At 64.6% G+C, this 57,671-nt stretch carries 49 protein-coding genes and 1 tRNA gene (1 of these 50 cut by a window edge); 32 read left to right on the plus strand and 18 right to left on the minus strand.

Translation table 11 applies throughout. The annotated features are described in order from the left end of the window. From G578_RS29265 to G578_RS29270, 5 genes are all read left to right on the plus strand, one after another. A protein-coding gene (locus tag G578_RS29265; RefSeq protein ID WP_084619100.1) for a class I SAM-dependent DNA methyltransferase crosses the window boundary here: on the plus strand, window positions 1-271 show its 3' portion. The gene continues 2,507 nt to the left of window position 1, outside the view; the window shows 271 of its 2,778 coding nt (coding positions 2,508-2,778); the start codon falls outside the window, past its left edge; it ends in the stop codon at window positions 269-271. A gap of 178 nt (window positions 272-449) precedes the next feature. Further along, window positions 450-2,327, plus strand: a complete 1,878-nt coding sequence (locus tag G578_RS0121330; RefSeq protein WP_425425917.1) for a pseudomurein-binding repeat-containing protein — start codon at window positions 450-452, stop codon at window positions 2,325-2,327. Further along, window positions 2,320-3,510: a GIY-YIG nuclease family protein gene (locus G578_RS0121335; RefSeq protein WP_028795958.1), complete on the plus strand. Its 1,191-nt coding sequence runs from the start codon at window positions 2,320-2,322 to the stop codon at window positions 3,508-3,510. Before G578_RS0121330 ends, G578_RS0121335 begins: the two co-directional genes overlap by 8 nt. Before the next feature lie 130 nt (window positions 3,511-3,640). Further along, the gene (locus tag G578_RS29755; protein ID WP_156907424.1) at window positions 3,641-4,417 is read left to right on the plus strand and encodes a hypothetical protein; all 777 of its coding nucleotides are present in this window, start codon (window positions 3,641-3,643) and stop codon (window positions 4,415-4,417) included. A gap of 895 nt (window positions 4,418-5,312) precedes the next feature. Next, entirely contained in the window at window positions 5,313-8,279 is a 2,967-nt protein-coding gene (locus tag G578_RS29270) for an NACHT domain-containing protein (RefSeq protein ID WP_084619167.1), read from the plus strand. A gap of 130 nt (window positions 8,280-8,409) precedes the next feature. On the opposite strand, the gene G578_RS0121350 is transcribed toward G578_RS29270, so the two are convergent. After that, window positions 8,410-9,576 carry a Fic family protein gene (locus tag G578_RS0121350; protein ID WP_028795959.1) on the minus strand — a complete coding sequence of 389 codons (1,167 nt, stop codon included), beginning with the start codon at window positions 9,574-9,576 and terminating at the stop codon, window positions 8,410-8,412. 243 nt (window positions 9,577-9,819) lie between these two features. On the opposite strand from G578_RS0121350, the gene G578_RS29275 reads away from it, so the two are divergent. Further along, window positions 9,820-10,389 carry a recombinase family protein gene (locus G578_RS29275; RefSeq protein ID WP_084619101.1) on the plus strand — a complete coding sequence of 190 codons (570 nt, stop codon included), beginning with the start codon at window positions 9,820-9,822 and terminating at the stop codon, window positions 10,387-10,389. Between the two features lie 62 nt (window positions 10,390-10,451). Here G578_RS29275 and G578_RS29760 read toward each other — a convergent pair whose 3' ends face one another. Then, window positions 10,452-11,336, minus strand: a complete 885-nt coding sequence (locus G578_RS29760; RefSeq protein ID WP_156907425.1) for a hypothetical protein — start codon at window positions 11,334-11,336, stop codon at window positions 10,452-10,454. Between the two features lie 365 nt (window positions 11,337-11,701). On the opposite strand from G578_RS29760, the gene G578_RS0121355 reads away from it, so the two are divergent. Continuing rightward, window positions 11,702-11,887, plus strand: a complete 186-nt coding sequence (locus G578_RS0121355) for a hypothetical protein (RefSeq protein WP_156907426.1) — start codon at window positions 11,702-11,704, stop codon at window positions 11,885-11,887. Window positions 11,888-12,423: 536 nt separating this feature from the next. Beyond that, window positions 12,424-12,594 carry a hypothetical protein gene (locus tag G578_RS29765; RefSeq protein ID WP_156907427.1) on the plus strand — a complete coding sequence of 57 codons (171 nt, stop codon included), beginning with the start codon at window positions 12,424-12,426 and terminating at the stop codon, window positions 12,592-12,594. Here the strand turns inward: G578_RS29765 and G578_RS0121365 are convergent. The 3 genes from G578_RS0121365 to G578_RS0121375 all read right to left on the minus strand — a co-directional run bounded on the left by G578_RS0121365 (window position 12,591) and on the right by G578_RS0121375 (window position 14,735). Continuing rightward, entirely contained in the window at window positions 12,591-13,223 is a 633-nt protein-coding gene (locus G578_RS0121365; protein ID WP_156907428.1) for a hypothetical protein, read from the minus strand. The genes G578_RS29765 and G578_RS0121365 overlap by 4 nt on opposite strands. Before the next feature lie 27 nt (window positions 13,224-13,250). Beyond that, window positions 13,251-14,339 (minus strand): dienelactone hydrolase family protein, encoded by a 1,089-nt coding sequence (locus G578_RS0121370; RefSeq protein ID WP_028795962.1) that lies wholly within the window; start codon window positions 14,337-14,339, stop codon window positions 13,251-13,253. Between the two features lie 123 nt (window positions 14,340-14,462). Further along, window positions 14,463-14,735: a helix-turn-helix domain-containing protein gene (locus tag G578_RS0121375; protein ID WP_084619102.1), complete on the minus strand. Its 273-nt coding sequence runs from the start codon at window positions 14,733-14,735 to the stop codon at window positions 14,463-14,465. A gap of 93 nt (window positions 14,736-14,828) precedes the next feature. Between G578_RS0121375 and G578_RS28770 the strand changes: the two genes are divergently transcribed. The 3 genes from G578_RS28770 (at window position 14,829) to G578_RS0121390 (ending at window position 17,298) form a co-directional block, all read left to right on the plus strand. Further along, window positions 14,829-15,482, plus strand: coding sequence for a helix-turn-helix domain-containing protein (locus G578_RS28770; RefSeq protein WP_169400898.1), 654 nt, complete (start codon window positions 14,829-14,831; stop codon window positions 15,480-15,482). 329 nt (window positions 15,483-15,811) lie between these two features. Beyond that, window positions 15,812-16,186: a helix-turn-helix domain-containing protein gene (locus G578_RS30420; RefSeq protein ID WP_156907430.1), complete on the plus strand. Its 375-nt coding sequence runs from the start codon at window positions 15,812-15,814 to the stop codon at window positions 16,184-16,186. After that, on the plus strand, window positions 16,180-17,298 hold the full coding sequence (locus tag G578_RS0121390; protein WP_028795964.1) for a tyrosine-type recombinase/integrase: 1,119 nt from the start codon (window positions 16,180-16,182) through the stop codon (window positions 17,296-17,298). The genes G578_RS30420 and G578_RS0121390 overlap by 7 nt, the downstream gene beginning before the upstream one ends. Window positions 17,299-17,695: 397 nt before the next feature. On the opposite strand, the gene G578_RS0121395 is transcribed toward G578_RS0121390, so the two are convergent. After that, window positions 17,696-17,772, minus strand: a tRNA-Arg gene (locus G578_RS0121395). Window positions 17,773-17,933: 161 nt separating this feature from the next. On the opposite strand from G578_RS0121395, the gene G578_RS27585 reads away from it, so the two are divergent. Further along, window positions 17,934-19,712, plus strand: a complete 1,779-nt coding sequence (locus tag G578_RS27585; protein ID WP_084619103.1) for an FAD-dependent oxidoreductase — start codon at window positions 17,934-17,936, stop codon at window positions 19,710-19,712. Window positions 19,713-19,779: 67 nt separating this feature from the next. Here the strand turns inward: G578_RS27585 and G578_RS0121405 are convergent, their stop codons facing one another. After that, window positions 19,780-20,967 carry a hypothetical protein gene (locus G578_RS0121405; RefSeq protein ID WP_156907431.1) on the minus strand — a complete coding sequence of 396 codons (1,188 nt, stop codon included), beginning with the start codon at window positions 20,965-20,967 and terminating at the stop codon, window positions 19,780-19,782. Window positions 20,968-21,196: 229 nt separating this feature from the next. On the opposite strand from G578_RS0121405, the gene G578_RS0121410 reads away from it, so the two are divergent. The 3 genes from G578_RS0121410 to G578_RS27595 all read left to right on the plus strand — a co-directional run bounded on the left by G578_RS0121410 (window position 21,197) and on the right by G578_RS27595 (window position 25,757). Beyond that, window positions 21,197-22,027 carry a substrate-binding periplasmic protein gene (locus G578_RS0121410; RefSeq protein WP_028795966.1) on the plus strand — a complete coding sequence of 277 codons (831 nt, stop codon included), beginning with the start codon at window positions 21,197-21,199 and terminating at the stop codon, window positions 22,025-22,027. After that, window positions 22,024-23,670 carry a sensor histidine kinase gene (locus tag G578_RS28775; protein WP_051245138.1) on the plus strand — a complete coding sequence of 549 codons (1,647 nt, stop codon included), beginning with the start codon at window positions 22,024-22,026 and terminating at the stop codon, window positions 23,668-23,670. The genes G578_RS0121410 and G578_RS28775 overlap by 4 nt, the downstream gene beginning before the upstream one ends. A gap of 68 nt (window positions 23,671-23,738) precedes the next feature. Continuing rightward, entirely contained in the window at window positions 23,739-25,757 is a 2,019-nt protein-coding gene (locus G578_RS27595; protein ID WP_211228988.1) for a transglycosylase domain-containing protein, read from the plus strand. A gap of 8 nt (window positions 25,758-25,765) precedes the next feature. On the opposite strand, the gene G578_RS0121425 is transcribed toward G578_RS27595, so the two are convergent. Together G578_RS0121425 and G578_RS0121430 are read right to left on the minus strand one after the other, a co-directional pair. Continuing rightward, entirely contained in the window at window positions 25,766-26,008 is a 243-nt protein-coding gene (locus tag G578_RS0121425; protein ID WP_028795967.1) for a (2Fe-2S)-binding protein, read from the minus strand. A gap of 83 nt (window positions 26,009-26,091) precedes the next feature. Then, complete coding sequence (locus G578_RS0121430) at window positions 26,092-26,766, minus strand: DUF1028 domain-containing protein (protein ID WP_028795968.1); 675 nt, start codon at window positions 26,764-26,766, stop codon at window positions 26,092-26,094. Window positions 26,767-26,850: 84 nt separating this feature from the next. Between G578_RS0121430 and G578_RS0121435 the strand changes: the two genes are divergently transcribed. Further along, complete coding sequence (locus G578_RS0121435; RefSeq protein WP_028795969.1) at window positions 26,851-27,822, plus strand: ketopantoate reductase family protein; 972 nt, start codon at window positions 26,851-26,853, stop codon at window positions 27,820-27,822. A gap of 105 nt (window positions 27,823-27,927) precedes the next feature. On the opposite strand, the gene G578_RS27600 is transcribed toward G578_RS0121435, so the two are convergent. The 4 genes from G578_RS27600 to G578_RS0121455 form a co-directional block, all read right to left on the minus strand. Continuing rightward, a complete protein-coding gene (locus tag G578_RS27600) occupies window positions 27,928-28,107 on the minus strand; it encodes a hypothetical protein (protein ID WP_038015639.1) in 180 nt (59 codons plus the stop codon). Window positions 28,108-28,156: 49 nt separating this feature from the next. Continuing rightward, window positions 28,157-29,395: a pyridoxal-phosphate-dependent aminotransferase family protein gene (locus tag G578_RS0121445; RefSeq protein ID WP_028795970.1), complete on the minus strand. Its 1,239-nt coding sequence runs from the start codon at window positions 29,393-29,395 to the stop codon at window positions 28,157-28,159. Window positions 29,396-29,491: 96 nt separating this feature from the next. Next, complete coding sequence (aguA, locus tag G578_RS0121450) at window positions 29,492-30,616, minus strand: agmatine deiminase (RefSeq protein ID WP_028795971.1); 1,125 nt, start codon at window positions 30,614-30,616, stop codon at window positions 29,492-29,494. After that, window positions 30,604-31,092: a response regulator transcription factor gene (locus tag G578_RS0121455; protein ID WP_084619104.1), complete on the minus strand. Its 489-nt coding sequence runs from the start codon at window positions 31,090-31,092 to the stop codon at window positions 30,604-30,606. The genes aguA and G578_RS0121455 overlap by 13 nt, the downstream gene beginning before the upstream one ends. A gap of 107 nt (window positions 31,093-31,199) precedes the next feature. Between G578_RS0121455 and G578_RS0121460 the strand changes: the two genes are divergently transcribed. Then, entirely contained in the window at window positions 31,200-31,850 is a 651-nt protein-coding gene (locus G578_RS0121460; protein ID WP_028795973.1) for a pyridoxamine 5'-phosphate oxidase family protein, read from the plus strand. Between the two features lie 164 nt (window positions 31,851-32,014). Here the strand turns inward: G578_RS0121460 and G578_RS0121465 are convergent, their stop codons facing one another. Further along, window positions 32,015-32,230, minus strand: a complete 216-nt coding sequence (locus G578_RS0121465) for an HNH endonuclease (RefSeq protein ID WP_245565669.1) — start codon at window positions 32,228-32,230, stop codon at window positions 32,015-32,017. Window positions 32,231-32,319: 89 nt separating this feature from the next. After that, a complete protein-coding gene (locus G578_RS0121470; protein ID WP_028795975.1) occupies window positions 32,320-33,087 on the minus strand; it encodes a DUF3426 domain-containing protein in 768 nt (255 codons plus the stop codon). A gap of 175 nt (window positions 33,088-33,262) precedes the next feature. Here G578_RS0121470 and G578_RS0121475 point away from each other — a divergent pair, with 175 nt between their 5' ends. The 3 genes from G578_RS0121475 (at window position 33,263) to G578_RS27605 (ending at window position 37,825) form a co-directional block, all read left to right on the plus strand. Beyond that, window positions 33,263-34,018 (plus strand): SDR family oxidoreductase, encoded by a 756-nt coding sequence (locus G578_RS0121475; protein WP_028795976.1) that lies wholly within the window; start codon window positions 33,263-33,265, stop codon window positions 34,016-34,018. Between the two features lie 203 nt (window positions 34,019-34,221). Next, complete coding sequence (gene recQ, locus G578_RS0121480) at window positions 34,222-36,099, plus strand: DNA helicase RecQ (protein WP_245565670.1); 1,878 nt, start codon at window positions 34,222-34,224, stop codon at window positions 36,097-36,099. A gap of 10 nt (window positions 36,100-36,109) precedes the next feature. Further along, window positions 36,110-37,825 (plus strand): feruloyl-CoA synthase, encoded by a 1,716-nt coding sequence (locus G578_RS27605; RefSeq protein WP_051245140.1) that lies wholly within the window; start codon window positions 36,110-36,112, stop codon window positions 37,823-37,825. An 80-nt stretch (window positions 37,826-37,905) separates the two neighbouring features. Here the strand turns inward: G578_RS27605 and G578_RS0121490 are convergent, their stop codons facing one another. Then, window positions 37,906-38,892, minus strand: a complete 987-nt coding sequence (locus G578_RS0121490) for an alpha/beta hydrolase (protein WP_028795978.1) — start codon at window positions 38,890-38,892, stop codon at window positions 37,906-37,908. A 98-nt stretch (window positions 38,893-38,990) separates the two neighbouring features. On the opposite strand from G578_RS0121490, the gene G578_RS0121495 reads away from it, so the two are divergent. Beyond that, entirely contained in the window at window positions 38,991-39,188 is a 198-nt protein-coding gene (locus G578_RS0121495; protein ID WP_028795979.1) for a zinc-finger domain-containing protein, read from the plus strand. A 13-nt stretch (window positions 39,189-39,201) separates the two neighbouring features. Here G578_RS0121495 and G578_RS0121500 read toward each other — a convergent pair whose 3' ends face one another. Beyond that, window positions 39,202-39,684 (minus strand): YHS domain-containing (seleno)protein, encoded by a 483-nt coding sequence (locus G578_RS0121500; protein ID WP_038015646.1) that lies wholly within the window; start codon window positions 39,682-39,684, stop codon window positions 39,202-39,204. Between the two features lie 255 nt (window positions 39,685-39,939). On the opposite strand from G578_RS0121500, the gene polA reads away from it, so the two are divergent. The 4 genes from polA to G578_RS0121520 all read left to right on the plus strand — a co-directional run bounded on the left by polA (window position 39,940) and on the right by G578_RS0121520 (window position 45,961). After that, entirely contained in the window at window positions 39,940-42,771 is a 2,832-nt protein-coding gene (gene polA, locus G578_RS0121505; RefSeq protein ID WP_051245141.1) for a DNA polymerase I, read from the plus strand. Window positions 42,772-42,783: 12 nt separating this feature from the next. Next, entirely contained in the window at window positions 42,784-43,710 is a 927-nt protein-coding gene (locus tag G578_RS0121510; RefSeq protein WP_028795982.1) for an arginase family protein, read from the plus strand. Between the two features lie 75 nt (window positions 43,711-43,785). Further along, complete coding sequence (locus G578_RS0121515) at window positions 43,786-44,553, plus strand: Hpt domain-containing protein (RefSeq protein ID WP_028795983.1); 768 nt, start codon at window positions 43,786-43,788, stop codon at window positions 44,551-44,553. 46 nt (window positions 44,554-44,599) lie between these two features. Next, entirely contained in the window at window positions 44,600-45,961 is a 1,362-nt protein-coding gene (locus G578_RS0121520) for an RsmB/NOP family class I SAM-dependent RNA methyltransferase (protein WP_245565671.1), read from the plus strand. 16 nt (window positions 45,962-45,977) lie between these two features. Here the strand turns inward: G578_RS0121520 and G578_RS0121525 are convergent, their stop codons facing one another. Next, complete coding sequence (locus G578_RS0121525) at window positions 45,978-46,571, minus strand: TetR/AcrR family transcriptional regulator (protein WP_038015649.1); 594 nt, start codon at window positions 46,569-46,571, stop codon at window positions 45,978-45,980. Window positions 46,572-46,785: 214 nt separating this feature from the next. Between G578_RS0121525 and G578_RS27610 the strand changes: the two genes are divergently transcribed. From G578_RS27610 to G578_RS27625, 7 genes are all read left to right on the plus strand, one after another. Next, window positions 46,786-47,934 (plus strand): efflux RND transporter periplasmic adaptor subunit, encoded by a 1,149-nt coding sequence (locus tag G578_RS27610; protein WP_245565673.1) that lies wholly within the window; start codon window positions 46,786-46,788, stop codon window positions 47,932-47,934. A gap of 58 nt (window positions 47,935-47,992) precedes the next feature. Further along, complete coding sequence (locus G578_RS27615) at window positions 47,993-51,190, plus strand: efflux RND transporter permease subunit (protein ID WP_051245143.1); 3,198 nt, start codon at window positions 47,993-47,995, stop codon at window positions 51,188-51,190. A 143-nt stretch (window positions 51,191-51,333) separates the two neighbouring features. Further along, entirely contained in the window at window positions 51,334-51,999 is a 666-nt protein-coding gene (rpe, locus tag G578_RS0121540) for a ribulose-phosphate 3-epimerase (RefSeq protein ID WP_028795986.1), read from the plus strand. Window positions 52,000-52,012: 13 nt separating this feature from the next. After that, window positions 52,013-53,662 carry a heparinase II/III family protein gene (locus tag G578_RS0121545; RefSeq protein WP_051245144.1) on the plus strand — a complete coding sequence of 550 codons (1,650 nt, stop codon included), beginning with the start codon at window positions 52,013-52,015 and terminating at the stop codon, window positions 53,660-53,662. An 83-nt stretch (window positions 53,663-53,745) separates the two neighbouring features. Beyond that, window positions 53,746-54,759, plus strand: coding sequence for an MraY family glycosyltransferase (locus G578_RS27620; protein ID WP_084619106.1), 1,014 nt, complete (start codon window positions 53,746-53,748; stop codon window positions 54,757-54,759). Continuing rightward, window positions 54,756-55,697, plus strand: a complete 942-nt coding sequence (locus G578_RS0121555; RefSeq protein WP_028795989.1) for an NAD-dependent epimerase/dehydratase family protein — start codon at window positions 54,756-54,758, stop codon at window positions 55,695-55,697. Before G578_RS27620 ends, G578_RS0121555 begins: the two co-directional genes overlap by 4 nt. 40 nt (window positions 55,698-55,737) lie before the next feature. After that, the gene (locus tag G578_RS27625; protein WP_051245146.1) at window positions 55,738-57,642 is read left to right on the plus strand and encodes a polysaccharide biosynthesis protein; all 1,905 of its coding nucleotides are present in this window, start codon (window positions 55,738-55,740) and stop codon (window positions 57,640-57,642) included. Window positions 57,643-57,671 lie beyond the last annotated feature (29 nt).

The raw sequence follows: 57,671 nt of genomic DNA on the forward strand, positions 1-57,671 counted from the left end.
AAATCGGGCCGATTTGACACGATGTGCCGAAGATATCCTACTGACGCGTGAGAACCACTTCCCCGCGACTATCGCGAACCTCTACGATCCACAGAAGATGCCTGACGATCTTCGGGCAGCACATGACCGCAATGACGAGGTCCTAGAACGAATATACATCGGTCGTCGATTCCGGAACGATACCGAGCGTCTCGAAAAGCTCTTTGAGCTCTACACAAGAATGACTGCAGCTAAGACCTTGACAGGAAGCAAATTCAGGATCGGAGCATAACGCAATGAACCGCGAGAAATCCGTCCCATCCGTCTCTGTTTCTTATGCTCAAAACGGTAGCTCCACCAAATCCAATGAGCTTGGGATGCGTCCCATGCAAGAACGTGCCTTCGAGAGACGAGGTGAGCAGTATCTCCTGATAAAGTCGCCACCGGCTTCCGGGAAGAGCCGAGCCCTCATGTTCATCGCTCTCGACAAATTGCGGAATCAGGGGCTCCGTAAGGCCATCATCACCGTACCGGAGAAATCCATCGGATCGAGCTTCGCGGACGAGCCGCTGAGTAAGGACGGCTTCTGGGCCGACTGGCATGTCGAGCCGAAATGGAACCTGTGCAACGCCCCCGGCTCGGAAGGGGGCAAGGCGGACTCCCTCGGGGCCTTCCTGAAGGGGGAGGACGAGGTTCTGGTCTGCCCGCACGCGACCTTCCGAAATGCGGTCGAGAAGTTCGGCGTCGAAGCCTTCGACGATTGTCTGATCGCGGTGGATGAGTTTCACCACGTCTCAGCAAATCCGGACAACAAACTCGGAGCTCAGCTCGCCGACCTGATCGCCAGGAACAAGGTGCATGTCGTCGCCATGACGGGCTCGTACTTCCGAGGCGACGCCGAACCCGTCCTCATGCCGCACGACGAGGCACGGTTCGATACGGTGACCTACACATATTATGAGCAGCTCAATGGGTATAAATACCTGAAGACGCTCGATATCGGCTACTATTTCTACACAGGCTCATACTCTGACGACATCCTCAAGGTGCTCGATCCGGACGAGAAGACCATCGTCCACATCCCGTCGGTCAATTCGCGTGAAAGCACGAAGGACAAGATCAGGGAGGTGGAGCACATCATCGAGGAACTCGGCGATTGGCTGGGGACCGACCCCGCCACCGGGTTCCAGCTCGTCAAGACGTCCGACGGTCGCGTGCTGCGAATCGCCGACCTGGTCGACGACGACCCATCCAAGCGGGACAAGGTCTCGGCAGCACTGAAGGACCCGACTCAGAAGGGCAACCGCGACCACGTCGACATCATCATTGCCCTCGGCATGGCCAAGGAGGGCTTCGATTGGATTTGGTGCCAGCACGCGTTGACGGTCGGCTACCGGTCGAGCTTGACCGAAATCGTTCAGATCATCGGCCGTGCGACCCGTGACGCGGAGGGCAAGACACGAGCCCGCTTCACCAACCTGATCGCCGAGCCAGATGCCGCCGAGGATGCCGTCACCGAGGCCGTGAACGACACCCTGAAGGCCATAGCCGCGAGCCTGCTGATGGAACAGGTCCTTGCTCCCCGCTTCAACTTCACCCCCAAGAACAAGGACAGCGGCCCGCAGGATGGCTTCGACTACGGCGAAGGCGGTTACGACCCGGACAAATGCAATGTCGGCTTCAACGAAGCGAGCGGTCGGTTCCAGATCGAGATTAAGGGGCTCGCGGAACCGAAAAGCAAAGAGGCCGAACGAATTTGTCAGGAGGACCTGAATGAGGTGATCGCGGCCTTCGTCCAGGACAAGACCACGGTCGAGCGAGGCCTCTTCGACGAGGAGCTTGTTCCCGAGGAGCTGACCCAGGTTCGGATGGGGAAGATCATCAAAGACCGGTACCCCGAACTCGACGACGAGGATCAGGAAGCCGTACGGCAGCATGCCATCGCCGCGTTGAACCTCACCCAAAAGGCCAAGGAGGCGGCCCTCGAAGAGGGCTCTTCCGAAGGCACCGGGAACAACGCCCTGATCCAGGGCGTTCGGAAGTTCGCACTCAGCGTCACGGAACTCGATATCGATCTGATCGACCGGATCAACCCGTTCAGCGAAGCCTATGCGATCCTGGCCAAGACCATGAGCGAGGAGAGCCTGAAGCAGGTTGCAGCCATCATCTCGGCGAAGAAGGTTCAACTCACGCCGGAAGAAGCTCGCGATCTGGCCAAGAGGGCTCTGAAATTCAAGCAGGAACGCGGACGGCTCCCGTCCATCACGTCTCCGGATGCTTGGGAAAAGCGGATGGCCGAGGGTGTAGCGTTCCTCGCTCGCATGAAGCAGGAAGCCGCCAATGGCTAAGGGATTCACGGACGAAGACGATGCCCTCCTGGCCGAACTGGGCGTCGAAGTCGAAGCGGAGCAGACCGCTACCCACACGCCTCGCGAAGAACGCATCATTGCCGGTTTCGAGGAGATACAGCGGTTCTTCGAGGAGCATGGGTATGCACCCCAGCACGGAGAGGGACGGGACATCTTCGAGCGTCTCTACGCCGTCCGCCTCGACCGCATCCGCGACCAGTCAGACTGCCGTGCCTTGGTCGAACCGCTAGACCATCAGGGTCTTCTCGGCGACGTGGCGGCGGCCCCTCAAGCCGCAGCCGATGAACTCGATGATGACGCCCTTCTGGCGGAGCTGGGGATCGATGCAGACGGTTCCGACCTGACGGAGCTGAAGCACGTCCGATCTGTCGCGGACAAGCGGGCCGCCGAGGAAATCGCCAATCGGGAACGATGTGAGGATTTCGAGACGTTCAAGCCGCTGTTCGAACAGGTCCAAAAAGAACTCGACACCGGCTTGAGGGAGACACGCCCGTTCGAACGCAAGGCCGAGATCGAGGAAGGTCGCTTCTTCATCCTGGGCGGACAGAAGGCGTACATCGCCGAAATCGGCGAGACCTTCACCCAGGAGTACGGAGACCGGGACGCCCGGATGCGTGTGATCTTCGACAACGGCACCGAGAGCAACATGCTGATGCGTTCGCTTCAGCGTGCCCTGCATAAGGACGATGCCGGTAGGCGGATCACCGAGCCGACAGCCGGTCCACTCTTCGCAAACAAGACCGCAGATGGGGACGAGGCCAGCGGAACGATCTACGTTCTGCGGAGTAAGTCCTCCCTCCCCCTGGTCGCCGAGAACCGCGACGTGCTGCACAAGATCGGCGTGACAAGCGGGAAGGTCGAGCGACGCATCGCGAACGCCAAGCTCGATCCGACATTTCTGATGGCCGAGGTCGAGGTCGTTGCGACCTACGAACTCTACAACATCAATCGGAGCAAGCTGGAGAACCTGATCCACCGCATCTTCGAACCGGCCCGGCTGGATATCGAGGTCATTGACCGCTTCGGACACCCGATCATCCCACGCGAGTGGTTCCTGGTCCCGCTGTACGCGATTGACGAAGCGGTGGACCGGATCAGGGATGGCTCAATCGCGAGCTACCGGTACAATCCGGAGCAGGCGGCTTTGGTGCCGTATCGGTAGTGTCGCAGAACAAAACTCCGGAAGCCCCTCTCTGGGTACATGACATCCAATCCCAGTGCCAGATCGCATTGAGCACAAGGGAACGCAGTTGATTAAGCTCTGGAATCCCAACACGTACCCTGAACCAATAATGGACCTTCTTAACGAGAAGGAAGGCTATTTTCGTCGATATTGGGAGTATGAGCGTTACCTAGAAAGTTTAGATGTCGATAGCGATATAGAAAAGCTTATCATTAAACAGAATGGCAACAAGTATTTTAACGATATCGAAGAAATAGCACTGGTCCTATCGGATATCCTCGATGGGTATAATATTAATTGTTATCATTATACGCGATTAATAGATGAAGAAATTGAGAGGATTAAATCGGAAGGATTCACTCTATCCACTCCTCATTTCTTATCCGAACGAACGCAGATTCTCGTTGATCTTGGGTATCTGAGTTCTGAGGAGCGGGTTCAAATCTTGCAAGATACGCCATTAGGCAGCCAGAATTATGGGCATCGTGACAACCAGGTATGGTTCACCACCGACCCATTTGAGACCAATTCAAATAGCGTTAATCTGTTAGTTGGAAGCTGGGGCGGCGAGTCAACATACTGGTGTCTGCGAGGCGAACTTTCTGAAAAGATTAAGTCGATTGGGACCCCTCGCATTGTTGAAGTCCTTCTGACATGTGGAGAGGAAATTGAAAACACAAAGATACGTAGTATTTCAGGAAAAATGATAAATCGGTTTTGTGCCGACAAGGGTTTAATTGACTACTATCAAGGTTCAGACATTTGCGTTCGGATGAACGTATCTCCTGAGAAGATCGTTCAGGTGATCAGCAGCGGTGATCATCGGTTCACTGAATTTGGAAAGACGTACCCAGATGACGTTTCTGCTTACTCTCGATTTAAGTGACACCCTGTCATCAGCCAGTGAGCGACCGATGCCATCTTTCCAACTTAGGCGGCGGCAGAGCTGCGTCGAAAACGACCTATATCGAGAACGCATGGGTCAGGGTCGAAGGACAATGTCGCCGGACTATCCACGTGCAAAGATCAGCAGGATCGCCCAACTAAATTGGTTGGCAGCCGCTAGATTGATTCCCGCCAGTACCGTACTAGCTCCGGGGTGAGCACAACCTTGCCAAGGTTGGGGTCGTGAGTTCGAATCTCATCGCCCGCTCCAATTTTCCTGCACATCGACGGTGTATCAGTCCCCCACCGGGGGACCCGCGGCTACCACGGGGCTACCAGTGGAAAGCGGGATTGTGACAATTCCGTCGAGAGCTTCCAATCGAATTCGATCGGTCGTCGAAGCATGCACCGGGTTGCTTACGACAGGCTTAACGTCAGCTGGGGGCGTCTGCTCGCCCGAAAGGTGCCGCGAGTAGTTTGAGTGATCTGCATACCGGCTGCTTAAATTGGATCGGGACAACACGACGGTGTAGCCAACACTGCTACAAACCCGAGCCATGGAGCGAGGGTTGGGTTGCCGCATCTATTCTCAAAGTAAAGCCCCGCAGAACACCTGAACACCTTCTTCTAGGCGAACGATCTAGCTTCGTGGACGATAAGGATGCCTAACGAATGTTAGGGCGATCCAGCTCAGATTTCATGCAACTACACGTCCGTACAGCGTCCTTCTGGTTGCATTGCCAATCAGAATAGTCTCTCATTCACCGTAGTGGGGCAATGACGCGGAAAATCCTCAAAAGATACCTTTGTGAGGCAGCTGTCTAGCTATAGCGGTTCTGATGTTCCAAGTGAAAGATGCGTAAAGAAAATTAATAAATCGGTAGGGACTGACAAATATGTCTGTGGTAGCGGGTATTGGTGGCGGTGTAGTCGCGAACTTTTTGTTTGGGGTGGCGAAAGATCGTGCACCAGATCGGCTCAAAAGGCTTGTGCCGGCTCTATTTTTTGGCGGGCCGTTGTCAGCAGCAGAAATTGATCATGTATTTTCAGGAGTAGTAGAGCAAATACTAGATAAATATTCTTCAGAGAGAAGTGTTCATCTATTTCTGAGCCCCGAGAAAACGTTCTCGGGAGGAGTTTTGAATCCACTGTTTCGGAATATTTTTTTGGAGGAGCGACTAGATAATAAGGCGTTAGAGAATAACTTCAGGGCTTGCATTCACATATCCGAATGGCGGTCTAATCCTAAAAAATATCAGCAAATATTAGACGATATCGTAAGATTAATTCGTAGAAGTCTTCTTGCAAATCAAGCAACTGCAACGTTCGCACTTAATACTAGCATGTCAGAGGTAAAGGATAAGTTAGACAAAATAGAATCTATTTGCGAAAAATGGAATCAATTCCTTCCCGAATATGGTAGTGCGGTCACAAGCAGCCCTGTTGACGAGTTTTCGAAAGAATATTTCTATGAGTTGAGGGAGAGAACAAAAGATACCTATATTAATGGATTGGAGATGATAACAAAAAAACCAGAATTTCATCAAAAAATAATGGACTCTTATATTAGCTTATACCTGAAGGGAATAGATGTAGAGTTCGGAAAAAGTTCAGGACAATCAGAAGAGTCTTTTGGTGCTTCCGAAATTATAAGAGATTGTAGAAGAATTATAGTACGCGGTCCTGCTGGTTGTGGTAAAACGACATTGCTTCAATGGATAATTTGGAATTGTGATCCGTTCAACGATTTTCAAGATAACCCATCTAAGCTCAAATTTTTTCCGATTTACATTCCTCTTCGTCGACTTGAACAACTTGGTACGCAATCATACACCATAAGAGATGTAATATTTAATACGCTTCCCAGCGATTCACTTCGTCCAGCGATGCCTGTCTCTTGGATTAGATCGGTAATGACCAAGGGCGTAGAAGTCATTCTATTGATTGATGGATTAGACGAAGTTCCTGAGAACCGGAGAAGAGACGTCTGGACGCTGGTGAAGTCAATTGCTACGGAATATCCAAGCGTTCGTATGCTGCTTACGTCTAGGCACGTAAGTGCGGTTCATGTTTCCGATGGTTCATACCGATCAGATATATTGCAGACACGGGAACTTTACGAACAGGCACGGCAGTTGTGGAACAAGCCCGATGACTTTTTCGAGTTTGTGGTTTCTCCCCTCAATGATGGGGAAATATTTGACCTTATTGATAAATGGTATGCTGGCGTTGATCCAGATTTTCTACGAGTTGAAGATCAAGAAAGAGTGGGAATATATCCAGAGTATTTAAAAGACGAACTATTCAAAGATCAGAATAAGCCAATTAAAGAACTGGCGAGAACCCCCCTTTTGGGCTCTCTGATTTGCATGTCTTTCTTATATAGTCGAGGTCACCTTCCCACCAGCAAAAGGGAAATCTATGATTATTCAGTAAGCTTGATGATATCCATCCGGGATGAGGCTAGAAGAATCGGCGTTCCACAGAAATTCTTTAACTTTACCGTAGAACTGAGAACAAAGCTTTTAAAAGATATAGCACTCATTATGCAGGAAGGTGTCCACCAAGGAGAAAGAGATCAAACGGTAGAAGTAGATAAATCAAAGGTCTTAGAATGGATCAGTGGATGGTTGATGGAGCACAAGCAATTATCCGGAACAGCAGACGATTATTTAGGGTTTTTGATTGATCGATGCTCAATTATCCGCGAACCAAGCTATAATCGAATTGATTTTATACACAGAAGTTTTATGGAATTCTTAGCAGCTGAACAAATTTCTCAAACTCGACGGCCCGAGCAGATTCGAGACAGAATCCTGAGAGATGAGTGGACGAATACGCTTCACTTCTGCATGTCGACTAAGGCAGGCGGATCGTATTTCGGATCGCTTCTTATACGAGAAATGTTTGATTATGTAAAAAATGGAACTCAGAAGAAAACCACTCGGCCAACATATCTAAAAATAATATCAATGTTGAATAGCTTCACTGAGGATCAATTAAATGTTAACGAAACCGTCAGGGAAATTTTTGGAGTAGTAGCTCCACTGCAGGATTCCGGAGAAGTCGACGAATGCCTGTCCGTTCCTGCATCTGTTTTAGCAAATTTTCTCGATTTTGGAGTTGTGACCTCTCGATACGATCAGAATGAGCTCCGCGAAGCGGTAAGTCTCCTTGCTAGACACAAAGATTTTGCAACAAAGGACATATTGTTGACCGGATATGAGAAGCTTCCGGACAAAGATATAATTCGTATTATAAATTATTCCGGTAAGCTGACTGTCTCTGAGCATACTGCTCTCAATGCAAGAATAAGGAACCGGTCTTATACGGAGCCTGTGTTCCTGACAGCAAATGAGTTACGTGATATCGAGCTTCGTTCTGCATTAATCAATTCCGCTTGGATTAGATTCCCTATCGAAGGAGATTCATTCGTTGGTTGGGATTATTTATATAGAACTAAGGAGGTTAAGTTTTCTGGAATCACTATTAGTGACTTTAAAATCATGTCTAAAAGTATAAATGTTAGAAGGTTTGACTCATGCGAAGTACTAATAGTTCAGTATGGGTCTGGATTTTCATTGGGGGATGTGTATGATCTTCTTCCGAATGTAAAAACAATCTCAATTCAGAACTGTAATGGTGTGTCATTGGCTGGTATGGAGAAATTCAGCCAACTTTCAGACATATGGATTGAGAACTGTTCTCAAAAAATTCAAGTTAGCTCATCTAATGTTCCAGAAAGCCTAGATTCGATCATATTTTTTAGAAGCGAATCACCGGACTTTCTTGACGAAACAGTTCGGCCAAAGGTCCTGATAGAGACAAGTGAAAATACGATAAGCCGATCTAGAGCTTCTTGATAACCAACGTTTCTGAGACGTCTCACGACGCACCCGGTCGCGGGCGCCAATCAACCGGTTTTCAGCTCTCATAACTGTGTCTCGAAACTCAATCTCTCATTCCCTGCGCTCGGGACGTTTTCGAGACGCCCTATGGCCCCTCGTGAAGGAGCGCCAAGTATCGACGGTAGGCGTATACCCGACCTCGGCGCTTGCCGGTGACCTCCTCCACGATGCCCATTGCTACCAAGTCGGACAACGCGGCATTCACTGTTGGTGTTGTCAGTCCGGTCGCCGCCCTCGCAGCAGGTCCGGAAATGAATGGTCGGGTCTGCATTGCCTCATGCACCCGCAGGACCGACCCGGCCCGAATGCTCTCCGACGAGATACGATCTCGATCCGTCCGGAATAGCTCGTCGATGCCGGTCGCAGTCTCGAAAGCCTGATTAGCGATCTCGGTCACACCGTCCAGGAAAAACTCGATCCACGCCTCCCATGATCCTCGTTCCCGCACCTCCTGAAGGAGGCGGTAGTAGTCGGCGCGGTGGGTCTTCAGATAGAGGCTTAGATAGAGCAACGGCTGACGGATGACGCCTGTCACGATGAGGAAGAGGGTGACGAGCAGACGACCGATCCGACCGTTGCCGTCGAGGAAGGGGTGGATGCTCTCGAACTGAACATGCAGGAGCCCGGCTTTGATCAACGCTGGAAGATTCGGCGTCTCGTCGTGCATGAACCGTTCGAACTGATCGAGACACTGGTTCATCTCGACCGCTGGAGGCGGGACATAGATGGCATTGCCAGGGCGCGTGCCTCCGATCCAATTCTGAGTGGTTCGGAATTCTCCTGGCATCTTCGAGCCGCCACGCCCCTGACGCAGCAGCCGCTCGTGCATCTCCCGAATCAGCCGGAGTGACAGCGGAAGTGATGACAGGCGGTCGAGCCCATACATCATCGCATCCACGTAATTCGACACTTCCCGGATATCGTCGACAGGCTGTCCCGCCTCAGCATTCATCTCGAATAGAAGAAGATCGTCGAGGGTCGACTGAGTGCCTTCGATCTGTGACGAAAGAACCGCTTCCTTGCGGACATACATGTACAGGAACAGCGGTTGATCCGGCAGTCTGGCCGCAACACCGTCCAGGCGCCCAAGTGCTCTCTCCGCCGCAGCAAGCCGGGTCACAATGGCTGGCGTGAGTGTGAGTGGCGGTTCCGGAGGAAGAGGCGGGGGAACGAAGGACCGGACGATCTCACCCCCAACCGGAGTTTCCACAAAGCTTCCCTGGCGTGAGCCCATTTGATCGGCGCTTGTCATGTGAGTGAGTTTACCAATTACACACCCTTAGTAAAGCGAGCTGATTTTGGATTTATTAATGATGTGCAATTGGTAAACGCACGTCATGCACCAATCCTCCGACGTAAAGCGGCCGAGGCAAATTCTCGTGCGCGTTCAGATAAGATAATCCCTAATAACAGTCGCAATATTATAACTAATATTTGAAGTATAAGAGATTTTATGATATGATTCACTTCATTTATAACAGTTCAGAGGGTTCGCATGCAGATAGGTTATTGTCGCGTTTCTACAGTCGACCAAAACCCCGACCTTCAACGTGACGCGTTGAACGGCGCTGGCTGCGAACATCTCTTCGAAGATCGTATGAGTGGAGCCAAAAGAGACCGACCTGGTTTGACCGAAGCACTCGCCTTTGCTCGTCCAGGCGACACGATCACGGTGTGGAGGCTCGACCGCCTGGGCCGATCCCTCAAGGACCTTCTTCAGATTGTTGCCGATCTCGACGAACGGGGTGTCGGCCTCAAGTCCTTATCCGAATCAATCGATACGTCGAGCAGTGGTGGTCGCCTGATATTCTCGATCTTCGGTGCTATCGGTGAGTTCGAGCGGAACCTGATTCGCGAACGCACTCTCGCCGGGTTAGACGCCGCACGTCGTCGAGGTCGGACGGGTGGGCGACCAAAGGCCCTATCCGACCGCGATGTCCTCGCGGCGAAGGCAATGCTGACCGACGATGCACTGACGGTGTCCGAAGTAGCTGAGAGGTTGGGTGTCAGTGTTCCAACGCTCTACCGTCACCTTCCTGGCGGTAGAGCTGCCATTACGGTATGACTTTTCACGGAGCTGGTCAGGGCAGTTAACTCGGCAACCAGCTTTTTCATCCATTCATATTTCTATTCAACTGTATTTGTTGAAATACTATTACTATCAGTAATTATATTAACTGATTTCAGTTCCGGATTTCCTCGTTTATCGAATCCTCTCTGCATTCTAATACCTCGTAGTCCACCAGACCACATTGTCGCCCAAGAACGTATGAACTTCACAAGCTCCTCCATAAACGACCAACCTAAATCCCCCAATCTTTTGTACTCTTTATGCGTAACTCTCTTGCGCCCTTTAACCTGGTAATTGATAATCCGAGCCACATTCTTCTTCATATCTTTATCCTTATGAAGAGACTGTGCCGAAACTGATACGCGCAATCGACCCGTTGGTTTGAATGTCTTGTTCAAACTTTCAACCAGATTATTTTTTGAAATTCCGGGATGATAAAAAATCAGATGGGCATGAAGCCGAAGGGACCCATCTTCCTCTTCAGCTAGCTCTCGATGTCCGAAGTATTTCACATCTGGTAGGTCAACTCGAATCCGATAATCCAATCTGGTCTTAAGTTTCTTCGCTTCATACTCAAAAGAATCGCCCCTTTTTTTCGAACACATATTGATTAGAACAACGCTCATATCATCACTATCAGCATTTCCATCCGAAACAGCTTCCAATTTCTGTAGGAATCTTCGTGTTTCTTTCTTGTCAATCCATCTTGAACAGAATGGACAGAACGGCAACTGGCACCTAGACCGGCGGGCTATTGTTCTCCCACGTCTGGTAGTGATGTGTTTCCCGCACCGGCGCAAATTTTTTGCAATCAAACGGATTGGATCATCGGCGGGATAACCAGACGCAACAATTGCATCAAGCAACGCCTGCTTTTTATCCTTTTTGATTCGGCTGTTGAGGTAATCGAACAAGATTTTTTCAGAGACTTCCAAGTTCATTCCAATGCTCCTTCGGGTGGAGCAACATTGAACTTGGAACACTCGAAAACGGCGCGTTGGCTATGAACCTAGGGTCTGGGCAGCCTACGCGAAACGGGTGGTCAACTCGATCATCGCTCCACCAAACGGGTTATAAACAACGTTCTCGATCAGCTATCGATCAAGTTCGCTAAGGTTACGTTTGATGAAGCGGATAAAATGACGACCCGCCATTGAAGAAAGATGGCGCCTCTTTTTGCCGAATCAAGTCCTCGAAGCGATCGGTGCAGACCTAAACACCACATGTCCGTACCGGCCTGATGTAGTTGCTGGACCCAATCGGTCTTCACTTGCCGATGTCGATCCCCGTTAAGGAACCATTCGGGGTGAACGATTTCCAAACTCGGGTCGCGATCCAACTGCACAAGAATATGCAGATCAGCCGTACGGCAATCCTCGGCGAGGATGACCCCAAACCGATCAATCTGGTCAATGATGTCGAAGCCATGTCTCCTGGCGCCGTCGTAGCCAACCGTCAGCCAAGAAGGATCGTGTTGATGGCGTCAATCTGAAGTACTGGGTTCCCGGTCGCCGAAACGCTCAACCTGCTTTGCACTTTTGGCAGCGAGCATCTCCACCAAAGCCCTGAGGGTCTTCGATGTCGGTCCTTCGATACACTCTATTGTAGCACAATAGGCTTCATCGTCCGGACCGGTGACCTCGGCGAAGAGACGAGCGACGGCAGCGTCGACGACACGACCCAACGGAACGTCGAAGCGTTGGGCAAGCGCCCTAATCTTCGCATCCGTGTCGGGTTCGAGATCGCGGAACCTATGTACCTTCGACTGTCTCTGCTGACCGTCTGGGCTGCGATCTCGTCGTCCACGTAACTGCACTGGCGGCACTCCCTGTTCACCGGGATGTCCACCGACGCCACCGAGCCTGTGAGAGGCCCGATGACGATTCCGGTAAACAGAGCACATCGCTGTACTCGCCGGTATTTAGGGAACCGCGTCAGTCGGGCCGTGAGTTTCGTCGGACGCGTGTCACACAGGGGTAAATAACCTTGTCACATGCCGACATCGGCAAACACGGGAGAGAGCATCAGATGAAGTGGACAATCAGGAACGTCGAGCCGGGGGCAATCGACATGATTGCCGTGATGGCTGAGAAATCGGGGTGGACGTACGGCGCGCTGATCAGTGATGCGATTGCAGTTTGGTATGACGCTCTGCCGTATGAAGACGAAGTCGACGACGAGCCCCTCCAAGCCGCCTAGACGGCCAACCCTCGTGTCGACATAGGTGAACCCCCACCAAGCTCGACAGGCCCGCTCAGCCACTGCGAGTAGAGCCTGGAGCGCATCGTGGTCAGCAGTTCGAAGTCCAGCGACTGCTCCTCGAACACACCGCACTGGTGCGAGAGGGTGCCGTACTCGAAAGACGTGGCGATCACCTTCTGCGGTCGACCGCGCCCCCAGCTCCGCATGTGATCCCAGAACGAACGGAAGTCCGTCTTCTCCATCTTTGTGAGGTCACCACGGACCTCGGCATGCGCGTCGCAGAAGCGGGTCAGCATCGGGTCTCGGTCCTCCTCCGTGGCCGCGATGACCACCCAGGAGAGAATCAGTCCGCACATGGCGATCTGTCCCGGACGCGGTGCTGTGGTGAATCGGTAATCGCGAAGCCATTTCTCTTGGGATGAGGCGATCACCCACGACGCCCGCTCACCTTCGATCAACTGGAGGCGTCCGAGGATCGAGAACGCCATCATGCCGTCGTCGTTCGGATGACCACGTCCGATCAGAATTTCCCCGGTAATCGTGCTCAAAAGCGCCTCCCTGCAGTCATAGAACTGGAAAGGGGTGACGCCATGCAGCATCACCCCCGAGATCGGATGACGAAGCACCGTTACCGGTGTCCGCCATAGCGCGTGTCAGTTCCCAAGATGGGTGGCGAAGAACCCGGCCGTCCGACGCAAACTATCCGTCGCCGCTTGATCGTTGCGGCCGATGTGAGCGCCACGCTTGGCACACCCCTTCACCATCGATCCGACGAACTCGGTCCAGGATTTGCCGACCGAGGCGAACTCACCGGCACGCTCTTCGCCGTCGTCACCGATCACCTGCTGTGGGCACTGGTCGAACTGCCAAGCCTTCTCGTTCCAGTAGACCGGCTTGTCGCTGATGAACCCGTGATACGCGCCCTCGTACTGCACGATCTCAACCGAGGCCCCGTTGTTCCGCATATCCTCGGCATTGGTCACACAGGAGGCTGGACTGGTGTAGTCGTCGGCGCCACCGAGCAGCATCAGCACCGGTGCACCGGTCGCCACGTGGTTTTCGAACTTCGACCCGCATCCGGCATAGATCGGCACGTGGGCGGCGAATCTCGGTCCACCCGGCAGCACCTTCGACACGAAGGTTTCGTTCGCCGTCAGGTTCGACACCGTGCCGCCGAACGAGAACCCGGTGACGCCGATCTTCGATCCATCCACATCCGGACGCTTGGCGAGGGCATCGAGTGCCATCAACGTATCGACGACACGCGAAGCTCGGGATAGCTGACCCTGGTTCCCGGTGGTCTCGTCGATCCCACGACCGGAATAACTGTCGGCAAAGAAGGTGCCGATACCCTTGATCAGGAGCGCGTCGCGGAGATCGTCCTTCCAGGCCTGATAGTTCGGATGATCCGGCTGACCCGAGCCATGCTGTACCACCACGACCGGATGTTTACCGGGTGTTTTCGGCAGGTAAAGGGCGCCGGTCAGGGTGTGTGAGACGCGCTTCCACGTGCGCTGGTACACGTCCCGCATGAAGTCCATGTCGTAGCCGACATACGAGACATCGGTCTTCGTGTACGGCAGTTCGGCCTTCGCAGTCTGCTTGGCCGCGACAGGCGAAGACGACGCAGTCGATCCGCTGTTCGCCGTATTTTGGCCCGTGGTCTGACATCCTGCCAACGCCATCATTCCGATGGCGACGACACCAACGCCCAAGATCGATTTCAACGATTCTCCGTGCATGCATTTCCTCCGGGTGTGATGGCGACTGTTTGGACCTCGCCAATGCACTCTGGCGAAGCCTGTTCGGTTGGTGATGGACAGGAAGGACCGGCATCAGGACGACGCCAGGAATCAGAAGAAGGCTCAGCCTCCAGCCTGCTTGCGAGGCAGGTATTTGCGGGGAACGCCGTCAACATACCGATCCGGCCACAGCGTCTCCGGCTTCTCGTCCAGGGCGTCGGCGATGATGCGTTCCATCTCCGGCCAGGAGACCCGCAACGCCCGAGCAGCCGAGTTCGCGTGGTAGCCGTGACGACGCGACAGTTCGGCCAGGGACAGGCCGCGACGCTGAAGCTCGCCTTTGATCCGGATGGCATCCCAAGCGGGGAAACTTTGTTCTTTGCCAAGAACGTTCATTCGTGTATCATCCCCGCTATTGAAGCAATGACGATCTAGTACACGATAGATCGTATTTTGTCCAGTCTGATGGGCTGGGCGGAGTGTGTCCGCATGCAGGGCCTGGCTGAGAGGCTGAGGGAAGCGAGACACAGACTGGGTCTTACCCAGGCCGATCTCGCCGAACGTCTCGGAATCCCCTACCGCACGCTTCAGGACGGCGAGCGTGGGCTGTCATTGCCCGGAGCCAAAATCCTGGAGGCGTACGCACGGCAGAACGTGGACATCAATTGGCTGCTGACCGGTATCGCGGTTCGCACCAACAGCGGTCGTCCGAGCAAGACCGAAACACCGACGCTCTTCGACAGACCACCGATCCCGATCAAGGGTCGACGCTTCCGCATCAGAAGCCGAAAACTGGTCCGAATTCCCCACTATGATCCGCTCGATCCGGACGGTTTCGATCCGGATAACCCGGACAGTGTCCTCACCATCGATCCATCCAGGCTCGTCGCCTACAACATCGACTACGCACTGCTCGGACGAGAAGATGCGGAACTCGCGACCACGACGGTGATCAACGAGCGCGCGTCCAAAGGCCTCAAGAAGGGCACGCTGGTGCTGTTCGATACTTCGATGAGACGTGAGATTTCGGCAGGCAGACTGATCGCGCGGGAGCACGGATCACTGATCGTTTCGTTGGAGGCGTTTGGGGATCAAGTCGAGGCTATAGTTGGCAAAGTGGTGTACGTGCTCTCCAACGCGTAGTTCCAAAACAGGGACTGGAACCAATTGGCATTCAGTATAGCGCATCGACTGATTCGATTGACCTCTTTAAGTTGAAAAAATAATCCAGAAAATATTGTTGGCCGGCATAGAAAACAATATATATTTCAATTGGTTGTTATTCATTTTGTTCGACAATGAATCTTGCCTAAGTCAGCTTAAGATTATGAAATATATAGGATTTCTCGTTTTTCGATACACCAATAGGTTTATCCTTTAAAAACAATAACTTAGTTGACGATTTTGCCGTTGGATGTTACTTCTGTGCTCGCTCAATCGGGCACCAACGTAACACATAAGGAACACTCATTATGACAGGACCACTCCCCACAGATATCCAACCGATAGCGGACGGGTTTCGTCCAGCCGCAGTTGCGGTTTCCGGTCCAAACCCGGAGTTGTCGGTCCTCTTCACCGGAATCCTGAACATCGAGCAAGCGGCGTCGATGCTGCATTGTTCGGTCGACACTCTTCGCCGAATCGATTGCGACGAACTACCCCGCTACGAGGGGCCTGGCCGGAAGAACCTCTTCATGGCGGAAGACCTCGTCCGCTACATCCGTCGTCGCCGGATCAAGCGGCCCGGCAATCACATCGATGTAGACCGCACAATCGACCGTCTTCTCGAGGGCACCCGCCAACACACTCGGCGTGTCTCTTCCAAGGGAGGGCGTGCGTCATGCTGATGCGTGCAGGTGGATTTTCCATTTCATTGGTCAAGTCAGGAAAACAGGCAGGAAGCTGGAAGCTTGAGATTCCGGCGTCGGTGTCGGGGAAGAGGCATCGCCACTTCTTCAGCAGCAAGGCGGACGCGACTCGTGCAGCCAAGAAAATTGACCAGGGCCTGAGAGCACCTGACAGACAGCTAGCCGACCAGAGCCTTGTTCTCATGTCCCTTAGAGAGGCTATAGACAGGTGGCATGGCTTCGAGCAGGACCGGGTAGCGGCAGGCCATAAGGCAGAAATCTCACTGAAGACTGACCTTCATCGTCTCAAGTCGTGCATCCATTTTTTCGGGGACGTGGACATCCACACGATCACCTCGGAAGACATCATTCGGTTCCAAGCGGCCCGCCGGAACGACGGTGTTCAGCCAGCCACAATCAACAGCGACCTCCGGTCTTTGATGAAGGTTCTCAAGTACGGCCTCAAAGCCGGTGCCCTCGACCAAATGCCGGAGTGGGCCAAGCTTGAAGAGCGAGATTACTCCACCGGGTTCGTGTTGAAGGCGGCTGAGGTTTCTAGGCTCGTTTCCCATTTACCGACCTTTGAAGACCAAATTCTAGTCCGCCTGCTGGCACAGAACGGCCTACGCCAAGGTGAGGCCTTCAACCTGATCTGGGATGATATCGATTTCGAGACGGAGACGATTCAGATCGGATTCCGACGAACCTTCCAACCGAAGACCTCGACATCCAATCGACGCGTCTTTCCGTCGACGAGTTTGCTGGCGGACCTGTCCAAGTTGCATGGCGTCCGACGGAGTGACACGTTGGTGTTTCCCAGCAACAAAGATCGCACAAAGCTCCGGACCGGAATCAAGAAAATGCTGGCAACCGCGAGTCGGCGGGCAGGGTTGAAGCAACCTGTGACATCCCAGATGCTTCGGCAGTTTTTCGCCACTCGGCAAGCGGAGGCGGGCGTTCCCGAGCATGTGCTACAGCGGGACTTGGGACATGCAATCGGGTCGCAGGTCACGAAGAAATACTACATCCGAACGGACGATACGGTTCGGCGGGGATACAGCTTCGACGTTACCGCCGATGATCGGCCATCGTCAGCATCACGAGCTACCTAAGAGCTCGACGAATCTGCATTTCTCGTCGTCACGCATATTCTGAAATGGAACACGGCCCCTGAGCGACAGCTCCATGGGGCCGTTTCCGTTCCCGACAACGGCGCGAGAACGACAGCAGATGATCACGATGAGGGTGTCGAAGGCCACCCCGTTGCCCCTCATATGCACAACAATGAGATCAAGGTAGCAGGCACGTCACAACATGATCGGGTCCGTGAACCCGTCGTCTCGGCTATCCCGTCTTCAAGCTGATGGCCGATTTTCCGACCGTCCATCTCGCCATTATGCCGAATCTATCGGAGGGCAATTGGGCAGTCGACGCGGTGCGGTTTGGGCAGTTTTGGGCATCTGGCTGCCCAAAGCTTTTCCGATAACCGCTCTAAGTGCTTGAAAAGATTGGCGCACCCGACAGGATTCGAACCTGTGACCTCTGCCTTCGGAGGGCAGCACTCTATCCAGCTGAGCTACGGGTGCGGCTCGGGCGGAACCTACTGGCACTGAGGGCGTAAGGCAAGAGAAGCCTGACAGGTTCCGCATGCCGGCGCGGCGCTCGCCGCGGGTTGCCGTGTTGCGGTGGCTGTCGCACTCTTTTCCTCAATAAAAATCGCCAAACGACCGAACGGGGAAACACCACCATGACTTCCGAGTCCGCGCCAGGGTCGGCACCCGACGCCAAGCCCGCCTCCTCCCCCACCTCCCCCGCTGCGGCCGCGTCGCCCGCCGCCGAGACCGTCGATGTGCTGGTGGTGGGTTCCGGCGCCGGCGGGCTGTCGGCGGCCGTCACCGCCGCCCATCGTGGGCTCAGCGTGCTGGTGGTGGAGAAGGAGCCGGTCTTCGGCGGCACCACCGCGCGGTCCGGCGGCTGGCTGTGGATCCCCTGCAACGGCCCCTCGGCGCGCGAGGGCATCCAGGACACCCTGGAGGCCGCCCGCACCTACCTGCAGCACGAGGCCGGCAACCATTTCGACCCGGCCCGGGTCGACGCCTTTCTGGAGAACGGCCCGAAGATGGTCGATTTCTTCGAGGCCGAGACCGACGTCGCCTTCGTGAGCGGTACCGCCTTCTCCGACTATCACCCGACCGCGCCGGGCGGGTCCGACGGCGGCCGGTCGATCTGCGCAGCGCCCTATGACGGCCGCCAGCTCGGCGACGAGGTGAAGCGCCTGCGCCCGCCGCTGAAGGAGATCACCTTTCTCGGCATGATGATCGGCTCGGGCAAGGAGCTGCTGCATTTCTTCAACGTGACCAAGTCCCTGACCTCCGCCGCCTTCGTCGGCCGGCGCCTGGTCAGCCATGCCGTCGATGTCGCCACCAAGGGCCGCTCCATGCGGCTGACAAACGGCAACGCGCTGGCGGGACGGCTGGCCAAGTCCGCCTTCGACCGGGGGGTCCGGCTGTGGACGTCGGCGCCGGCGGTCGACCTGGTCAGGGATGCCGACGGGGCGGTGACCGGTGCCGTGATCGAGCGCGAGGGCAAGCGGGTCACGATCGCCGCCCGCCGCGGGGTGGTGCTGGCCTCCGGCGGCTTCCCGCAGGACCTGGAGCGCCGCAAGCGGCTGTTCCCCCACGCGCCCAGCGGCGCCGAGCACCACTCCCCCGCGCCGCCCGGCAATACCGGCGACGGGCTGCGGCTGGCGGAGACCGCGGGCGCGGCACTGGACGAGAGCCTGCCGAACGCGGCGGCCTGGGTCCCGGTCTCCAAGGTGCCCTGGCCGGACGGGTCCGTCGGCGTCTTCCCGCATTTCATCGACCGCGCGAAGCCGGGGGTGATCGCGGTGGCGCCGAACGGCAAGCGGTTCGTGAACGAGGGCAATTCCTATCACGACTTCGTCCAGGCCCTGGTGACGGCCTGCGCCGGGGAGCCCGGCGAGGCGCGCGGCTGGCTGATCATCGACCACCGGGCGATCCGCAAATACGGCCTCGGCTTCGCCAAGCCGTTCCCGCTGCCGCTTACCCCGTATCTGAACTCCGGCTACCTGAAGCGCGGGCGCTCCCTGGTCGAGCTGGCCCGCGCCATCGGGGTCGATCCGGAGACCTTCGAGCGGACCGTGACCCGCTTCAACACCTTCGGCCCCGGCGGCGACGACCCGGATTTCGCCAAGGGCTCCACGGCCTATAACCGCTTCCAGGGCGACCCGGAGATCCAGCCGAACCCCTGCGTGCATCCGCTGAACACGCCGCCGTTCTACGCGGTGGAGGTGGTGGTCGGCGATCTCGGCACCTTCGCCGGCATCCGGACCGACGCCAACGCCCAGGCCCTCGGCGCGGACGGCCGACCGATCCCCGGCCTCTACGCCGTCGGCAACGACAACGCCTCGATCATGGGCGGCAATTATCCGGGCGGCGGCATCACCCTGGGGCCGGCCATGACCTTCGGCTACATCATCGGCAACCATCTGGCCGAGACCGGCTGAGCTGCGCCCGCCCTATCTTTAGCCCGCCCTCCTATCTCTAGAATGAGGTAGAGGACGATTCACGGCTCTACACGATCACCCGGTCGAGCAGGCTGAGAAGCTTGGTGAGGTCGTCGGCGGCCAGCTTGCCGTCGCGGCTCTTGGCGGTGTGCTGGCGCCACACGGCCACGCCGTGGTTCATCGCCGAAATGGATGCCGCGATGTCCCAGAACAGGGTGCTGGAATCCTTCAGGAACTCGATGAAGGGCCGGGCATCGCCGCCGCGCACGAACAGGTCCTCATAGGCCTGGTTGTAGATCCGCAGGATCTCCGAGCTGTTCTTCAGGTGCCGGGCGAAGGCTGTCGTCACCTGACGGACCTTCTCCTCCAGCTCCTGGCGGATCTCCGATTTGACGTAGTGGGACGGCACGGCTCCCTTGGTATGCAGCCAGTCGGCGAAGCCCAACAGGGTGCGCTGGCCGCGCTTGTACTGGAACTCGTAATAGGTCACGCCCTTCCAGGAGTAGTAGATCTCGCCCGCCTGTTCGGGGTTGATGCGGAACACCTGGGTGATCGGCGCCAGGTAGTCGAGATCCTTGCCCTCCCACAGCTTCATGATGAACTGCTCGGTGATCTCCGCCGCCTTCGGCGAGGTGGGGTCGACCACCCGGGTGGTGATCGGCTCGAACTTGTTCAGAATGTATTTCTTGATCTCCTGGAACTCGCTGTCGGAGATCTCGAAATAGGCCTCCGGCGCCTTGATCCCGTCGGTCTCCAGCCGGTCCCGCAGCAGGAAGGGATCGAGCGAGGGAAGCTCCTCGATCAGTTCGATCAGACGACGGTCCCGGGCGATCGCCCGGCCCTCGTCCTCCCAGCGGAATCCCGTGAGATTGTACAGCGCTTCGGTCCGGCCGCGGGCCACGCTCAGGTCCAGGCTGTTGCCGCCGCCGGCGATCGCCTCGATGTCGAAGGGAATGTAGAGGAAGGTGGCGATGTCGCCCTTCTCCACCCGCGCCGTCATGTCGAAGGTGATGGTTCTGAGCTGGCCGTTCTCCAGGATCTCGGCGGTGCCGGAGGTTCCGGTCCGGACCGGTGCGGCGGCATCCTTGGGGCGCTTGATGAAGACGCTGTCGTTCAGGCCGCGATGGCCGAAGAGATACTGGTCGGCCGCGCCGCCGGCATCGGTCTCGAGCTTGTGGGTGATCGCGGCGACATTGAAGATGCGACTGGCTCCGGAAGCCAGTGTCTCGCGCAACGCATTCACTTCTGCAGCCATCTCCGGTACCGCCAACCTGTCTGGAGACCGAATGGCATCACGACAGCCACAGTATCGCCGCCAAAACCTCGACGCAATCGGCGCGTAAGATATGCCGACAGGATGCCGGTGGAGACAAAAAAGCGGCGACCGAGGCCGTGTGACACATCTGCAGATCGGCTGGACCTGAGTGATCCGATATGCTTGTTCGAAGCATACGGCCTGGGGAGTCGCTGTGACCCGATACCGGATGATCGCAATCCTGATGTCCGCGCTGACGGCGATGGTCGGCGCGGCCGGACCGGCATGGGCCGAGCCGCCGGCGCGGTTCGAGGGGCGGCCGACCCTGAGCTTCGTCTACGAGACCCAGGCCAATCCGCCGCGCTATCTCGGCACCGGAACGGCGATCAACTGGGACCGGCCCGGCCTGACCCTGGAGCTGCTGCGCGACCTCGGCGCCCGACTCGAGGTCAACCTGGCGATCCGCCGGTTTCCGTGGAACCGCGGGCTCTATCTGCTGGAGACCGGCGAGGCCGACGGCATCTTTCACGCCAGCTACAAGAAGGAGCGCGAGCGGATCGGCGTCTATCCGACGCTAGAGGACGGCATGCCCGACCCATCGCGGGCGATCTTCACCCAGGCCTATTTCCTGCACGTGCTGCGGGGCTCGCCGGTACGCTGGGACGGCGAGACGATCGCCGGTCTCGGCGACAAGGCCGTGGGTGCGACCGCCGGCTACTCCATTGTCGGCGACCTGGAGAGCCGGGGCGTGAAGGTGGAGACCGGGAAGATCCAGGGGATCAACCTGAACAAGCTCGTCGCCGGGCGGATCGCCGCCTATGCCGAACTGGAGAACATGGCGGCCGCGGCCATCGCCTCGGACCCGGCCGCCTATGGCGATGTGGTGAAGCTTGAGCCGCCGCTGATCGCCAAACCCTATTACCTGCTGCTGTCCCACGCCTTCGTCGAGCGCGATCCGGCGCTGGCTGAGGCTGTGTTCGAGACCATCGCCGCGATCAATGCCGATCCCGCGTTCCAGGCTCGCGCCGCCGCCTATGCCGCGGGAGCTCCGTCCCGGTGACGGCGGCGCAGCAGGGCCCGACGCGGGACACGCAGCCGACGCCGCCCCCGGCCGGCCGGTCGACCGTGACGGGGCGCCTGTTCCGCACCGCCTTCCTGCTCTACCTGGTGGCCGCGACGCTGATCACCGGGGCTCTGGTCGCGGAAACCTACTTCTCCGCCCGCGCCGACCTGGAGCGGGAACTGACCCTTCACCAGCGCACGCTGGAGCGCACCCTGGCCGGCCCGCTCTGGTCCCTGGACCTCGACGAGGTGGCCAAGATCGCGGTGGCCGCCGCCGACCTGCCCGAGATCGTCGGCATCCGCGTGCTCGACCACAACCAGGCGGGCGAGTTCACGCGTGCCGGGGACCTGCCCGAGGGCAGTGCCGGGGTCGGCGAGGCACCCGGCGCGCAGGCTCTGCCGGGCCAGGGGCTCGCGGTGTCCTTCCCGGTCGATTACAGCCATGCCGTCGGCAGCACGCGCGTCGGCTACGTGACGCTGTTCTCGAGCGAGCTGGTGATCCTGGAGCGGTTGCGCTGGCACATCGCCCTGCTGGTGATCGCCGCCCTGCTCAAGACCGCGATCCTGTGGTTCATCTTCGACCGGGTGAGTCGCTCGATCCTGGTGCGGCCGCTGTACAGTCTGGTGGAGGCGACCCGCCGCACCGGCTTCGACAAGCTGGAACCGGTCGAATTCGACCCGGCGACGGCGAAGGCGGCGGCCGGTACCGAAATCGAGACCCTGCGCACCGCCTTCAACGACATGATCGGCCAGCTCCGCCGCAGCCGAGACGCGCTCTCTGTCCTGAACGCCGATCTGGAGACGCGGGTCGGCGAGCGCACCCGGGAACTGGAGACGCGAACCTCCGAGGCCTCGGCCGCCACCGCCCGGGTCGAGCAGTCGCGCCGTCAGGTCGCCGCCGCCCTGGAGGAGGCCGAGCGCGCCGCCCGGGCGAAGTCCGAGTTCCTGGCCCTGGTGAGCCATGAGCTGCGCACGCCGCTGAACTCGGTGCTCGGCTTCTCCGAACTGATCCAGCGCCAGGTCGACACCCACCAGGACGATGTGAAACCGGCGCAGATCTCCAGCTACGCCGACGCGATCCACGAGAGCGGCACCCAGCTGCTCACCCTGGTGAACGACATCCTGGACCTGTCACGCATCGAAGCGGGCCGGATGGAGGTGACGCCGGAATGGATCGACACCGCCGCCACCACCCGCACGGTGTTGGAGATGATGCGGGACCCGGCGACCAAGCAGCGCCTGTCCCTGGAATTCGGGCTGGGCGCCGACACGCCGATGCTGAAAGTCGACCCACGGCGCTACCGTCAGATGCTGATGAACCTGCTGTCCAACGCCCTGAAATACACCGAAGCGGGCGGGTCGATTCGGATCGACGGGCATCGGCGGCCCGACGGTTGGCTCGAGATCGTCGTCGCCGATACCGGCGTGGGGATCCCGGCCTCCGACATTGCCATCGCCCTGGAGCCGTTCGGCCGCACCGGCGACCCCACCACCCGCCGTCTCGCCGGCGCGGGACTGGGCCTGCCTCTGGTCGCGCGGATGATGCAGCTCCATGGCGGCCGGCTGGCGATCGAGAGCGCGGTGAATGCCGGCACCCGGGTGATCCTGCGGTTCCCCCCGAGCTCCGTGTCGAACGAGTGACGGACTTTTCTCTACATTCCAGTTAGTTCATCGGCTATCTTCACTGTGAACATAAACTGGAATCGACGATGGCCCGATCCTCTTCCAGCGCGTCGAAGCCGACACGCAAGACCAGGACGCGATCCGGCGCCAAGGCGGCGGCCGGCAGCCGTGCCGAACCGGGTTTCGGCGCGCCGCGCAAGAGCAAGGCCGCGCCGAAGGCCGCTGCGGGCAAATCGGGCGCAAAGTCGGGCGCGCGGCGGCCGCGCGGGTCGGGCCGCGCCTCCACCCGTCGTGGCGGCGGTCGCCAGCGCTCGCCGCTGAGACGGCTGCTCCGTCCGCTGCTGAAATGGGGCTTCCTGGCCGCGTTCTGGGGCGCGGTACTGGTGGCCGGCCTGCTGGTCTGGCACGCCTTCCAGCTGCCCGACATTCACGACCTCGACCGCTACACCCGGCCGGGCTCGGTGCGGATGACGGCGTCCGAAGGCGCGCTGTTCGCGTCCTACGGCCCGCTGCACGGCGAGCCGGTCACCGTCGCAGAGATGTCGCCGCACCTGCCCGCCGCCGTCATCGCCATCGAGGACCGGCGCTTCCCCTATCATTTCGGCGTCGATCCGATCGGTCTGGCCCGGGCGATGGCGGTCAACATCTGGGCCGGCCGGGTGGTGCAGGGCGGCAGCACCCTGACCCAGCAGCTCGCCAAGAACGTCTTCCTGAGCCACGACCGCAGCCTGTCGCGCAAGATTCGGGAACTGCTGCTGGCCTTCTGGCTGGAGAGCGAGTTCACCAAGGACGAGATCCTGTCGATCTACCTGAACCGGGTGTATTTCGGCGCCGGCGCCTATGGGGTGGACGCCGCCGCCCGGAAGTATTTCTCCAAGAGCGCGCGCGACCTGTCCCTGGGCGAGGCGGCCCTGCTGGCCGGCATGCTGAAGGGCCCGTCGCGCTACAGCCCCGCCGCCGATCCCGCGCTGGCCAAGCAGCGTACCGCCGTGGTGCTCGGCGCCATGGCAGATATCGGCTACATCGATCCGGCGACCGCGCGCCAGATCGCCGCCAATCCCTACCAGTTGCGCGGTCCGGTCGGCCGCGGCGCCGGTCACCGCTATTTCTCCGACTGGATCTACGATCAGGTGCCCAGCTTCGTCGGCGCCCGCTCCGACGACATGTCGGTGACCACCACCCTGGACCTGCGGCTGCAGACCCTGGCCGAACAGGCCGTCGGCGCCGGTCTGGAGAAGGGCCGGGCCATGGGCGCCGGACAGGCCGCCCTGGTCGCCCTCGATCCCCGCACCGGGGCGGTGCGCGCCATGGTCGGCGGCGCCGATTTCCAGGCCAGCCAGTTCAACCGCGCCGTCCAGGCGCTGCGGCAGCCGGGCTCGCTGTTCAAGCCGGTGGTCTTCCTCGCCGCCCTGGAGGCGGGCTGGCGGCCCACCGACCTGATCAACGACACGCCGATCGCCATCGCCGGCTGGTCGCCGGGGAACTTCGACGGCAAGTACGACGGGGTGATCACCCTGACAGAGGCGCTGGCGGAGAGCCGCAACGCCGCCACCATCCGCCTGCAGGAGGAGGTCGGACGGCGCAGTGTGCGCGACGTCGCCCGCCGGCTCGGCTTCTCCGAGGAGCTGACCCACGGCCCCAGCCTCGGTCTGGGCGTGGACGAGATGAGCCCGCTCGACGTGGCCGGCATCTACGCGACCTTCGCCAATGGCGGCCGGCCGGTCACGCCGCACGGGATCGAGGAGATCAAGGCGCGCGGCGGGGCGACCCTGTACCGGCTGTCGAGCTCGGGCCTGCCGGCGCAGATCTCCGACCGGGCGGCGGCCACCCTGACCGATATGCTGATGGAGACGGTCGCCCGCGGCACCGGCCACAAGGCGGCGCTGGACCGCCCGGTCGCCGGCAAGACCGGCACCAGCCAGAACTACCGCGACGCCTGGTTCGCCGGCTACACGGCCGACCTCGTCACCGTCGTCTGGGTCGGCAACGACGACGGGACGGCGATGAAGAAGGTGACCGGCGGCGGACTGCCGGCGGAGATCTTCCGCGATTTCATGGATGCGGCCCATGCCGGGTTGCCCCGACGGGCTCTGGCGGGCGGCTAGACGCGCCCTCAGGCGGCGTTGAAGGCCGGAAGCGGGTCGGCGGGCAGGCCCGGAAGCGATCCGGTCCCCTGGGCACCGGTCATATGCTGCGGGCAACGCTCATCCAGCATCTCGCGGATGGTGCACTTGCACTTGCCGCATTGGGGAACCGCCCCGCAGGCCTTGTAGACCTGCCCGACCGTCGCGGCGCCGTCATCGATGGCCTGAGTCACGGTCCGGGTGTTCAGAGCGTTGCAGATGCACACGTACATGAGCGTTCCCTCGATTTTGAGGTAAGCTGTCGCTCTTGCGAGTGATTGTCAATAGCGTCAAATCGCTTTTGCAGAACACCGACTTACGGATCGCCGGGAACGCCGTAGCTCGGAGCCTTGGAAGGGTCGAGCGCGCGGGTGACGTAGCTGTCCATGTCCGGCTTCCACAGCTCCCATAGGGCCGTCAGGTCCGCGATCGGCGTGTTCGAATAGTCGACCCGCAGGTCCGCCACCGGCCAGGAGACCTCGGCCTGGATCAGCAGCCCGGCGGAATGCACCGGCCCCGCCTCGCCGCCGGCCGCCAGCCCGGCCTGCAGCGACCGGATCAGCCGCTTGCCGAAAGAGCGCCCGGACCGGGACTCGAAGGCGTCCACCATGGTGGCGACCACGCCTTCGCCGGCCAGCATGTTCCCGGCGGCCACGCAGCCGCGGCCCTCGGCGGAGGCGTAGGTGCCGAGGGTGTTCGCGCCGCTATAGGCCGCCGTGCCGCCCTGGCTGTCGATCAGGGCGATCTGCCGATAGGCGATGTGCTCGGTGCTCTCGACGATGCGCTCGAGCACCGTGCGGGCCGGCAGGCCGGTCTCCAGCAGGTCGAGGCCGCGCGGGCCGATCCGCGGGTCGGTGATGTTCTGGGTCGCCACCGCCCCGACTCCGGCCCGAGCGAAGGCGCAGCGGGCCGCCACGGCGGTCGAGGAGGAACTGACCACCATGCCGAAGGCGCCGGTGATCTCGCAGCGGGCGGTCAGGGAAAATGTCACGGGCTCACTCCGTGGGGTCACAGGCACAGGGTTCGACGCTATACCGGCTTCCTGGCCTGAACAATCCATCTGGAGATCGGACGCATGCGGATCGGCATCATCGGAGCGGGAGCCGTCGGCGGCTTCATGGCCGGGCATCTGGCCCGGGCCGGAACGGACGTGGCGGTTCTGGCGCGCGGCCCGCATCTGGCGGCGATGCGCGAAAAGGGCATCACGGTGGAGACCCGGGGCGAAACCTGGACCTCCCGGGTGACCGCCAGCGACAGGGCCGCGGATCTGGGCACGGTCGACGTCATCGTCGTGACCGCCAAGGGCCCCGCCCTGCCGGCCATCGCCGAGGCGATCCAGCCGATGCTCGGCGCCGACACGCCCGTGGTCTGCGCCATGAACGGCATTCCCTGGTGGTACGAGTACAAGCGCGACGGCGGCAGCGGTGGGCCGATCGAGCGGCTCGACCCGGGTGCCGCGATCTGGAACGGCATCGGCCCGCAGCGCGCCATCGGCTGCATGATCGACTGCCCGGCCACCGTGGTGGAGCCGGGATCGGTGCGCCATGTCGGTCCGCGGCCGGGCATCTTCACCCTCGGCGAGCCGGACAATTCGGAGAGCGCCCGGGTCACGGCGATCGCCAAGGTTATCGAGGACGCGGCCATGGGCGCGCCGGTGACGACGGCGATCCGGCGGGCGATCTGGGCCAAGCTGCTGATCAACGCCTCGCGCTCGCCGCTGGGCGTGCTGACCGGCTCGACCGAGCGCGGTCTGGCGGAGAACCCGGAGACCCTGGCGGTCACGCTCGCCATCATGCGCGAGGCCCAGGCGGTCGCCGCCTCCCACGGCATCGAGGTCAGCATCGACGAGGCCGGCCAGTCGGATCCGTCCAAGCGCTCGCTGCACCGCTCCTCGATGCTGCAGGACTGGGACCTGGGCCGGCCGATGGAGATCGACGGGATCGTGCGGATCATCCAGGACTACGGCCGCGCCGCCGGCATCGCCACCCCGGTGCTGGACACGGTGTCGGCCATGCTCGGGGAGAAGGCGCGGGCGGCGGGTGTTTAGCACTCCCCTTTTTCTCACTCCCCGGATTTTTTCAGGGGTCTACACATGGGATTGCCCCGGAATGACTCCGGGAAGTGTTCTGTAAAGGCGGGAGGGCGAACCTCTTCAGCGCTTCTGCCGCACCACCAGGGCCGCGCCGATCCCGAGCCCAAGCGCGGTGCCGAGCGCACCGCCCAGGGGGATGCCGAAGGCCAGCGTTCCGGTCAGACTCCCCACCACCACGCCGGCCGCCGTCCCGAGCACGATCCCGGCGATCAGACAGACGAACAGCACCGGCCGGTTCATCAGCCCAAAACTCCGCTCAGCCCCGAACCCAAATCACCCAAGACCCCGATCAGAACGTGGTCGGGCCGTTGGCCTTCTTGTAAGCCGTCACGTGCTCGATGGCCGCGGTGACGCCGCCCGGCTTGTAGGGCACGTCGAGATAGTCGAGCGTCGACTCCACCGACGCCAGGGCGGCGTAGAGCATCGGCGCGTTCATGTCGCCCATATGGCCGATGCGGAACGCCTTGCCGCCGAGATCGCCGAGACCACCGCCGATGCCGACCATCATCTCGTCGCGGCAGACCTCGCGGATCCGGTTCGCGTCGACGCCGTCCGCCGTGCGGATCGCGGTCACGCCGACCGAGCGCTGCTCGGGCACCAGGGCGTTCAGCTCCAGCGCGCCGGCCGTGCCCCAGACCTCCACCGCCTTGTGGGTCGCCTGGGACAGCACCCGGTGCCGCTCGAAGCAGCGCTCCAGCCCTTCCTCGAACAGGGTGCGCAGCCCCTCGCGCAGGCCGAAGATCTGCAGCTGCGGGGAGGTGCCGCAGAAGGTGCGGTAGCCGGCGCCGGACATGCGCGGCGTCCAATCCCAGTAGCGGCGCGGGTTGGCGTTCGCCTTGTGCACGGCGATCGCCTTCTCGTTGGCGGCGCAGAAGCCCAGGCCCGGCGGCATCATCAGACCCTTCTGCGAGGCGGCGATGGCGACGTCCGCGCCCCACTCGTCCATGCGGAAATCGGTGGTGCCCAGGGAGGCGATGGTGTCCACCATCAGCAGGGCGTCGTGGCCGCTCTCGTTCATCGCCTTGCGCACCGCCGGCACGTCGCTGGTGATCGAGGTGGCGGTGTCGGTATGGACCACGAGCACGGCCTTGATCCGGCCCTCCTTGTCCTCCGACAGCGCCTTGCCGACAGCGGCCGGATCCATCGCCTCGCGCCAGCTTCCCGGCACGGTCTGGATCACGATGCCCAGCGCCTCGGCCATGTCGGTCCAGCTTCCGGAGAAGTGGCCGGTTTCCGGCACCAGGGCGACGTCGCCCGGCTTCAGGGTGTTGACCAGGGCGGCTTCCCAGGCCCCGTGCCCGTTGGCGATGTAGGTGAAGATCTCGCCCTCGGTCTTGAAGACCTTGCGCAGCCCCTCGAAGGATTCGACGGCGGCGTCGACGAACTCCGGATCGTTCAGGTCCATGGTGTCGCGGTGCATGGCGTTCTGCACGCGCTGCGGCACGTTGGTCGGGCCCGGCGTGTTCAGGAACTTGCGGCCGCGCTTGATGAGGACATTGGGACGGTTGGACACGGAATCGGGGGCCATGCGGGGGGCTCCTGGCAGCGATCTGCGCTTGGGACGTAGGATCAAGGGAACTCGGTGGCGCGGAAGATAGTGCAAACTCGTGGCGTGCTCACGACTTTATTGCGGCTTTCCCGCCAGAGTCTGCCCCGCCGGAATCTGCTGCGTGATGCAGTGGATATTGCCGCCGCCGAGCAGGATCTCGCGGGCCGGTATCCCGACCACCTCGCGGTCCGGCAGCGCGTCGGCGATGATCCGGCAGGCATCGTCGTCGGTGCGCGGGTCGAGCAGCGGCACCAGCACCCGCCCCTCCACCAGGTAGAAATTGGCGTAGGAGCCGGCCAGCCGGTCGCCGGCCTCGCGCGGCTTGCCGCCGGGTGCGGCCACCACGCCGCCGGCCTCTCGGTCGCTCATGTGCAGCGGACCGGGCATGGGCAGCTTGAGGATGCGGAACGGCTGATCGTACAGGTCGTGAACCCGCTCCAGCACGGCCAGCGCCTCGGCGGAGCGCACATGCTGCGGGTCCCACGGATCGTCGGTCCAGGTCAGCAGGATCAGGTTCGGCCCGGCCACATGCAGCAGGTTGTCCACGTGGCCGGTGGTCTCGTCGGCGAACACCCCGCGCGGCAGCCACACGACCTGCTTGGCGCCGGTATAGGCCTTCAGCATCTCCTCGCAGGTCCGGCGGCCGAGCCCGGCATTGCGGCCGGTGCTGAGCACGCATTCCTCGGTGACGAAGACCGTGCCCTTGCCGTCGGTATGGAGGCCTCCGCCCTCCTGGATCAGCGGCGCGCGGTAGCGCTCCATCCCTTCCAGCGCGGCGACCTTCGCCGCCACCGCATCGTCGGCCCGCCAGTCCGGATAGAGCCCGTGCACGTCGCCGCCCCAGGCGTTGAAGGTCCAGTCGACCGCCCGCCGGTCGCCGGCGGCGTCGACCACGACCGTCGGCCCGACATCGCGCATCCAGGCGTCGTCGCTCTCCATCTCCACCAGGGTGACCCCGGCCGGCAGGGCGGCGCGCGCCCGCGCCCTTCGTGCCGCGGAGACCGCGACGGTCAGGGGCTCCGCGGCGACGATCGCCTCGGCGACGGCGGTGAAGGCCTGCTCGGCCGGCGCGGCGTCGTCGCGCCATGTATCGCCGCGCTCCGGCCACAGCATCCAGGTCCCGGCATGGGCCTCGAATTCCCCCGGCATGCGGTACCCGTCGGCCGCCGGCGTGCCCGGCAGCGGCGTCAGCTCCCCCATGTGACGCGGTCCGTGAAGCGTTTCATCATCAGCGAATTCACCCGGTTCTGCAGGCGCTTTGCGGGCACCGGCTTGGTCAGGAGGAGATCGACCTCCAGACGCTTTGACTCCTGCACGGCGAAATCATTCACCGCGCCGGCCAACAAAATCACCGGGATGTCGTCAGGCAGGGTGGTGGAATCCTCGCGGATCCGCTGCAACAGCTCGAACCCGTCGGCCCCGTCCGGTCCCTCGAGCCGGGCGTCCAGGATCAGCAGGTCGGGGGTGATCTCCTCCGCCGCGTAGAGGGCAGTGGCCGCGTTGTGGGCGTCCAGCGGCGGCGGGAAGCCGAGATCGACCAGGGCGCGGCACAGCAGGGCGCGGTTGTCGTCGTCCGGCTCCACCACCAGGGCGAGCAAACCCTCGTAGTCGAAGCTGGCGAGAACCCCTTCCATGACCCGTGTCAGGCGACGCGTCTGGGTCAGTTCCGTTGGCATATGCCCATGGCCCCACGTTTTCAGGTCTGCTAGCGTCCCGGCCAGCAAACCGAGTCTAGCCGAGTCGCCGGCTCCCGCGAAGCCGGCGCGAACCCGGAGTTCCTACCATGGATACGGCCAATATCAGAGAGACGGGCGCGACGGATGTTCTGGAGAGCGAGGCCGCTCTGCGCGAGATCTACGGCATGCCGGGCGAGCTTGCTGCCAAGAAGCAGCTCACCTATCTCGACAAGCATGCCAAGAGGTTCCTGGAACTGTGCCCGTTCCTGGTGATTTCGACCCAGGGCCCGGACGGCCTGGGCGATGTCTCGCCGAAGGGCGATGCGCCGGGCTTCGTCGCGGTGCTGGACGACCGGACGATCCTGATCCCCGACCGGCCGGGCAACAACCGGATCGACACCCTGGGCAACCTGACGGTGAACCCCGGCGTGGGCATCCTGTTCATGATCCCGGGCGTCAACGAGACCCTGCGGATCAACGGCCGCGCCCGGGTGATCGCCGACACCGGTCTGCTGACCCAGTTCGCGGTGCGCGACCGGCTGCCGAAGACCGGCATTCTGGTCGAGGTCTCGGAGATGTACCTGCACTGCGCCAAGGCGCTGGTGCGCTCCAAGCTTTGGGAAGACGACTACAGGGTGGAGCGCAAGGTGCTTCCCTCTCTCGGCCAGATGATCGCCGACCAGGTGGAGGACGCCTCCGTCGACGTGGCCGCCGCCGACAAGCGCATCGCGGAGTCGGAGAAGAACAACCTGTATTGAGGGCGGGGCAGCTGCGGGCTCGCCACCTACCAACCAAACGCACTCCCCGGATTTATTCCGGGGCCTACGGATCGTCGTGCCTAGCGGTTCGGCGTTGGCGCTGACCCTGGCGTAGGCCCCGGAATAAATCCGGGGAGTGAAAGAGGGATGTGGTTGCGAGACCCTCACCGCCGCTTCCGCGCCGTACGGTGGCGGCTGGTGAAGGTCGGGGGTTTGCCGCGCAGCCAGACCAGGAACCGGGCGATCTCCGGATGGGCGCGCAGCTTCTCCGGCGTGTCGTAGTCCCGCGCCAGGGTCCGCTCGTCCAGCACGCTGTGGATCTTGCGGTGGCAAACCGTGTGCATCGGCTCGGCCGCGCGGCCGCCCTTGCTTTTCGGCACCCAGTGATGGCGATCGACGCTCGGCCCCGCGACCATCGGCCGGCCGCAGAGCGGACAGGGTCCCAGATCGCCGTCCCGCCCCGGCCCGCTCAATAGCCGAGCCCGGCCTCCGGGCGCGCGTCGGTGAAGGTGACGTTGACCTTGGCCGCCCCCGGCGCCGTATTGGCGAATTCGGAGACGAACGCCGTCTTCTCGCCCGGCAGGAGCTGGTAGGATTCCGTGGTGAACAGCCAGCTCGCCAGGGTCTGCCCGCCCTCGGCGAACACCGTGGCCCGCAGCGCCGGCAGGCTCATCATCAGTTCGCCCGGATTGCGGATCTCGCCATGGACAACCAGGACCTCCACGGTGCCCTCCTGGCGGCGTTCCACATAGACGTTCTGCAGCACCAGTCCCTCGCCCGGCACCGGCACCGGCATGCCGACCTTCTCGTAGAGCAGCGCGCTCGCCGGCCAAGCATGGACCAGGGACGTGCGGGCGGCGAACAGACCGGCCGGGATCGCCACTGCGAGGAACAGCAGGCCGTAGAGGATATACGGCCGCGACGGCTTCTCGTCCTCTGTCCCGCGCACGGCCCGGAAGCGCGACACGTCACCCAGCGGCGGCGGGTCGATCTCCTCGCCCATCTGGTCTTGGCCAACCGCCTCCTCGAGCGGCTCCTCGGCGACCGGCTCCGGCGGCGGGGCCTTTTTCTTCTTCTTGGCGACGGGCGGCGCCTCCGGCTCCCCGTCTTCGGCGCCGACCGGCATCTGGTGCCACTTGTGCTCGCAGCTGCTGCATTTGAGCTTGCGGCCCTTGGTGCCGAGCGCGGAGTCCGGCACCTTGAACTTCTGCTCACATTTCGGGCAGGTGACGAGCATTCGGATCCTCAGAAAATCAAGTCCGACAAACTATATCGCCGCGCCCGTCACCGGCAAGAACGCTGCGCCGTGCTCGCCCTGACACGGGTCCGAGGGGCACGATATTGGCGTCTGTGCCCGGGCGGAGCCCGGTGCTACCGTCCCGGCAAACATCCAATCCGGGAGGGAAAACACCATGAGCACCATCAAATCGGCCATCGTCACGGGGGCCGGCTCCGGCATCGGCAAGCGCAGCGCGCTGGCCCTGCTGAAGGCCGGCTGGAGCGTGGCCCTGGCGGGCCGCCGCGCCGACGCGCTGGAGGAGACCAAGAAGGAGGCCGGCGCCGACGGCGACCGCGCCCTGCCCGTACCGACCGACGTGACCGATCCGGCGGCGGTGAAGGCGCTGTTCGACAAGACCGTGGAGGCCTTCGGCCGGGTCGACTTCATCTTCAACAATGCCGGCATGAACGCCCCGGGCATCCCGCTGGAGGAGCTGTCCGACGACCAGTGGCGCGACGTGGTCGACGTGAACCTGACCGGCTGCTTCTGGGTGATCCGCGAGGCCTTCCGGGTGATGAAGGCGCAGGAGCCCATGGGCGGACGCATCGTCAACAACGGGTCCATTTCGGCCCATGCGCCGCGGCCGGACAGCATCCCCTACACCGCGACCAAGCACGCGGTCTCCGGCCTGACCAAGACGGCGGCGCTCGACGGCCGCAAATACGACATCGCGGTCGGCCAGATCGACGTCGGCAACGCCTTCACCGAGCTGGCGGCGCGCATGAAGACCGGCGTGAAGCAGGCGAACGGCGAGATCAAGCCGGAGGCGATGATGGACGTGGACCATGTGGCCAACGCCATCGTCCACATGGCCAGCCTGCCGCCGGAGGCCAACATCCTCAACCTGACCGTGATGGCGACCAAGATGCCGTTCGTCGGCCGGGGGTAGCCGCCTCAAAAACATGGATCGTCATTCCGGACAGCCCCGGGTCGAGCCCGGGGTCTCCCGGGATGACGGTGAGAGAGAGAGAGAGAGAGAGAGAGAGAGAGAGAGAGACGGCCTCCCGCTCCGAGAACACGGCGATTCGCGCCCTGCCGGTGCCATAGCCAACGCCCCACAACCCCCGCGATCCGCCGGACTGGCAAGGCCTCATGACCCGCACCCGCGACAGTGCTACCTCTGAGGCCATGGCTCTCGCCCATCCCGATACCCTCGACGATTCGCCCGCACTCCCCGGCCGCTGCCCGGAGACGGCGCTGCACGACGTGTTCGGCTTCGCCGAGTTCCGGCCCGGCCAGCGCGATGTGATCGACAGCATCCTGGCCGGCCGCGACACCCTCGCCGTCATGCCCACGGGCGCCGGCAAATCGCTCTGCTTCCAGCTGCCCGCCGTCATGGATGGCGGCCTGACCGTCGTCGTCTCCCCGCTGATCGCGCTGATGGAGGATCAGGTCCGCTCGCTGCGGCTGCAGGGGGTCTGCGCCGCCGCCATGCATTCCGGCAACGCGCCGGGCACCAACGGCGACATCTGGCGCCAGGCCCGCTCCGGCGAGCTGCGGCTGCTCTACATCGCGCCGGAACGGCTCGCCCTGGACGGCATCCTGGACGACCTGTCGGATATCGGCGTCACCCGCCTGGTGGTGGACGAGGCGCACTGCATCAGCCAGTGGGGCCATGCCTTCCGCCCGGACTACCTGACCCTGGCGCGGGTGCGCGAGCGGCTGGGCGTGCCGACCGCCGCCTTCACCGCCACCGCCGACGCCGCCACCCGGCGCGACATCGTCGATCGGCTGTGCGGCGGCGACGCCCGGGAATTCGTCTTCGGCTTCGACCGGCCCAATCTCGACCTGCGCATCGCCGAGAAGCGCAGCCCGGTGAAGCAGCTCCTGGCCTTTCTGGAAGACCGAAAGGGCGAGAGCGGCATCGTCTACTGCCTGTCGCGCCGGGCGGTGGAGGAGACGGCGGCCGCCCTGTGCCGCCAGGGCATCCCGGCCGTGCCTTACCATGCCGGGCTCGACCCGGAAGTGCGCTCGGCCAACCAGGACCGGTTCGTAACCGAGGACGGGCTGGTGGTCTGCGCCACCATCGCCTTCGGCATGGGCATCGACAAGCCGGACGTCCGCTTCGTCTTCCACACCGACGTGCCGGGTTCGGTGGAGGCGTACTACCAGGAGATCGGCCGCGCCGGACGCGACGGCCTGCCGGCGACGGTGCAGATGCTCTACGGCCTGGCCGACATCGCCCAGCGCCGCCGCTTCGTCGACGAGAGCGGCGCCAGCGAGGACCAGCGCCGGATCGAGCACCGCCGACTGAACACTCTGCTCGGCATCTGCGAGACCGCCGGCTGCCGCCGCCAGGCCTTGCTCGCCGCCCTGGGCGAGCCGCTGGCCCAGCCCTGCGGCAACTGCGACACCTGCCGCGAGCCGCCGGAGACCCTGGACGGGCTGGTCCCGGCGCAGAAGGTGCTGTCCGCCATCCTGCGCACCGGCCAACGCTTCGGCGCCGGCCATATCGTCGATGTGCTGGTCGGCGGCAAGACCGAGGCGGTGCAGCGCCACGGCCACGATTCCCTGCCGACCTTCGGTGTGGGCGCCGAGTTCGATCGCAACGGCTGGCGCTCGGTGATCCGCCAGCTCGTCGCCTGCGGCATCGTCGCCATCGACACCGCCGGGTTCGGCGGGCTGACGGTCGGCGAGACCGGCCGCGCGGTTCTCAAGGGCGAGGCCGGGGTCACCCTGCGCCGCGACACCGCCAAGCGGACCAAGACCAGCCGCAGCAGCGGGCAGGCCGCCGCCACCGTGTCGCCGGAGAATGCCGACCTGTTGCGGGCCTTGAAGGAGGAGCGGCGCGACATCGCACGCGAGCTGTCGCTCCCCGCCTATACCGTCCTGCACGACCGCTCGCTGATCGAGCTGGCGGAGCGCCGGCCGTCCTCGCTGGAGGATTTCGCCGGCATCCACGGGGTCGGGCAGGCCAAGCTGGAAAAGTTCGGAGAGCGGTTCCTGGCGGTGATCCGCTCGGCTGCGTGAGCGGGGCCGCATGAAACCGGCGCGAAAGCGGGCGCCCTTCGCGCTGCCCGATATCGCCATACGCCGGGATTCCGACGGCACCGTCCACCTGCGCTCCCGCACGCCGCCCGCCCCGCATCCCGAGACCATCATCGACCATCTCGACCGCTGGGCGAGCCGCACGCCGGACCGCACGCTGGTGGCCGAGCGCCAGGGCGACGGCTGGCGCGCGGTCAGCTTCGCCGAAGCGGCCCGGGCCAGCCGGGGCATCGCCACCGCGCTGATCGCGCGCGGGATCGGCGCGGTCATGGCGCTGTCGGAGAACTCGGTCGACCAGGCGCTGCTGATGCTCGGCGCCTTCCGGGCCGGGGTGCCGTTCTGCCCGGTCTCGCCGGCCTATTCCCTGCTGTCGCGCGACTTCGCCAAGCTGAAGCAGATCGTGGCGATCGTCCGGCCGGGGCTGGTGCTGGCCGAGGGGCTGGAACCGTTCGAGCGGGCACGGGCCGGAGTCGATTTCGGCGGGGCGGAGATCGTCGGCGACGTATCCGCCCTGGCCGAGACAAAGCCCGGCGACCTGCCGACAGTCAGCGGCGACGATGTCGCCAAGATCCTGTTCACCTCCGGCTCCACCGGCACGCCCAAGGGCGTGATCAACACCCACCGCATGCTCGCCTCCAACCAGGCCGCGCTGGGGCAGGTCTGGCCGTTCCTGGCCGAGCGGCCGCCGGTGATGCTCGACTGGCTGCCCTGGAGCCACACCTTCGGCGGCAACCAGAACCTCGGCCTCGCCATCAGCCATGGCGGCACCCTGTATATCGACGACGGCCGCCCCACCGCGGAGCGGATCGCCCGCACGGCGGAGAACCTGGCGCTGGTCCGCCCGACCCTGCATTTCAACGTGCCGCGCGGGCTCGACATGCTGCTGCCCTATCTGGAGGCGGATGACGGCCTGCGCGACCGGTTCTTCGAGAGCCTGGAATTCGTGTTCTACGCCGGCGCCACCCTGCCCCTGTCCCTGTGGCGGCGGGTCGAGGCTCTGGGGCTGGCGGCGACGGGCGAGCTGCCGGTACTGACCACCTGCTACGGCACGACGGAGACGGCGCCCATGGCGCTGGCCGCGCATCTGGTGCTGGAGGAGACCGGCGTGGTCGGGGTTCCGGTGCCGGGAGTCGAGGCGAAGCTGGTGCCGACCGGCGACAAGCTGCAGATCGCCCTGCGCGGCCCGAACATCACCCCGGGCTATGCCGGGCGCGACGACCTGACGGCCGAGGCGTTCGACGCCGACGGCTATTTCCTGAGCGGCGACGCAGTGCGGCTGGCCGATCCGGTGGATCCCAACGCCGGGATCGTCTTCGACGGCCGGATCGCCGAGGATTTCAAACTCTCCACCGGCACCTGGGTCAGCGTCGGCGCCCTGCGGGTGGCGGTGATCGCCAATTGCGGCGCGGCGGTCAGCGACGTGGTGATCGCCGGTCACGACCGGGACGCGGTCGGCGCCCTGGTCTTCGCCAAGCCGGGTGCGACGGTGGCGACGATCCGCGAGGGGCTGGCCAGGCACAACGCCGCCAACCCGGCCTCCAGCACCCGGATCGCCCGGGCCCTGGTGATGGACGAGCCGCCGAACGTCGACGCCGGAGAGATCACCGACAAGGGCTACCTGAACCAGCGCCGCATCCTGGAGCGCCGCTCGGACCGGGTCTGGCACCTCTTCGCGGTACCGCCGGCGCGGGACGTGATCGTTCTGTAACCCTCCGTTATTGTTCCCACCCCATTCGTCATCCCGAAACAAGTTCGGGATGACGAATGGGGTTTACGCCAACCGCCGGATTACCCCCCGCAGAACCGCTTAAGCGTCGCCGCGCCCGCCTCCTCGCCGGACGGCAGCACCGCTGTCGGATCGCGGGTCCAGGCGGCGATGTCGGCGATCACCTGGGCGCGCTCCAGGTCGCGGAACAGCATGTGATAGCCGTCGGCGTATAGCGCCACCCGGCGGCCCGGCGGCAGGGCCTTCAGCATGGCGCAGGTCGGCCGGCGCGGCACCAGCTCGTCCTTGCGGCCATACAGCACCAGGATCGCGCCGTTCAGCTCCGGGGCGGCCGCCTGGGCCGCGTCCATCAGCGCCACCAGCCCATGCACCGCGTCGACCCGCGGGCGCTTGATGAACAGCGGGTCGCGCGCCAGCGCCCGCAGCATGGCGATGTTGTCGCTGGGGATGAGGCGGATGCCGCGCGGCTCCAGCGGCAGCCAGGGCACGGTGTGGGCAATGATGTCGAGGCTGAGGGACTGGACCAGCGGCATCCAGTCGCGGCCCCAGACCGCCGGCGCCGACAGCACCGCGCCGTCCGCTTCGGTCTGCGGGTCTGACAGGGTCAGCATCGCCACCGCCCCGCCCATGCTTTCGCCCAGCAGGTAGACCGGCACGCCGGGCGCATCCCGCTTCGCCAGCCGTACCAGAGTCTCGGCGTCGCGGGCCATGCGCGCGCGGCCATGCCACATGCCGTAGCCCGGCGCCTCGCCGAAGCCGCGCTGGTCGGCGGCATAGACCGTCACCCCCTGGGCCGCCAGGTCGGCGCCGAGCTGGGCGAAGGCGTTGGAATAGTCGCCGAAGCCGTGCAGCGCGACCACCGCTGCCTCGGCCCCGCCCTCCGGTCGCCAGATCCGCATCGGCAGGCGGATGCCGTCCTCCATCACCGCGAAGGGCCGCTGCACCAGCTCCGGGGTCACCTGCTCGGTCCCCGGTCGGGCGATCTGCGGCGCGCAGGCGGCCAGGACAAGCAGGCACGCGAGGGTTAACGACAGGCGGACCGACCCCATGACCCCATCCAAGCTGATCAAAACCTTGCGGCAGACGCGCTCGTGGGTATCATCCGGGGATGACGTGAACAAGCGCGGGCAGCGCGGAGGATCGGGCCATGGCGGCGGCAAGCAACGACGCGTTCGAGACCATCGAGGTGACGGGACACCGGGTCGCCTGCGACGGCGGCGACGGTCCGCTCGGCCATCCCCGGGTGTTCCTGGAGATCCCCGAGGACGAGCACAAGGTGGTCTGTCCCTATTGCTCGAAGACCTATGTGATGGTCTCCGGCGACGAGGGCGAGCACGCCGCCTGAGGCTTCCAGGCCTCTATTCCAGTACCTTCGGCCAGTTGCCGTCGGCCGCCGTGATGTGGCCGGGGATGTCGGCCGTCCATTTCTTCTGAACGTCGGCGTTGTAGTTCAGGTACAGCTTGCCGTCGACGATGCGCCAGTGCTGCGGGTCGCCCTTGGCGGTGTAGCCCTGGGAGACCGCCCAGGCGCAGTAGCCGCCGTATTGCGGCGCGTATTTCGCCGGTTCGGCGATGAAGGCGTCGCGGTGCTCGGCCGAGGTGAAGCGCCAGGTGGCACCGTTGTACTCCGTCTCGTACTTGTCCGAGCCCTCGACCGGCTTGCCGTCGGTGAAGTAGGCGACCGGGTCGTAGCCGTCCACCGCGGTATCGGACAGGAACTCGGTATAGACCGGGTCCTGGCCGGCATGGGAGATCCGGGGGCCGACGAGGGCCACCAGGCCGGCGATGGCCACGACCCCGACGATGCGGGCGAGCGCCCTGGAAAAAGCTGCGTATTGCATGACCCTGTTCCGCTTTCCTGTTCAGCCGTTCCCTGATCGGCCAATCCCGATCAGGTGCCCGAGGATATGAGCAGGTGGCGCTCGCGCGTCATCACGCACCCGCGACCCTGCGGTAAAGGCTCCGTGAGGCAGGATTGGGGCGGCGGCGAAGTCCGTCCCGGCCTTCCATAGGGAGCGGACAGGACGCTTCAATGGTTGCCGAGAGGCGCCGGTCCGCTAGAGTCGCCGCGAGCCTCACCAGACCCGGAAACTTCCATGGCCGACACCGCCGCCACGCCCGACACGGACATCCCGCCCCCGGCCGAGCCCGGGCAGAGCCATCTCTTCCTGGTGGACGGGTCGGGCTACATCTTCCGCGCCTATCACGCCCTGCCGCCGATGACCCGGCCGGACGGAGTCCCGGTGAACGCGGTCTTCGGCTTCTCCAACATGCTGGTGAAACTGATCGACGACATGGACGCCGACCACATGGCGGTGATCTTCGACGCCAGCCGGTTCAGCTTCCGCAACGACATCTATCCCCAGTACAAGGCCCAGCGCCCGGATGCGCCGGAGGATCTGGTTCCGCAGTTCCCGCTGATCCGCGAGGCGACCCGCGCCTTCAACGCGCCCTGCATCGAGATGGACGGTTTCGAGGCCGACGACATCATCGCCACCTATGCCCGGCAGGCGGTGGAGAAGGGCTGGCGCGTCACCATCGTGTCCTCCGACAAGGACCTGATGCAGCTCGTGCGCGACGGGATCGACATGTTCGACCCGATGAAGAACGTGGCGATCGGCCCCGACCAGGTGATGGAGAAGTTCGGCGTGGCCCCGAACAAGGTCATCGACGTCCAGGCGCTGGCCGGCGACAGCGTCGACAATGTCCCGGGCGTGCCCGGCATCGGCATCAAGACCGCCGCCCAACTCATCGACGAATACGGCGACCTGGAGACGCTGCTTGAGCGGGCCGGCGAGATCAAGCAGCCGAAGCGGCGCGAGAACCTGATCGAACATGCCGAGCTCGCCCGCATCTCCAAGCAGCTCGTCACCCTGAAGGACGACGTGGACGTGCCGGAGCCGCTGGGCGATCTGGTCGTGCGCGGCATCGATTCCGACAAGATCCTGGCCTTCCTGCGCGAGCAGAACTTCAAGCGGCTGATCGCCCGGTTCGAGAGCGAGGCCGGCCAGGCCGCCGGCGAGACCGCCGCCACCGCCGCGGTCTCCGCCCCGACCGGCGAGGAGGCCGACTACGCGCTGGTCACCACCCTGGAGGGGCTGCACGGCTGGATCGCGGCCGCCGAGGCCCAGGGCACCGTCGCCTTCGACACCGAAACCACCTCGCTCAATGCCATGCGGGCCGAGCTGGTCGGCGTGTCCCTGGCGCTGGCGCCGGGCAAGGCCTGCTACATCCCGCTGCGCCATGTGGGCACGGCCGCCCAGGGCGAGCTGCTGGCGGCCCCGTCCTCCGGCGACGGGCCGGAGCAGATCCCGTTCGACGACGCCATCGCCGCACTGAAAGGCCTGTTCGAGAACCCCGCCGTGCTCAAGGTGGCGCATAACGCCAAATACGACTGCCTGGTGCTCAGCCGGCCGGCGAATGGCGGCATCGCCGTCGCCCCGATCGACGACACCATGTGCGCCTCCTACGTGCTGGAGGGCGGGCTGCACGGCCACGGGCTGGACGAGCTGTCGCTGCTGCATTTCGAGCACAGGAACATCAAGTTCGAGGAGGTCTGCGGCAAGGGCAAGAGCCAGATCGGCTTCGCCGAGGTGCCGCTCGACAAGGCGCGGGACTACGCCGCCGAGGACGCCGACATGACCTGGCGCCTGCATCAGGTGCTGCGCCCGCGCCTGGTCGAGGAGCACATGACCACGGTCTACGAGACCCTGGAGCGGCCGCTGATCCCGGTGCTGGTCGACATGGAGCGCAACGGCATCCGGGTCGACCCGAAGATCCTGAACGACATGTCGGCCGATTTCGCCAAGCGCATGGTCGAGCGCGAGGGCGAGATCCACGATCTGGCCGGCGAGCCGTTCAACGTCGCCTCGCCCAAGCAGCTCGGTGAGATCCTGTTCGACAAGATGGGCCTGGCCGGCGGCAAGAAGGGCAAGACCGGCGCCTACGGCACCGGTGCCGACGTGCTGGAAGGACTGGCCGCGCAAGGCATCGAGCTGGCCGAAAAGGTGCTCGACTACCGCCAGATCGCCAAGCTGAAGTCGACCTATACCGACGCGCTGGTCGACGACATCAACCCGGAGACGCGGCGCGTCCACACCTCCTATTCGATGACCGGTGCGGCCACCGGCCGGCTGTCCTCCAACGACCCGAACCTGCAGAACATTCCGATCCGCACCGAAGAGGGGCGCAAGATCCGCACCGCCTTCGTCGCCGAGCCGGGCAACCTGCTGCTGTCGGTCGACTACTCGCAGATCGAGCTGCGGCTGGTCGCCGACATCGCCGGGCTGGAGACCATGCGCGCCGCCTTCCGCGAGGGCATCGACATCCACGCCCAGACCGCCTCGGAGGTGTTTGGCGTACCGCTGGGGGAGATGACCTCGGAGATCCGCCGCAAGGCCAAGGCGATCAATTTCGGCATCATCTACGGCATTTCCGGCTTCGGCCTGGCCCGCCAGCTCGGCACGCCCCAGGGCGAGGCGCAGCAGTACATCAACGCCTATTTCGAGCGCTTCCCCGGAATCCGCGACTACATGGACGAGATGAAGAAGCGGGCGCACGAGTGGGGCTTCGTGGAGACCCGGTTCGGCCGCAAGGTCCATATCAACGCGATCCGCGAGAAGAACCCGGCCATGCGGAACTTCGGCGAGCGCGCGGCGATCAACGCGCCGATCCAGGGCACGGCCGCCGACATCATCAAGCGCGCCATGGTCCGCCTGCCGGTCGCCCTGGAGAAGGCGAACTCCAAGGCCCGCATGCTGCTGCAGGTGCATGACGAACTGCTGTTCGAGGTGCCCGAGGGCGACGTGGAGGCCACCGCCGCCCTGGTCAAGGAGGTGATGGAGGGGGCCGCCGCCCCGGTCCTGAACCTGTCCGTCCCGCTGGTTGCCGACGCCGGCTGGGGCGAGAGCTGGGCCACCGCACACTAAGGACTTGAAGCCATGACCCTCGACACCACCGCCCCCGCGCCCGCCTTCTTCGGCGCCCGCGCCGACCTGCCCCTGGCCGAATCCCGGATCGTGCTGTTCGGCGCGCCCCACGGCACGCCCTATCCGGAGTTCAGCAACGAGGCGCTGGCCGGCACGGCGGCGACTCTGCGCCGGGCCCTGACCCACGATGCCGGCTGGGCGCATCACTGGGATTTCGACCTGGGCCGGCCGCTCGACGACGACGGGAGCCTGGCGTTCCTGGATGCCGGCGATCTGAAAACCACCACTCTGGACGGCGCCGGCAATCGCGAGAAGATTCAGGCGGCGACCGGCGCCATCCTGCAGGCCGGAGCGGTGCCGATCATGATCGGCGGCGACGATTCCGTGCCGATCCCGTTCATCGAGGCGCTGGCGCCGCTCGGCCCGCTGACAATCGTCCAGGTCGACGCCCATATCGACTGGCGCGACGAGCGGCGCGGCGAGAAATACGGCTTCTCCAGCACCATGCGCCGGGCCTCGGAGATGGCCCATGTGGAGCGCATCGTGCAGGTCGGCATCCGCGGCCTGGGGTCGGCCATGCAGGAGGAGGTGCAGATCGCCGAGACCTGGGGCGCGGAGATCGTCACCGCGCGGGAGATCCACCGCCACGGCATCGAGGCGGCGCTGGAGCATGTGCCGGCGGGGGCCAACTGCCTGATCACCCTGGATTGCGACGCCCTGGATCCGTCGATCATGAAGGCGGTCGTCGCCCCGACCCCGGGCGGGCTCACCTATACCCAGGCGATCGAGCTGATCCACGGGGTGGCCGCGAAGGCACGGCTGCGGGCCTTCGACATGATCGAGTTCATCCCCGAGCGCGACCCGGACGGATTGTCCGCCCTCACCGCCGCCCGGATCGTCGTCAACGCGGTCGGCGCAATTCGCTCGAGCCATCGTTGACGAAACTTTAACTGTCCTGCGGCAGGGTTTCGCGCCGTCCCGCTTTGGGACGCCGGGCAGATGGGGATGGGGTCAATGGCACTTTTCGACGATATCGTTGCAAACCTCACGCAGGAGTTTCTTGGGGAATCCTCGGACCGGCTTGCCCGGATGCAGGTTTCGCTGACCAACCTCGCCGGCGCGAAGGTGGCCAACCGCGACGCGATCATGACCCTGTCGCGCGAGATCCACAGCGTTAAGGGCGCGGCCGCGAACTTCCATTTCCGCACGGTCGCCACCGTCGCCCACCGCTTCGAAGACTACATGTCGGCGACCCTCGACCAGGCGCCGCTGCCGATCGAGGACTACCAGCGCTTCGTCGACTGCCTGTCCGATCTGATCGAGCTCGGCCGCGAGCCCGACCCGAAACAGGCCGCCAAGATGCAGAGCCGGCTCCCGGTCCTGGCGGATTTCGATCCGACCAGCGTGTCGGCCAAGCCGGGCCGCGCGCTGGTGGTGATCCGGGCCCGTACCATGGGCCACATGCTGTCGCGCGAACTGGCCAATTGTGGATTCCGGGCCCAGACGGCGCTGGATGTCTACGATGCCCTGCGCCTGTCGGTCACCGACCGCCCGGATATCGTGCTGACCTCCGCCGTGATGGACGGGATCTCCGGCGTCGACCTGATCAACGCCATTCGATCGATCAAGGCGACGGCGGACCTGCCCTGCGCGGTGGTGACCTCGTTCGACCGGGACCATCCGGAGCTGGCCGGCCTGCCGAAGAACGCGGGTGTGGTGCGGCTCGGCAAGACCCTGTCGGACGACCTCGGCACGGTCCTGACCGGCGTGGCGCCACGCTGAAACCGAGGCAGAGGGGCGCCTTTCCCCTTTGCTTGGCGGGCCAGTCGTGCTCAAACCCGCCGCCATGACCGACCAGACTCCCGACCCGCTTCCGCCCGGGGCTCCCGCAGAGCCGCCGGCGGATGCCAAGATCTCCGCCGCCCGCAGCGTCGCCTTCGACCTGTTGCGTGCGGTGCTGGCCAAGAACACGCCGCTGGACGAGGCCCTGGTCGCCCATGACGGCATGAACTGGCTGCCCGACCGCGACCGCGGCTTCGCCCGCACCCTGGTGGCGACGACCCTGCGCCGCCTCGGCCATGTGGACCGGCTGATCGACGGCTGCCTCGCACAACCGCTGCCGCTGAAGGCGTCGGCCGTGCGCGATGTGCTGCGGATCGCCGCGACCGAGCTGCTGGTGCTGAAGGTCGCCCCCCATGCCGCCGTGGACAGCGCGGTCAATCTCGTGCGCTCGCGCGGCCACGAGAAGTTCGCCAAGCTGACCAACGCCGTGCTGCGCCGCCTCGACCGCGAGGCGCGGGACACCATCGACACCCTGCCCGCCCTGGACGCCCTGCCGGCCTGGCTGGCGCGGAACTGGCGCGCCACCTATGGCGACGAGACCGCCGAGGCCATGGCCGCCGCCGTCCAGCGCGAGCCGGTGCTCGACATCACCGTGAAGGCCGATCCCGACCACTGGGCGGAAACGCTCGGCGCCACGGTGCTGCAGACCGGGACCCTGCGCCGGCCGATCGAGGGCCGGATCGACGCCCTGCCCGGCTTCGACGAAGGCGCGTGGTGGGTGCAGGACGCCGCCGCCGCCCTGCCCGTCCGTCTGCTCGGCGATGTCGCCGGTAAGACCGTCGTCGATCTCTGCGCCGCGCCGGGCGGCAAGACCGCGCAGCTCGCCGCCGGTGCGGCCCATGTGATCGCCGTCGACCGGGCGGCCAGGCGGGTCAAGCGGATGCAGGAGAACCTCGCCCGCCTGCAGCTTGCCGCCACCTGCGTGACCGCCGACGCCGCCAAATGGCGCCCGCCAAGCCCGGTGGACGCGGTGCTGCTCGACGCCCCGTGCTCGGCCACGGGCACCATCCGCCGGCACCCTGACATTCCCTGGCTGAAGGGCGAGGGCGACGTGGCCAAGCTGGTGGTGTTGCAGGACCGGCTGCTCGACGCCGCCGTCGCGATGGTGAAGCCCGGCGGCACGGTGGTGTTCTGCACCTGCTCGCTGGAGAGCGCCGAGGGTGCCGAGCGCATCGCCGCCCTGCTCGCCCGCACCCCGGGGCTCCGACGGGTCCCCATCACAGCCGACGAGATCGGCGGCCTGTCGCAGTCGATTACCGCCGACGGCGACCTGCGCACCCGTCCCGACCACCTTGCCGATGCCGGCGGGATCGACGGCTTCTACGCCTGCCGGCTGGTCAAAGACTGAGACGGCGCTTTCAGGCTCAGGCCTGGTCCGGTACCGGCCAGGCGCGCATGGCCATCTTCGCCACCTCGCGCAGCTGCTCGCAGGTGGCACCGCCGCTCGCCTGCACCGACATGCCGTGGCTGACGGTGGTCACGAACCGGGCCAGCACCTCAGGGTCGGTCCCCGGCGGCAGACGGCCGTCGCGGCATTCCTCCTCGAAGCGCTGGCGCAGCCGCGCCTCATAGGTCGCCCGGAGTTTCGCCAGTTCGTCGTGCACCCGCTCCGTGTCCGTCGTACAGGCCAGGGCGCCCTGGACCGACAGGCAGCCCACCGGATGCTCCGGATCGGTCAGGATCGCCGCACCCTCGTAGAGCAGCTTCGCCACCATCTCGCGGGCCGTGGGTTCGGCCAGGGCCTGGTCGAAAAACTCGTTCTTCAGATCGACGTAGCGGGCCAGCGCCTTCTGAAACAGCTCTTCCTTGTTGCCGTAGGTGGCGTAGAGACTCGGCCGGTTGATGCCCATCGCCTCGGTCAGGGCGGAGATCGACGCGCCTTCGTACCCGGAGCGCCAGAACACCTCGAGGGCCCTGTCGAGCGCAGTTACCTCACAAAATGTCCGGGGCCGACTCATGGCCAGAATCCTCCACTCGATTTTTTTTGTACCGATCGGTAAGGTGGGTACTTGATCCACCCATGTCCACCCTCCATATCCGGCCGAACCGATTTCTTACCGATCGGTACAAAACGAGACATGGAGCGATCCGATGGCTGGTGCACATTCCAAAGGACGTGGGTACAAAATCATACTGGGGTCGGCTGCGGTAGCCGCAATCATTGCCGCCGGAATGCTTGCCCTCTCGCCATCCTATTCCGAGGAGACAGCCGCCACGGGCGAGGCACCGCCGGCCGCTCAGGCGCCGGTTGCGGTGCCGGTGTCCGTGGCCACGGTCGAAGCGCGGGATCTGGTCGGCTGGAAGGAATTCTCCGGGCACCTGGAGGCGGTGGAGCGGGTGGAAGTCCGCTCCCGGGTCGCCGGACAGGTGCGGGCCGTGCATTTCCGCGAGGGCAGTCTGGTCCGGGAGGGCGACCTGCTGGTGACCATAGACCCCGAACCCTTCGCCGCCGAGGTGGCGCGGGCCGAGGCACAGACCACCGCCGCCCGGGCACGGCTGTCCTTCACCAAGAAGGAGCATGAGCGGGCGCAGGAGCTGGTGAAGACCCGCACCCTGCCGATCCGCGAGGGCGACAGCCGGACCAACGCCTATCGCGAGGCGCAGGCCCATTACCAGGCGGCCGAGGCGGATCTGCGCCGGGCCAAGCTCGACCTGGGCTACACCGAGATCCGGGCGCCGGTCTCCGGCCGGGTCGGCCAGATCCTGGTCGATGTGGGCAATCTGGTGCCGGCCGGCGCCGGCGCCCCGGCCCTGACAACCCTGGTCTCGGTCGATCCGATCTATGCCAGCTTCGACGCCGACGAACAGGTGGTGCTGGAGGCGATCCGCGACCTGGGCACCGGGGCCGACGGCAACCGCGACGTCAGCCGGATCCCGGTCGAGCTGGCCGCCCCGTTCGGCAGCACCGATCCGATCCACGGTCACCTGCAGTTCATCGACAACACCGTCAATGCCGGCAGCGGCACGGTCCATGTCCGCGCCCAGTTCGACAATCCCGGCGGCTTCCTGATCCCGGGCCAATTCGCCCGGCTGCGCATGGGCAAGGCGGTGGCCGAGCGGTCGCTGCTGATCACCGAGCGCGCGGTCGGCATCGACCAGGGCAAGAAGTTCGTGCTGGTCGTCGCCGAGGACGACACGGTCGCCTATCGCGAGGTGACCCTCGGCCCGACCGCCGGCCGCCTGCGGGTGGTGACCAGCGGTCTCGAGGCCGGCGAGCGGATCGTCGTCAACGGCCTGCAGCGGGTCCGCCCGGGCACGCTGGTCGCCCCCGAGATGGTCGCCATGACCCCGAACCTGCCGCTGGAGACGGCGTCGAACTGACGCCGCCTCTCGCTCGCCGCTCTCTCCCGCCGATCACCCCGAAAACCGGACGCGTGACATGAACCTCTCCAGATTCTTCATCGACCGTCCGGTTTTCGCCGGGGTGCTGTCGGTCCTGATCTTCGTCGCCGGGCTGCTCGCCCTGCGCAGCCTGCCGATCTCCGAATATCCCGAGGTCGTGCCCCCCACCGTCGTCGTGAACGCCCAGTATCCGGGCGCCAACCCGAAGGTCATCGCCGCCACCGTGGCGACGCCGATCGAGGAGGCGATCAACGGCGTGGAGGACATGCTCTACATGAGCAGCCAGGCCACCACAGACGGCCTGATGACCCTGACCGTGACCTTCAAGCTGGGCACCGACCCGGACAAGGCGCAGCAGCTCGTGCAGAACCGGGTGACCCAGGCCGAGCCGCGGCTGCCGGAAGAGGTCCGCCGCCTCGGCGTGACCACGGTCAAGAGCTCGCCCGACCTGACCATGGTCGTGCACCTGCTCTCGCCCAACGACCGCTACGACATGACCTACCTGCGCAACTACGCCGTCCTGAACGTGAAGGACCGGCTGGCGCGGATCGAGGGCGTGGGCCAGGTCCGGCTGTTCGGCTCCGGCGACTACGCCATGCGGATCTGGCTCGACCCGCAGAAGGTGGCCGAGCGCGGCCTGTCCGCCGGCGACGTGGCCGACGCGATCCGGTCGCAGAACATCCAGGCCGCCGCCGGCATCATCGGCGCCTCGCCGGGCCTGATCGGCGTCGACCTGCAGCTTCCGGTGAACGCCCAGGGACGGCTGGAGACCGAGGAGGAGTTCGGCGACATCATCGTGAAGACCGGCACCGACGGGGCGGTGACCCGCCTGCGCGACATCGCCCGGATCGAGCTGGGGGCGGCGGAATACGCCCTGCGCTCGCTGCTCGACAACAAGTCGGCGGTCGCCATCCCGATCTTTCAGGCGCCGGGGTCCAACGCCATCCAGATCTCCGACGACGTGCGCGCCACCATGGCGGAGCTGAAGGGCTACATGCCCGAGGGCGTGGACTACGAGATCGTCTACGACCCGACCCAGTTCGTGCGCGCCTCCATCGAATCCGTGATCCACACCCTGCTGGAGGCGGTCGGGCTGGTGGTGCTGGTGGTGATCCTGTTCCTGCAGACCTGGCGGGCCTCGATCATCCCGCTCCTGGCCGTGCCGGTCTCGGTGGTCGGCACCTTCGCCGCCATGCACCTGCTCGGCGTGTCGATCAACGCCCTGTCCCTGTTCGGGCTGGTGCTGGCCATCGGCATCGTGGTCGACGACGCGATCGTCGTGGTCGAGAACGTGGAGCGCAACATCGAGGAAGGGCTGGCGCCGAAGGCCGCGACCTACAAGGCGATGCGCGAGGTCTCCGGTCCGATCGTCGCCATCGCCCTGGTGCTGGTGGCGGTGTTCGTGCCGCTCGCCTTCATCAGCGGCCTGACCGGCCAGTTCTACGAGCAGTTCGCACTGACCATCGCGATCTCCACGGTGATCTCGGCGGTGAACTCCCTGACCCTGTCGCCGGCGCTCGCCGCCCTGCTGCTCAAGGGCCACGACGCACCGAAAGACTGGCTGACCCGGGCGATGGACTTCGCCTTCGGCTGGCTGTTCCGCGGCTTCAACGCGGTGTTCCGGCGCGGCTCCAACGCCTATGGCGGCGGGGTGGCGCGGGTGACCCGGCACAAGACGGTCACCGTTGGCCTGTACCTGGCGCTGCTGGGCGCGACCTACGCCATCTTCAACCAGGTCCCCGGCGGCTTCGTGCCGATGCAGGACAAGCAGTACCTGATCGGCTTCGCCCAACTGCCCAACGGCTCGACTCTGGACCGCACCGAGGGCGTGATCCGCGAGATGAGCCGGATCACCCTGGAGGACCCGGACGTGGAGCACGCGGTCGCCTTCCCCGGCCTGTCGATCGCCGGCTTCACCAACAGCTCCAGCGCCGGCATCGTCTTCGCCACCCTGAAGCCGTTCGATGAGCGCCAGGGACCGGCCCACAGCGCCGGGGCCGTCGCCGGCCGCCTGAACGCCCAGTACGGCGCGATCAAGGACGCCTTCGTGGTGATCTTCCCGCCGCCGCCCGTCCAGGGGCTGGGCACCACCGGCGGCTTCAAGCTGCAGATCGAGGACCGGGCCTCGCACGGCTACGAGGCGCTGGACGCGGCGGTGAAGACCTTCCTGGGCGCCGCCCGGCAGGCGCCGGAGCTGGCCAATCTGTTCACCAACTTCCAGGTGAACGTGCCGCAGCTCTACGCCGATCTGGACCGCACCAAGGCCCAGCAGCTCGGCGTGCCGGTGACCGAGGTGTTCGAGACGCTGCAGATCTATCTCGGCAGCCTCTATGTGAACGACTTCAACCGGTTCGGGCGAACCTACTCGGTGCGGCTGCAGGCGGACGCCCCCTACCGCGCCCGGCCGGAGGATATCGGCGCCCTGAAGGTGCGCTCGACCTCCGGCGCCATGGTGCCGCTGTCGGCCCTGCTGAGCGTGGAGCCGGCGGTCGGGCCGGAACAGGCGATGCGCTATAACGGATTCATCGCCGCCGATGTCAGCGGCGCGCCCGCCCCCGGATACTCGTCGGGGCAGGCCCAGGCGGCGGTGGAGCGGATCGCGGCGGAGACTCTGCCGGCCGGTTTCAGCTTCGAATGGACCGACCTGACCTACCAGCAGATCCTGGCGGGGGATTCCTCGCTGATCATCTTCCCGCTGGCCCTCCTGCTGGTCTTCCTGGTGCTGGCCGCCCAGTACGAGAGCCTGAGCCTGCCGCTGGCGATCATCCTGATCGTGCCGATGAGCGTGCTGGCGGCGATGACAGGTGTCTGGCTGACCGGCGGCGACAACAACGTCTTCACCCAGATCGGTCTGGTCGTGCTGGTCGGGCTGTCGGCGAAGAACGCCATCCTGATCGTCGAGTTCGCCCGCGACCTGGAACTGGCCGGGCGCGGTCCCGTGGCCGCCGCGATCGAGGCGAGCCGACTGCGGCTGCGGCCGATCCTGATGACGTCGATGGCCTTCATCATGGGCGTGGTGCCGCTGATCACCTCCACCGGGGCGGGGGCGGAGATGCGCTACGCCATGGGCCTGACGGTGTTCTCCGGGATGATCGGGGTGACCGCCTTTGGGATCTTCTTCACGCCGGTGTTTTACGTCGTCGCCCGGGCGCTGACCGGGAACCGGCCGCTGCGCCACGCGGCGGAGGCGGAGCATATCGGTACGCATCACACGGTCCCGGCGCCGGGAGAGTAACCCCCCTCCGCCCTCCCGGCGGCCGGTGCGGGCGTCCTTCGCGCAAGCGAGGGGCGCCCGTCGCTTTCATGGCCTACGCGCCGATCGGCGGCTCGGGGGCACAGGCGCTTGAAGCGGCCGACGCAACCTGCTACCGACCCGCCATGGCCAACGCTCCGCTGATCGCTCCCTCCATTCTCGCCGCCGACTTCGCCAAGCTCGGCGAGGAGATCCGTGCCATCGACGCCGCCGGCGCCGACTGGATCCATGTGGACGTGATGGACGGGCATTTCGTCCCGAACATTTCCCTGGGTCCGGCGATCGTGAAGGCGATCCGGCCGCATACGCGGAAGACCTTCGATGTGCACCTGATGATCGCGCCGGTCGACGCCTATGTGGGCGGCTTCATCGAGGCCGGCGCCGACATCGTCACCGTGCATCCGGAAGCCGGCCCGCACGTCCACCGCACCCTTCAGCTCATCCGCTCGCTGGGCGCCAAGGCCGGGGTCGCGCTGAACCCGGGCACGCCGGTCGAGGCGCTGGACAATCTGATAGACATGGTCGACCTGATCCTGGTGATGACCGTGAACCCCGGGTTCGGCGGCCAGGCCTTCATCGCCTCCCAGCTCGACAAGATCGCCGCCGTCCGCAAGCGGATCGACGCCACCGGCCGCGCCATCCACCTGGAGGTCGATGGCGGGGTGACGGCGGAGACGTCCGGGCGCATCGTGGCGGCCGGGGCCGACGTGCTGGTCGCCGGAACCGCCACCTTCAAGGGCGGGAGCGATGCCTACGCGGCGAACATCGCCGCGATCAGGGCCGCCAACTGACGGGAGAACGGTGGTGAGCAGGCGGCGGGATAGGCGCGGACTGTCGGATCGCCTGCGGGACGCCTATTTCGCCTCGCCGGTGCATGCCTGGCGCCTGTCCGGACCGGTGCCGGACGGGCTGGCCGTGGCCGTCGCCGACGCCTGGACCGGCGATTCCGACCTCGGTCGCGAGCTTCTGGAGGGCACCTACGCCGTCGGCGGCACCGCCGTGCAGGTGGGTGCCGATCCCTGGGATCAGAGCGGCTACAGCGACGCCGCCCTGGAGGCCCTTCACCGGTTCGAATGGCTGCGCGACCTGCGCGATCTCGCCGGCGACGCCGCCCGGCGCCGCGCCCGCGACCTGGTGGGCGCCTGGATCGAGCGGTATCCGGGCTGGGACCGGCTGGCCTGGCGGGCCGATCTGCTGGCCGCCCGCGTCGCCGCCTGGGTCCATACCTTCGGTTTCTTCGCCGACTCCGCCGATGACGACTTCCGCCGCCGGGTGCTGGAGAGCCTGACCCGCCAGTACCGCCACCTGCTGCGCGCGCTGGAAGCCGGCCCGCCCGGTGTCGCCCGGCTGGAGACCCTGCGCGGCGCCCTGATCGCGGCAGTGGCGCTCGGCGCCGACGGCGAGGAGATCCAGGGCCTGGCCGACCGTCTCGACGCGGCGATCCGGGCCCAGATCCTGCCCGATGGCGGCCATCGCTCGCGCTCGCCGGCGATGCAGACCGACGCCCTGGTCGCCCTGGTGGACGCCCGCGCGGCGCTGCGCGCGGCGGGCCGGGAATCCACCGCTGCCCTGGACGAGACCATTCAGCGCATGACCGGCGTGCTCCGCATGCTGCGGCACGGGGACGGCGGCCTCGCCCTGTTCAACGGCGCCACCGAGGGTCAGGTCTGGCGCCTGGACACCCTGATCGCCCGCGCCGAGACCAAGACGCGCGCCGTGACCTCGGCCCTGGAGACCGGGTTCGAGCGGCTGGTGGCCGGCCGCGCCGTCGCCATCCTCGATACCGGTGCCCCGGTCGCCGACGACGACACCGCCCATGCGGGCACCCTCAGCATGGAGTTCTCGGTCGGCAAGGAACGGCTGGTGGTCAATTGCGGCGCGGCGCCGGGCGATCCGCGCTGGCAGGGGCTGCTGCGCGCGTCGGCCGCCCATTCCGGGCTGGTGATCGACGACACCAACACCACCGAGCTGCGCGCCGACGGCAGTCTCGGCCGCCGTCCGGCCCAGGTCCGCCTGGAGCGCTGGGAGGCCGACGGCGCGGTCTGGGTCGAGGCCGAGCATGACGGCTACCGCGAAAGCCATTCGGTCGTCCACCGGCGCCGGCTGTTTCTGGCGGCCGGCGGCGACGACCTGCGCGGCGAGGACGTTCTGAGCTATACCGGCGGCCCCGGCGCGAAGCCGCAGGAGGCGGCGATTCGCTTCCATCTGCACCCCCGGGTCTCGGCCTCGCTGATCCAGAACGGCGCCTCGGTGCTGCTGCGCATGCCGTCGGGCGGGGGCTGGCGGCTGCGGGTCACCGGCGGACGGCTGGCCCTGAACGAGAGCGTGTATTTCGGCGAGGGCGGCCGGCTGCAGCGCACCCGCCAGATCGTCATCGGCGTACCGCTGGCCGAGCTGCGCGCGCTGGAGTCGATCTCGGTGAAATGGGCCCTGCGCCGCGAGGACCGGCGGTAGTCCAGGCCACTGAAGCCGCAGGTTTCCGGGTCGTCCGAAAGCGTCCTATCTCCGCCCGCACCGGCTGTGTATAAGCCCTGGCGATGACTGCGATTCTGATCATCGTCGGCCTGGGCGCCGCCCTCTCCTGCCTCGCCACCCGCGCGGTCCTGTCCCTGCTGCGGCGCGCGGCGGTGCTCGACCATCCCAACGACCGTTCCAGCCATGTGATCCCGACCCCGCGCGGCGGCGGCATCGCGGTGATCGCCGCCATCGCCACGGTCGCCCTGGGTGCCACCGTGGTCGAGGGCGCGCCGATTGGCGGCATGGGCATCGCGCTGGCTCTGGCGATCGGCCTCTCGGTGGTCTCCTTCATCGACGACCTGCGCAACCTGTCGGCCGGCGTGCGGCTCGCCGCCCATGGTCTGGCGGTCGCCGGCGGGCTCTGGGCCCTCGACGGCCAGGGTGCCTTCGCCGCCTACCTGCCGCAGCCTCTCGATCTGGCGCTGACCGCCCTGGCCTGGCTCTGGTTCATCAATCTCTACAATTTCATGGACGGGATCGACGGGATCGTCGGCAGCGAGACCGGCGCCATCGCGGTCGGCGTCGGCGGACTGGCGCTTCTCGGTCTGGCCCCGGCCACCCTGCTCGCGCCGAGCGCGGCGGCGCTGGGAGCGGCCCTGGGATTCCTGGTCTGGAACTGGCACAGGGCGAAGATCTTCCTCGGCGATTCCGGCAGCATCCCGATCGGCTTCCTGATGGGCTACCTGCTGGTCGCCACCGCCGCCCCCGGTGGGCCGGCGCTGGCTGCCGCCCTGGTTCTGCCGCTGGTCTTCGTCATAGACGCCTCGGTGACCCTGATCCGCCGACTCGCCCGGGGCAGGAAGCCGACCGAGGCGCATCGCGAGCACGCCTATCAGCGCGCGGTGCAGGGCGGGTGGAGCCATGCCCGGGTCTGCGCCGCGACGCTCGCCGCCAACGCCGCCCTGATCGCCCTGGCCTGGTGGGTGGCGCCGGTGCAGCCCTGGATAGCCCTCGTGGCCGGCCTCGCGGTGGCGGGGTCGTGCTACGGCCTGCTGCTGCGGGTCGGCACAAGGGCCTCGGAGCCGGCGGTATGAAGGTCCTGGTCACCGGCGCGAGCGGCTATGTGGGCCGGGCGATCCTGCGCGACCTGGAGGCCGGCGGGCATGACCCCGTCGCCGCCGTCCGCGATCCGGCCGGTCTGGCCCCGCGCTGGCGCGACCGGGCGGTGACGGTGGGCGATCTCGGCCCGCTGACGGAGTGGTCGGCGGCCCTGGCCGGGGTCGAGGCGGTCATCCACCTGTCCAGCCCCAGCGCGCCGGGCGGCCTGTCCGACGAAACGCTGGACGGCAGCATCGTTAACGGAACGAAACGGCTTGCCGAGGCGGCGGCGGCGGCCGGCGCGCGCCGATTCGTCTTCATGAGCTCGGTCAAGGCGGCCGGCGAGACCACGCCGTTTTCCGGCATCGACGAGACCGCGGCCCCCGCGCCCGGCGATTCCTACGGCCGGGCCAAGCTGGCCGCCGAACGGGCCCTGGCGGACACGGGACTGGAGGTGGTGATCCTGCGCCCGCCGCCGGTCTACGGGCCGGGAAGCGGCGGCAATCTGCGGCGGATCATCGACTTCCTGCGCCGCGCGCCGGCGGTGCTGCCGCTCGGCATCTCCGGCAACCGGCGCTCCTTCCTGCACCGCGACAACCTCGCCTCGGCCACTCTGGCCTGTCTGGAACGTCCGGAGGCGGCGGGCCGCACCTTCTTCGCCACCGACGGCGAGGCGCTGTCCACCGGGGCCCTGACCCGGCGGATTCTCGACGCGCTCGGCCGCCGGGCGCTGCTGCTGCCCGTCCCGGCGCGCGGGCTGGCCCTGCTGGGCGATACCGGCCGGCGGCTCGGCGGCTCCTGTGCCTTCGACGACACCGCCCTGCGGCGGACCCTGGGGTGGAAACCGGTCGTCGATCCGCAGGCCGGGATGCTAGAGGCTGTCCGGCAGACGGCTGACCCCCTGCTGACCGGCGGTGACGGGGGGCAACCGTGATAGACTCCCTCCGCCCAGCCACTCCAGCCCGCGACATCGCATGAACGCCCGCGCTTTCAGACGCTCCCTGCTGATCTTCGCCCACGACACGGTGATGGCCGCCGTGTCGTTTCCGCTGGCGCTGTATGTGCGGCTGGGCGACCAGATCGCCTGGTGGCCGATGCAGGCGATCCAGACCGGCACGGCGCTGTTCACCCTGACCGCGCTGGCGGTGTTCCTGGTGATGCGGCTCGACACGGCGGTGTGGCGTTACACGTCGATCGGCGATCTCGCCCAGATCGTCCGCGCGGTGGCGGTGATCATCGCGGCCTTCCTGGTGCTGCAGTTCATCGTCACGCGCCTCGATTCCCTGCCCCGCTCGTTCCTGGTGATCGAGGCGGCGCTGCTGTCGATCCTGCTGATCCTGCCCCGGGTCGGCTACCGGCTGCTGAAGGACGGCACGATCTCCGCCCTGTTCGAGCGCAACGCCCGGGACCGGGTGCCGGTGCTCTTGGTCGGTGCGGGGGACGGGGCCGACCTGTTCATCCGCGAGACCGCGCCGGGTCACGAGATGCCCTATCGGGTGGTCGGCATCGTCGACGACCGGGAGTCGCGGAACGGACGCCGGATCCGCGGCGTGCCGGTCTTCGGCGGCCTGACGGACCTGGAAGCGGTGGTGCAGCGGCTCACAGGACAGGGGCTGCGGCCGCAGCGCATCGTGCTGACCCGCCGGCAGATGGACGGCGCCACCGTCCGCGGCGTTCTGGACCGGGCCGACGCACTCGGGATCCCGGTCAGCCGCATGCCGGTGCTGAGCGCGCTGGAGACGCCCGGCGACGCCCAGATGCAGCTCCGCCCGATCAACGTGGAGGATGTGCTCGGCCGGCCGCAGGCGACCCTGGATCGGCCGGCCATGCAGCGGCTGATCGCGGGCCGTCGGGTGCTGGTCACCGGCGCGGGCGGCACAATCGGCTCGGAGCTGGTGCGCCAGATCGCCGATCTCGGACCGGCCCGCATCACCCTGGTGGACCAGTCGGAATACGCGCTCTACCGGATCGACCTTGAGCTGGCCGAGCGGGTGCCGGAGTTGCCGCGCGCGGCGCTGATCGGCGACGTGCGGGACCCCGCCCGGGTGAGCGAGATCCTCAGCGAGGCCAGACCCGAAATCCTGTTCCACGCCGCCGCGCTGAAGCACGTGCCGCTGATGGAGGCGAATGTCTGCGACGCGGTGCTGACCAACGCCATCGGCACCCGCATCGTCGCCGACGCCGCGCGGGCCGCCGCGGTCGGCACGGTGGTGGTGATCTCCACCGACAAGGCGGTGAACCCGACCAACGTCATGGGCGCGACCAAGCGGCTGGCCGAGGCGTACTGCCAGGCGCTGGACCTGGACGGCGGCACCCGCTTCGTGACCACCCGCTTCGGCAACGTGCTGGGCTCCACCGGCTCGGTCGTGCCGCTGTTCCAGCGCCAGCTCGAACGCGGCGGGCCGCTGACCGTGACCCATCCGGACATCACCCGGTACTTCATGACCGTGCGCGAGGCGGTGGAGCTGGTGCTGCAGGCCGCCGCCCTGGAGAGCGCGGCGCCGCGGGAGCGGGGCGGCATCACCGTGCTGGACATGGGCGAGCCGGTGAAGATCGTCGACCTGGCCGACCGGATGATCCGGCTGGCCGGGCTGGAGCCGGGCAAGGACATCCAGATCGCCTTCACCGGCCTGCGTCCCGGCGAGAAGCTGCACGAGGAGCTGTTCCACGGCGCCGAGACCCTGGAGGCGACGGAGATCCCCGCCATCCGCCGCGCCCATCCCCGCACCGCCGACCATGCCCTGATCGAGCGCGGCCTGGACGAGCTGGAGGCGGCCGCCCGCTCCCGGCAGATGGTCGCCACGGTCGAGATACTCGGCCGCATGGTGCCGGAGTACGAGTCCGGCACGGCCAAGGTCGTGGCGGCGGAGGGGTCTTAGTCGCGGCGCGTTCGTGACCCGATCCCCTA

This window comes from Thalassobaculum salexigens DSM 19539 (assembly GCF_000423805.1).
Lineage (GTDB): Bacteria > Pseudomonadota > Alphaproteobacteria > Thalassobaculales > Thalassobaculaceae > Thalassobaculum > Thalassobaculum litoreum.

Excerpts from the sequence above, each read along its gene's own strand:
- G578_RS0121335 (WP_028795958.1), top strand. The coding sequence starts at position 2,320 with ATGGCTAAGGGATTCACGGACGAAGACGATGCCCTCCTGGCCGAACTG.
- G578_RS0121525 (WP_038015649.1), bottom strand. The coding sequence starts at position 46,571 with ATGAGTCGGCCCCGGACATTTTGTGAGGTAACTGCGCTCGACAGGGCC.
- G578_RS27600 (WP_038015639.1), bottom strand. The coding sequence starts at position 28,107 with ATGAACCGGCCGGTGCTGTTCGTCTGTCTGATCGCCGGGATCGTGCTC.
- G578_RS0121330 (WP_425425917.1), top strand. The coding sequence starts at position 450 with ATGTTCATCGCTCTCGACAAATTGCGGAATCAGGGGCTCCGTAAGGCC.
- G578_RS27610 (WP_245565673.1), top strand. The coding sequence starts at position 46,786 with ATGCTTGCCCTCTCGCCATCCTATTCCGAGGAGACAGCCGCCACGGGC.
- G578_RS0121515 (WP_028795983.1), top strand. The coding sequence starts at position 43,786 with ATGGCACTTTTCGACGATATCGTTGCAAACCTCACGCAGGAGTTTCTT.
- G578_RS0121405 (WP_156907431.1), bottom strand. The coding sequence starts at position 20,967 with ATGGCTGCAGAAGTGAATGCGTTGCGCGAGACACTGGCTTCCGGAGCC.
- G578_RS0121495 (WP_028795979.1), top strand. The coding sequence starts at position 38,991 with ATGGCGGCGGCAAGCAACGACGCGTTCGAGACCATCGAGGTGACGGGA.
- G578_RS30420 (WP_156907430.1), top strand. The coding sequence starts at position 15,812 with ATGACAGGACCACTCCCCACAGATATCCAACCGATAGCGGACGGGTTT.
- G578_RS27605 (WP_051245140.1), top strand. The coding sequence starts at position 36,110 with ATGAAACCGGCGCGAAAGCGGGCGCCCTTCGCGCTGCCCGATATCGCC.
- G578_RS27595 (WP_211228988.1), top strand. The coding sequence starts at position 23,739 with ATGGCCCGATCCTCTTCCAGCGCGTCGAAGCCGACACGCAAGACCAGG.
- G578_RS0121370 (WP_028795962.1), bottom strand. The coding sequence starts at position 14,339 with ATGCACGGAGAATCGTTGAAATCGATCTTGGGCGTTGGTGTCGTCGCC.
- G578_RS0121460 (WP_028795973.1), top strand. The coding sequence starts at position 31,200 with ATGGATACGGCCAATATCAGAGAGACGGGCGCGACGGATGTTCTGGAG.
- G578_RS29760 (WP_156907425.1), bottom strand. The coding sequence starts at position 11,336 with ATGAACTTGGAAGTCTCTGAAAAAATCTTGTTCGATTACCTCAACAGC.
- G578_RS0121510 (WP_028795982.1), top strand. The coding sequence starts at position 42,784 with ATGACCCTCGACACCACCGCCCCCGCGCCCGCCTTCTTCGGCGCCCGC.
- G578_RS0121350 (WP_028795959.1), bottom strand. The coding sequence starts at position 9,576 with ATGACAAGCGCCGATCAAATGGGCTCACGCCAGGGAAGCTTTGTGGAA.
- G578_RS0121425 (WP_028795967.1), bottom strand. The coding sequence starts at position 26,008 with ATGTACGTGTGCATCTGCAACGCTCTGAACACCCGGACCGTGACTCAG.
- G578_RS0121375 (WP_084619102.1), bottom strand. The coding sequence starts at position 14,735 with ATGAACGTTCTTGGCAAAGAACAAAGTTTCCCCGCTTGGGATGCCATC.
- G578_RS0121390 (WP_028795964.1), top strand. The coding sequence starts at position 16,180 with ATGCTGATGCGTGCAGGTGGATTTTCCATTTCATTGGTCAAGTCAGGA.
- G578_RS29755 (WP_156907424.1), top strand. The coding sequence starts at position 3,641 with ATGGACCTTCTTAACGAGAAGGAAGGCTATTTTCGTCGATATTGGGAG.
- G578_RS0121500 (WP_038015646.1), bottom strand. The coding sequence starts at position 39,684 with ATGCAATACGCAGCTTTTTCCAGGGCGCTCGCCCGCATCGTCGGGGTC.
- G578_RS0121555 (WP_028795989.1), top strand. The coding sequence starts at position 54,756 with ATGAAGGTCCTGGTCACCGGCGCGAGCGGCTATGTGGGCCGGGCGATC.
- recQ (WP_245565670.1), top strand. The coding sequence starts at position 34,222 with ATGACCCGCACCCGCGACAGTGCTACCTCTGAGGCCATGGCTCTCGCC.
- G578_RS0121455 (WP_084619104.1), bottom strand. The coding sequence starts at position 31,092 with ATGCCAACGGAACTGACCCAGACGCGTCGCCTGACACGGGTCATGGAA.
- G578_RS27585 (WP_084619103.1), top strand. The coding sequence starts at position 17,934 with ATGACTTCCGAGTCCGCGCCAGGGTCGGCACCCGACGCCAAGCCCGCC.
- G578_RS27625 (WP_051245146.1), top strand. The coding sequence starts at position 55,738 with ATGAACGCCCGCGCTTTCAGACGCTCCCTGCTGATCTTCGCCCACGAC.
- G578_RS27620 (WP_084619106.1), top strand. The coding sequence starts at position 53,746 with ATGACTGCGATTCTGATCATCGTCGGCCTGGGCGCCGCCCTCTCCTGC.
- G578_RS29270 (WP_084619167.1), top strand. The coding sequence starts at position 5,313 with ATGTCTGTGGTAGCGGGTATTGGTGGCGGTGTAGTCGCGAACTTTTTG.
- polA (WP_051245141.1), top strand. The coding sequence starts at position 39,940 with ATGGCCGACACCGCCGCCACGCCCGACACGGACATCCCGCCCCCGGCC.
- G578_RS27615 (WP_051245143.1), top strand. The coding sequence starts at position 47,993 with ATGAACCTCTCCAGATTCTTCATCGACCGTCCGGTTTTCGCCGGGGTG.
- G578_RS0121435 (WP_028795969.1), top strand. The coding sequence starts at position 26,851 with ATGCGGATCGGCATCATCGGAGCGGGAGCCGTCGGCGGCTTCATGGCC.
- G578_RS0121470 (WP_028795975.1), bottom strand. The coding sequence starts at position 33,087 with ATGCTCGTCACCTGCCCGAAATGTGAGCAGAAGTTCAAGGTGCCGGAC.
- G578_RS0121475 (WP_028795976.1), top strand. The coding sequence starts at position 33,263 with ATGAGCACCATCAAATCGGCCATCGTCACGGGGGCCGGCTCCGGCATC.
- G578_RS29765 (WP_156907427.1), top strand. The coding sequence starts at position 12,424 with ATGAAGTGGACAATCAGGAACGTCGAGCCGGGGGCAATCGACATGATT.
- G578_RS0121445 (WP_028795970.1), bottom strand. The coding sequence starts at position 29,395 with ATGGCCCCCGATTCCGTGTCCAACCGTCCCAATGTCCTCATCAAGCGC.
- G578_RS0121410 (WP_028795966.1), top strand. The coding sequence starts at position 21,197 with ATGATCGCAATCCTGATGTCCGCGCTGACGGCGATGGTCGGCGCGGCC.
- G578_RS29275 (WP_084619101.1), top strand. The coding sequence starts at position 9,820 with ATGCAGATAGGTTATTGTCGCGTTTCTACAGTCGACCAAAACCCCGAC.
- rpe (WP_028795986.1), top strand. The coding sequence starts at position 51,334 with ATGGCCAACGCTCCGCTGATCGCTCCCTCCATTCTCGCCGCCGACTTC.
- G578_RS28770 (WP_169400898.1), top strand. The coding sequence starts at position 14,829 with ATGCAGGGCCTGGCTGAGAGGCTGAGGGAAGCGAGACACAGACTGGGT.
- aguA (WP_028795971.1), bottom strand. The coding sequence starts at position 30,616 with ATGGGGGAGCTGACGCCGCTGCCGGGCACGCCGGCGGCCGACGGGTAC.
- G578_RS0121490 (WP_028795978.1), bottom strand. The coding sequence starts at position 38,892 with ATGGGGTCGGTCCGCCTGTCGTTAACCCTCGCGTGCCTGCTTGTCCTG.